The organism is Olsenella sp. Marseille-QA0557 (assembly GCF_965119725.1).
Classification (GTDB): domain Bacteria; phylum Actinomycetota; class Coriobacteriia; order Coriobacteriales; family Atopobiaceae; genus Coprovicinus; species Coprovicinus avistercoris.
Genome location: NZ_CBCPMI010000001.1, coordinates 1,440,834 through 1,498,504 on the forward strand (window position 1 = coordinate 1,440,834; position 57,671 = coordinate 1,498,504).

At 49.3% G+C, this 57,671-nt stretch carries 53 protein-coding genes (1 of these 53 only partly in view); 43 read left to right on the forward strand and 10 right to left on the reverse strand.

The window, feature by feature from the left end; translation table 11 throughout:
- Positions 1–56 precede the first annotated feature (56 nt).
- Positions 57–863, reverse strand: coding sequence for a zinc ribbon domain-containing protein (locus tag ACQY6Y_RS06560; protein ID WP_428379509.1), 807 nt, complete (start codon positions 861–863; stop codon positions 57–59).
- Between the two features lie 11 nt (positions 864–874).
- Entirely contained in the window at positions 875–1,231 is a 357-nt protein-coding gene (locus ACQY6Y_RS06565; protein WP_428379510.1) for a hypothetical protein, read from the reverse strand.
- Here ACQY6Y_RS06565 and infC point away from each other — a divergent pair.
- The 7 genes from infC (at position 1,224) to ACQY6Y_RS06600 (ending at position 5,910) form a co-directional block, all read left to right on the forward strand.
- Entirely contained in the window at positions 1,224–1,817 is a 594-nt protein-coding gene (infC, locus tag ACQY6Y_RS06570; protein WP_428379960.1) for a translation initiation factor IF-3, read from the forward strand. The two genes, ACQY6Y_RS06565 and infC, sit on opposite strands and share 8 nt — an antisense overlap.
- A gap of 3 nt (positions 1,818–1,820) precedes the next feature.
- The gene (gene rpmI, locus ACQY6Y_RS06575) at positions 1,821–2,018 is read left to right on the forward strand and encodes a 50S ribosomal protein L35 (RefSeq protein WP_428379511.1); all 198 of its coding nucleotides are present in this window, start codon (positions 1,821–1,823) and stop codon (positions 2,016–2,018) included.
- A 53-nt stretch (positions 2,019–2,071) separates the two neighbouring features.
- Entirely contained in the window at positions 2,072–2,437 is a 366-nt protein-coding gene (gene rplT / locus ACQY6Y_RS06580; protein ID WP_428379512.1) for a 50S ribosomal protein L20, read from the forward strand.
- A gap of 227 nt (positions 2,438–2,664) precedes the next feature.
- On the forward strand, positions 2,665–3,450 hold the full coding sequence (locus ACQY6Y_RS06585) for a transporter substrate-binding domain-containing protein (RefSeq protein ID WP_428379513.1): 786 nt from the start codon (positions 2,665–2,667) through the stop codon (positions 3,448–3,450).
- Positions 3,451–3,530: 80 nt separating this feature from the next.
- The gene (locus ACQY6Y_RS06590; protein WP_428379514.1) at positions 3,531–4,211 is read left to right on the forward strand and encodes an amino acid ABC transporter permease; all 681 of its coding nucleotides are present in this window, start codon (positions 3,531–3,533) and stop codon (positions 4,209–4,211) included.
- On the forward strand, positions 4,208–4,942 hold the full coding sequence (locus ACQY6Y_RS06595; protein ID WP_428379515.1) for an amino acid ABC transporter ATP-binding protein: 735 nt from the start codon (positions 4,208–4,210) through the stop codon (positions 4,940–4,942). The genes ACQY6Y_RS06590 and ACQY6Y_RS06595 overlap by 4 nt, the downstream gene beginning before the upstream one ends.
- Positions 4,943–5,136: 194 nt before the next feature.
- On the forward strand, positions 5,137–5,910 hold the full coding sequence (locus tag ACQY6Y_RS06600) for an SDR family NAD(P)-dependent oxidoreductase (protein WP_428379516.1): 774 nt from the start codon (positions 5,137–5,139) through the stop codon (positions 5,908–5,910).
- A gap of 117 nt (positions 5,911–6,027) precedes the next feature.
- Here ACQY6Y_RS06600 and ACQY6Y_RS06605 read toward each other — a convergent pair whose 3' ends face one another.
- A complete protein-coding gene (locus ACQY6Y_RS06605) occupies positions 6,028–7,326 on the reverse strand; it encodes a glycosyltransferase family 4 protein (RefSeq protein ID WP_428379517.1) in 1,299 nt (432 codons plus the stop codon).
- 312 nt (positions 7,327–7,638) lie between these two features.
- On the opposite strand from ACQY6Y_RS06605, the gene ACQY6Y_RS06610 reads away from it, so the two are divergent.
- From ACQY6Y_RS06610 to ACQY6Y_RS06620, 3 genes are read left to right on the forward strand one after another with little or no spacing between them, the layout of a single operon-like run.
- Positions 7,639–9,078, forward strand: coding sequence for an NAD(P)/FAD-dependent oxidoreductase (locus tag ACQY6Y_RS06610; protein WP_428379518.1), 1,440 nt, complete (start codon positions 7,639–7,641; stop codon positions 9,076–9,078).
- Positions 9,078–10,373 (forward strand): NAD(P)/FAD-dependent oxidoreductase, encoded by a 1,296-nt coding sequence (locus ACQY6Y_RS06615; RefSeq protein WP_428379961.1) that lies wholly within the window; start codon positions 9,078–9,080, stop codon positions 10,371–10,373. Before ACQY6Y_RS06610 ends, ACQY6Y_RS06615 begins: the two co-directional genes overlap by 1 nt.
- A gap of 5 nt (positions 10,374–10,378) precedes the next feature.
- Positions 10,379–10,753, forward strand: coding sequence for a DUF1667 domain-containing protein (locus ACQY6Y_RS06620; protein WP_428379519.1), 375 nt, complete (start codon positions 10,379–10,381; stop codon positions 10,751–10,753).
- Positions 10,754–11,076: 323 nt separating this feature from the next.
- Here the strand turns inward: ACQY6Y_RS06620 and ACQY6Y_RS06625 are convergent, their stop codons facing one another.
- Positions 11,077–11,313 carry a helix-turn-helix domain-containing protein gene (locus ACQY6Y_RS06625; RefSeq protein ID WP_428379520.1) on the reverse strand — a complete coding sequence of 79 codons (237 nt, stop codon included), beginning with the start codon at positions 11,311–11,313 and terminating at the stop codon, positions 11,077–11,079.
- Positions 11,314–11,646: 333 nt separating this feature from the next.
- On the opposite strand from ACQY6Y_RS06625, the gene polA reads away from it, so the two are divergent.
- On the forward strand, positions 11,647–14,316 hold the full coding sequence (polA, locus tag ACQY6Y_RS06630) for a DNA polymerase I (RefSeq protein ID WP_428379521.1): 2,670 nt from the start codon (positions 11,647–11,649) through the stop codon (positions 14,314–14,316).
- A 10-nt stretch (positions 14,317–14,326) separates the two neighbouring features.
- On the opposite strand, the gene rnhA is transcribed toward polA, so the two are convergent.
- Entirely contained in the window at positions 14,327–14,809 is a 483-nt protein-coding gene (gene rnhA, locus ACQY6Y_RS06635) for a ribonuclease HI (protein WP_428379522.1), read from the reverse strand.
- A gap of 37 nt (positions 14,810–14,846) precedes the next feature.
- Positions 14,847–15,584: an HAD family hydrolase gene (locus ACQY6Y_RS06640; RefSeq protein WP_428379523.1), complete on the reverse strand. Its 738-nt coding sequence runs from the start codon at positions 15,582–15,584 to the stop codon at positions 14,847–14,849.
- Between the two features lie 305 nt (positions 15,585–15,889).
- Here ACQY6Y_RS06640 and rpsA point away from each other — a divergent pair, with 305 nt between their 5' ends.
- From rpsA to ACQY6Y_RS06695, 11 genes are all read left to right on the forward strand, one after another.
- Positions 15,890–17,047, forward strand: coding sequence for a 30S ribosomal protein S1 (rpsA, locus tag ACQY6Y_RS06645; protein WP_428379524.1), 1,158 nt, complete (start codon positions 15,890–15,892; stop codon positions 17,045–17,047).
- A gap of 261 nt (positions 17,048–17,308) precedes the next feature.
- On the forward strand, positions 17,309–18,949 hold the full coding sequence (locus ACQY6Y_RS06650; RefSeq protein ID WP_428379525.1) for an ABC transporter substrate-binding protein: 1,641 nt from the start codon (positions 17,309–17,311) through the stop codon (positions 18,947–18,949).
- A 149-nt stretch (positions 18,950–19,098) separates the two neighbouring features.
- Positions 19,099–20,034: an ABC transporter permease gene (locus ACQY6Y_RS06655; RefSeq protein WP_428379526.1), complete on the forward strand. Its 936-nt coding sequence runs from the start codon at positions 19,099–19,101 to the stop codon at positions 20,032–20,034.
- Positions 20,034–20,990: an ABC transporter permease gene (locus tag ACQY6Y_RS06660; RefSeq protein ID WP_428379527.1), complete on the forward strand. Its 957-nt coding sequence runs from the start codon at positions 20,034–20,036 to the stop codon at positions 20,988–20,990. Before ACQY6Y_RS06655 ends, ACQY6Y_RS06660 begins: the two co-directional genes overlap by 1 nt.
- Before the next feature lie 13 nt (positions 20,991–21,003).
- Positions 21,004–22,089 (forward strand): ABC transporter ATP-binding protein, encoded by a 1,086-nt coding sequence (locus tag ACQY6Y_RS06665; RefSeq protein WP_428379528.1) that lies wholly within the window; start codon positions 21,004–21,006, stop codon positions 22,087–22,089.
- A gap of 1 nt (position 22,090) precedes the next feature.
- A complete protein-coding gene (locus ACQY6Y_RS06670; protein WP_428379529.1) occupies positions 22,091–23,143 on the forward strand; it encodes an ABC transporter ATP-binding protein in 1,053 nt (350 codons plus the stop codon).
- 196 nt (positions 23,144–23,339) lie between these two features.
- Positions 23,340–24,590 carry a peptidase T gene (gene pepT / locus ACQY6Y_RS06675; RefSeq protein ID WP_428379530.1) on the forward strand — a complete coding sequence of 417 codons (1,251 nt, stop codon included), beginning with the start codon at positions 23,340–23,342 and terminating at the stop codon, positions 24,588–24,590.
- 86 nt (positions 24,591–24,676) lie between these two features.
- A complete protein-coding gene (locus tag ACQY6Y_RS06680) occupies positions 24,677–25,738 on the forward strand; it encodes a M20/M25/M40 family metallo-hydrolase (RefSeq protein ID WP_428379531.1) in 1,062 nt (353 codons plus the stop codon).
- A 4-nt stretch (positions 25,739–25,742) separates the two neighbouring features.
- Entirely contained in the window at positions 25,743–26,342 is a 600-nt protein-coding gene (gene coaE / locus ACQY6Y_RS06685; RefSeq protein WP_428379532.1) for a dephospho-CoA kinase, read from the forward strand.
- A 13-nt stretch (positions 26,343–26,355) separates the two neighbouring features.
- Positions 26,356–28,563, forward strand: coding sequence for an excinuclease ABC subunit UvrB (uvrB, locus tag ACQY6Y_RS06690; RefSeq protein ID WP_428379533.1), 2,208 nt, complete (start codon positions 26,356–26,358; stop codon positions 28,561–28,563).
- Positions 28,564–28,670: 107 nt separating this feature from the next.
- Positions 28,671–29,132, forward strand: coding sequence for a GtrA family protein (locus tag ACQY6Y_RS06695; protein ID WP_428379534.1), 462 nt, complete (start codon positions 28,671–28,673; stop codon positions 29,130–29,132).
- On the opposite strand, the gene ACQY6Y_RS06700 is transcribed toward ACQY6Y_RS06695, so the two are convergent.
- The 3 genes from ACQY6Y_RS06700 to ACQY6Y_RS06710 are packed head-to-tail and all read right to left on the reverse strand — an operon-like array spanning position 29,129 to position 33,021.
- A complete protein-coding gene (locus tag ACQY6Y_RS06700; RefSeq protein ID WP_428379535.1) occupies positions 29,129–30,796 on the reverse strand; it encodes an NAD(P)/FAD-dependent oxidoreductase in 1,668 nt (555 codons plus the stop codon). The genes ACQY6Y_RS06695 and ACQY6Y_RS06700 overlap by 4 nt on opposite strands.
- 32 nt (positions 30,797–30,828) lie before the next feature.
- Positions 30,829–32,115 (reverse strand): aminoacetone oxidase family FAD-binding enzyme, encoded by a 1,287-nt coding sequence (locus ACQY6Y_RS06705; protein ID WP_428379536.1) that lies wholly within the window; start codon positions 32,113–32,115, stop codon positions 30,829–30,831.
- Positions 32,116–32,148: 33 nt separating this feature from the next.
- Positions 32,149–33,021 (reverse strand): P-loop NTPase, encoded by an 873-nt coding sequence (locus ACQY6Y_RS06710; RefSeq protein ID WP_428379537.1) that lies wholly within the window; start codon positions 33,019–33,021, stop codon positions 32,149–32,151.
- Between the two features lie 225 nt (positions 33,022–33,246).
- Between ACQY6Y_RS06710 and ACQY6Y_RS06715 the strand changes: the two genes are divergently transcribed.
- Together ACQY6Y_RS06715 and ACQY6Y_RS06720 are read left to right on the forward strand one after the other, a co-directional pair.
- On the forward strand, positions 33,247–33,981 hold the full coding sequence (locus ACQY6Y_RS06715) for an iron-sulfur cluster assembly scaffold protein (protein ID WP_428379538.1): 735 nt from the start codon (positions 33,247–33,249) through the stop codon (positions 33,979–33,981).
- A gap of 18 nt (positions 33,982–33,999) precedes the next feature.
- Positions 34,000–35,004, forward strand: a complete 1,005-nt coding sequence (locus ACQY6Y_RS06720) for a GGGtGRT protein (RefSeq protein ID WP_428379539.1) — start codon at positions 34,000–34,002, stop codon at positions 35,002–35,004.
- Between the two features lie 324 nt (positions 35,005–35,328).
- Here the strand turns inward: ACQY6Y_RS06720 and ACQY6Y_RS06725 are convergent, their stop codons facing one another.
- Positions 35,329–37,002, reverse strand: a complete 1,674-nt coding sequence (locus ACQY6Y_RS06725) for a PucR family transcriptional regulator (RefSeq protein ID WP_428379540.1) — start codon at positions 37,000–37,002, stop codon at positions 35,329–35,331.
- A 266-nt stretch (positions 37,003–37,268) separates the two neighbouring features.
- Between ACQY6Y_RS06725 and ACQY6Y_RS06730 the strand changes: the two genes are divergently transcribed.
- From ACQY6Y_RS06730 to ACQY6Y_RS06820, 19 genes are all read left to right on the forward strand, one after another.
- Complete coding sequence (locus ACQY6Y_RS06730) at positions 37,269–39,203, forward strand: FAD-dependent oxidoreductase (protein ID WP_428379541.1); 1,935 nt, start codon at positions 37,269–37,271, stop codon at positions 39,201–39,203.
- A gap of 310 nt (positions 39,204–39,513) precedes the next feature.
- On the forward strand, positions 39,514–42,429 hold the full coding sequence (uvrA, locus tag ACQY6Y_RS06735; RefSeq protein WP_428379542.1) for an excinuclease ABC subunit UvrA: 2,916 nt from the start codon (positions 39,514–39,516) through the stop codon (positions 42,427–42,429).
- Between the two features lie 2 nt (positions 42,430–42,431).
- On the forward strand, positions 42,432–42,938 hold the full coding sequence (gene ybaK, locus ACQY6Y_RS06740) for a Cys-tRNA(Pro) deacylase (RefSeq protein WP_428379543.1): 507 nt from the start codon (positions 42,432–42,434) through the stop codon (positions 42,936–42,938).
- Between the two features lie 4 nt (positions 42,939–42,942).
- Positions 42,943–44,595 carry a murein biosynthesis integral membrane protein MurJ gene (gene murJ / locus ACQY6Y_RS06745; RefSeq protein ID WP_428379544.1) on the forward strand — a complete coding sequence of 551 codons (1,653 nt, stop codon included), beginning with the start codon at positions 42,943–42,945 and terminating at the stop codon, positions 44,593–44,595.
- 193 nt (positions 44,596–44,788) lie between these two features.
- Entirely contained in the window at positions 44,789–46,015 is a 1,227-nt protein-coding gene (locus ACQY6Y_RS06750; protein WP_428379545.1) for an ABC transporter substrate-binding protein, read from the forward strand.
- Between the two features lie 83 nt (positions 46,016–46,098).
- Positions 46,099–46,980 carry a branched-chain amino acid ABC transporter permease gene (locus ACQY6Y_RS06755; RefSeq protein WP_428379546.1) on the forward strand — a complete coding sequence of 294 codons (882 nt, stop codon included), beginning with the start codon at positions 46,099–46,101 and terminating at the stop codon, positions 46,978–46,980.
- Positions 46,981–46,992: 12 nt separating this feature from the next.
- Positions 46,993–48,078, forward strand: coding sequence for a branched-chain amino acid ABC transporter permease (locus ACQY6Y_RS06760; RefSeq protein ID WP_428379547.1), 1,086 nt, complete (start codon positions 46,993–46,995; stop codon positions 48,076–48,078).
- The gene (locus ACQY6Y_RS06765) at positions 48,071–48,967 is read left to right on the forward strand and encodes an ABC transporter ATP-binding protein (protein ID WP_428379548.1); all 897 of its coding nucleotides are present in this window, start codon (positions 48,071–48,073) and stop codon (positions 48,965–48,967) included. The genes ACQY6Y_RS06760 and ACQY6Y_RS06765 overlap by 8 nt, the downstream gene beginning before the upstream one ends.
- Entirely contained in the window at positions 48,964–49,674 is a 711-nt protein-coding gene (locus tag ACQY6Y_RS06770) for an ABC transporter ATP-binding protein (protein ID WP_428379549.1), read from the forward strand. The genes ACQY6Y_RS06765 and ACQY6Y_RS06770 overlap by 4 nt, the downstream gene beginning before the upstream one ends.
- Before the next feature lie 113 nt (positions 49,675–49,787).
- Positions 49,788–51,455, forward strand: coding sequence for an ATP phosphoribosyltransferase (gene hisG, locus ACQY6Y_RS06775; RefSeq protein ID WP_428379550.1), 1,668 nt, complete (start codon positions 49,788–49,790; stop codon positions 51,453–51,455).
- On the forward strand, positions 51,452–52,858 hold the full coding sequence (gene hisD / locus ACQY6Y_RS06780; protein WP_428379551.1) for a histidinol dehydrogenase: 1,407 nt from the start codon (positions 51,452–51,454) through the stop codon (positions 52,856–52,858). The genes hisG and hisD overlap by 4 nt, the downstream gene beginning before the upstream one ends.
- A 2-nt stretch (positions 52,859–52,860) precedes the next feature.
- Positions 52,861–53,964: a histidinol-phosphate transaminase gene (hisC, locus tag ACQY6Y_RS06785; RefSeq protein ID WP_428379552.1), complete on the forward strand. Its 1,104-nt coding sequence runs from the start codon at positions 52,861–52,863 to the stop codon at positions 53,962–53,964.
- Positions 53,961–54,551 (forward strand): imidazoleglycerol-phosphate dehydratase HisB, encoded by a 591-nt coding sequence (gene hisB / locus ACQY6Y_RS06790; RefSeq protein ID WP_428379553.1) that lies wholly within the window; start codon positions 53,961–53,963, stop codon positions 54,549–54,551. The genes hisC and hisB overlap by 4 nt, the downstream gene beginning before the upstream one ends.
- Positions 54,548–55,264: an imidazole glycerol phosphate synthase subunit HisH gene (hisH, locus tag ACQY6Y_RS06795; RefSeq protein ID WP_428379554.1), complete on the forward strand. Its 717-nt coding sequence runs from the start codon at positions 54,548–54,550 to the stop codon at positions 55,262–55,264. Before hisB ends, hisH begins: the two co-directional genes overlap by 4 nt.
- 10 nt (positions 55,265–55,274) lie before the next feature.
- On the forward strand, positions 55,275–56,024 hold the full coding sequence (locus ACQY6Y_RS06800) for a HisA/HisF-related TIM barrel protein (protein ID WP_428379555.1): 750 nt from the start codon (positions 55,275–55,277) through the stop codon (positions 56,022–56,024).
- A 48-nt stretch (positions 56,025–56,072) separates the two neighbouring features.
- Positions 56,073–56,471: a DUF3592 domain-containing protein gene (locus tag ACQY6Y_RS06805; RefSeq protein ID WP_428379556.1), complete on the forward strand. Its 399-nt coding sequence runs from the start codon at positions 56,073–56,075 to the stop codon at positions 56,469–56,471.
- Between the two features lie 228 nt (positions 56,472–56,699).
- Positions 56,700–57,122: a DUF1810 domain-containing protein gene (locus tag ACQY6Y_RS06810; RefSeq protein WP_428379557.1), complete on the forward strand. Its 423-nt coding sequence runs from the start codon at positions 56,700–56,702 to the stop codon at positions 57,120–57,122.
- 50 nt (positions 57,123–57,172) lie between these two features.
- Positions 57,173–57,550: a hypothetical protein gene (locus tag ACQY6Y_RS06815; RefSeq protein WP_428379558.1), complete on the forward strand. Its 378-nt coding sequence runs from the start codon at positions 57,173–57,175 to the stop codon at positions 57,548–57,550.
- A protein-coding gene (locus ACQY6Y_RS06820; RefSeq protein ID WP_428379559.1) for a type II toxin-antitoxin system VapC family toxin crosses the window boundary here: on the forward strand, positions 57,551–57,671 show its start. 362 nt of this gene lie beyond the right edge of the window; the window shows 121 of its 483 coding nt (coding positions 1–121); its start codon is at positions 57,551–57,553; its stop codon lies beyond the right edge, outside the window.

Genomic DNA, 57,671 nt, shown 5'->3' on the forward strand with positions numbered 1-57,671 from the left:
TGATTTTGTTGATTTGCGGGTACTCCCAATCAAATCAAAACGCGTGTTGCAAAAAGTTAGCTGCGGCTGTTCAAAAAGGCTGCAGCACCACCAACAAGAGACAGAATAGTGGCGAGCCATCCCCACAGCGAAACGCCAAGCATAGAGGTATTGCCCTTAAGATTGGCGAGTTCTGCCATATTGTCGATGACCTCCTTGCCGCCAATTGCATCTGTCAGTGCATTGCTCGCCGCTCCGACAACGAAGAACCAAATGACACAAAGAATAAACTCAACAGCAAGCGTGATAAGCAGTACTTTGCCGAGCTTAGCTGGATTACTTTTATAGGTGGAAATACTTATACCAATTAACACAGCAACAAGTATCCAGGCTATAAGAATGATCTTTACGATACCCAAGGCCCCAGAAATATCACCCAAGGTATCAGTGACAGTACTATCAGATCCACCTGATATGCTTGCAAGGTTGCTAACGCTATTGAGACCGGAAGCAAGACCAGCAAAATCTATGAGACCAAGCTCAACAGCTCCAGGTGTACTGCTGACATCTGCGCCCTGACGACTGGCTTCTGAGCGTAGCGTGCTGTAAAGCGGTGAATCTACCGTAGGGGCGAGGATTGTTATTGCCAGTACTATTGCGGCAAGAGCTATGGCAATAATCGCTCCATACTGTTTAATGGCGTTTGGAACAGGAATGGCAGATGCGACAGGTTGTCCTGCGTATGGTTGAGCTCCGGGGGCTGCACCGGGAATACCGCCTGCCTGAGATGGTGGATTTGTTTGTGCAGTATTAAAGCGATAGCCGCAAACACCACAGAACTTTGCATTATCTGGTTGCTGAGATCCGCATTTTGGACAGAACATAGCACCCTCCTTCATATATACTGAAAGCCCTTGTCTTCCAGCCTTTGGATGAGTGTACGCCAAAGTAATGGCGTGTTCTTTTCTAATGATGAAAAGAATTTGCAAATCGGATAGTAAAACTCTTTTTGCTTGTCAAAAGGATTGTGTCTAGCTAATATATACCCTTGTATGGCGAATGCCAAAGATGAAGAGGAGCTCATGCTCCCACCTGAACGGCGCTTCGAGCAGCTGTCTGGTTGAAATTGATGTTTTCCCGTTTGTCGGGCACCTTTTTCCCGGATGCTGCTGTGTGCCGCACCGGGTTTTTTAATGGCAGCTAAGGATAGAGCCGAGGTTGCCGAAGAGAGGAAGGTGTAGAAGATAGCCAAGCCGCAAGGTCCTCGTATTAATGAGGAGATTCATGCCCGTACATGTCGTCTTATTGGCGTCGATGGCTCGCAGCTAGGTCTGTTTGGCATCCGGGATGCACAGCGTGTTGCTGATGAACAAGGTCTCGACCTTGTTGAGATTGCTCCTAATGCTGATCCGCCTGTTTGCAGGGTTATGGATTACCGCAAATATAAGTATGAGCAGGATCGTAAAGCCAAAGCTGCTCGTAAGAACCAGTCTCGCATTGAAGTTAAGGAAATGAAATTCCGTCCTAAGATCGATGTGGGCGATTACGAGACTAAGAAAAATCACGTCATGCGCTTTCTCAAGAAAGGCGCTCGCGTAAAGATTACGATCATGTTCCGCGGTCGTGAGATGGCCCACCCCGAGCAGGGACTCAATGTCCTCGAGCGTCTTGCTGAGGATCTCAAGCCTTATGCCACCGTTGAGAGCCAGCCCAAGATGGAGGGACGCAACATGCACATGCTCGTTGCACCTATCAAGGGCGCTTTTGATGAGAAGAACAAGGCAGCTCAGGCTGAGAAGAGCGAGAGCGATGCACGGAACGATAAGAAGGAGAACTAAGTCATGCCTAAGATGAAGACGCACAAAGGAACCGCAAAGCGCTTCCGTCGCACCGGTACCGGTAAGATTATGCGTGCCAAGGCCTTTAAGAGTCACATCCTTACAAAGAAGTCTCAGAAGCGCATCCGCGGCTTCCGTAAGGAAACTGAGCTGTCTCCGGCCGATGTAAAGGTCGTCTCCGCCCGCATGGGTCAGAAATAGGCGCGCTCGCGTCAATCAATGTTCTCACTCTCATTTCAAGGAGTTGATAAGAAATGGCACGTGTAAAGCGCGCAGTAAATGCTAAGAAGAAGCGTCGTACTCTCCAGCAGCGTACCAAAGGTTATTACGGCACCTCTTCCCGCACTCTTCGCGGCATGATGGAGCAGTCACGTCATTCTCTGCAGTATCAGTATCGCGATCGCCGCAACAAGAAGCGTGATATTCGTCGTCTTTGGATTCAGCGCATCAATGCCGCTGCTCGTATCAATGGTATGAGCTACTCCACTTTTATGCATGGTCTTAAAGTGGCCGGCGTTGAGCTTGATCGCAAAGTTCTTGCTCAGATTGCCTACGAAGATCCCACGAGCTTTGCAGATATTGCTGAGATCTCCAAGAAGACCCTGGAGTCTGCAGAGTAAAACTCTTAAAGATTTAGACAAGGCCTCGCCCGGAAGGACGGGGCCTTTTATATTCCTTTATGCAACATTTTTTTGGTTATTTTTGGCCCTAAATGTGCAATTTGTTGCCAAATCGCCGGGTAAACGGTGTTTCTTTGTCAGCCTGTAACCGAATAGAAAAATGGCAGAGATAGGGTCTATATAACATGACAACTGCAGGTGGTCTGCATTTTAGAAGGAGGTTCGTTATGGCGAACTCGCTCTCTCGTCGTTCTTTTGTTGGAATTGTTGGCGCTTCGGCTACGGTTCTTGGTCTTGGACTTGCCGGTTGTTCAGATAATTCTTCTTCTGGTTCTGCCGATTCATACATCATTGCAACGGATACCACGTTTGCTCCGTTTGAGTTTACGAATGACAACAACGAGTTCGTTGGTATCGATGTAGATACCCTTGCCGCTTGTGCCGAAGTTAGCGGCTTTGAGTACGAACTTCAGTCGCTCGGTTTTGACGCCGCAGTTGCTGCCCTTGAGTCTGGCCAGGCAGATGGTGTTATTGCTGGTATGTCCATCACACCCGAGCGCGAAGAGAAGTATGACTTCTCTGATCCTTACTATGATTCCTATGTATGCGCTGCAGCTGCTGAAAATGGCGATGTAAAGAGTCTTGATGATCTCTCTGGTCGCGCAGTTGCTTGCAAAACGGGCACACAGAGCGCCGCATGGGCAGAATCCATCAAAGATCAGTATGGCTTCACCATTAACTATTTTGATCAGTCTGACATGATGTACCAGGATGTTCTTACCGGCAATACTGCTGCTTGCTTCGAGGATTATCCTGTTATGGCCTATGGTGTTTCTCAGGGAAATGGCCTCACCATTATTGGCGAGAACAAGGATGAGTTCTCCACACCGTATGGCTTTGCTGTTCTTAAGGGTCAGAATGCTGAGCTGCTTTCCGCCTTCAATGAGGGCCTTGCTGAGATCCGCTCCAATGGCACCTATGATGAGATCCTGAACAAGTATCTTGAGGCGTAAGTTCTGAGCTTTTAAGAGATGTCGTTGGGCCGCGTGCTGGTATGCCTACACGTGGCCCTAGGTTGTGTGAGGTTTACTGTATGAATCATATTGACCTCATAGGCACACTTATAGAAGCCTGGCCCTTGCTATGGAACGGACTGAAAATGACCGTATATGTTACGGTCGTTTCCCTTGTCATTGCAATGATTCTCGGCATTTTAGTGTGTCTTATGAACATTTCTTCGGTACGTCCCTTGCGTGGCGTAGCGAAGTTTTATATCTGGATTATCCGCGGTACACCTATGCTGGTCCAGGGTTTCTATATTTATTTTGCTATCCCTCAGCTCCTCCAGCTTATTACAGGTTCACAATTCCGCATTGATATCGTTACTGCAACGCTTATTACCCTTACTTTGAATGCCGGTGCGTATATCTCTGAGATTTTCCGCGGAGCTATTCAGTCGATTGATAAGGGCCAGATGGAGGCCTCTCGTAGTCTTGGTGTTGGTTATGCCACCTCCATGCGAAAGATTATTTTGCCTCAGGCTATTCGCGTTTGTTTACCATCGCTTGTCAATCAGTGCATCATCACGCTTAAAGACTCCACCATTATGTATGCACTTGGTTTGCCTGAAATCATGAACCAGGCGCGTGTGTTTGTTGGTAGGACCATGGAATCATTTGCTACCTATACCTGGGTTGCCCTTATCTTCCTCGCTATTATCAGCGTGCTCATGGTCTTGTCGTCTATTCTTGAGAAGAGGATGAGCAAGCAATGATGGAGCCTAAGATTAGAGTTGTCGATCTTCACAAGTATTTTGGTGACAACCAAGTTATTTGTGGTGTCAACATTGAAGTTCAGGCGGGCGAGGTTGTTTGTGTAATCGGGCCCTCTGGCTCGGGTAAGTCCACCTTCTTGCGTTGTCTTAATCGTCTTGAGGATCCAACGAGTGGTGAGATTTACGTCGACGGTGAGTGCATTACCGATCCAAAGGCTGATGTAGACCGTATTCGCCGCCACATGGGTATGGTATTTCAGAACTTTAATTTGTTCCCTCACTACTCTGTACGTGAAAATCTTACCTACGCCCCGGTACAGCTCAAGCTTAAGACACGGCAAGAAGCAAACGAGCTTGCTGACAAACTTTTGGCTCGTGTCGGCCTAGCCGATAAGGCTGATGCAATGCCTCGCTCTCTTTCCGGCGGCCAGCAACAGCGTGTAGCAATCGCGCGCGCCCTTGCTATGGAACCCGATATCATGCTTTTTGATGAGCCAACCAGCGCACTCGACCCAGAAATGGTTTCTGAGGTACTTGATGTTATGCGCAAACTGGCGAGTGAAGGCATGACAATGGTTATCGTTACACATGAGATGGGTTTTGCTCATGACGTAGCTGACCGTGTTGTCTTCTTCGACTCGGGTGTTATTCAGGAAGAGGGTACTCCTGAAGAGGTTCTGGATAATCCTCGCAACGAGAGAACCAAGAGCTTCCTTTCTAAAGTGCTGTAGTCTTCGTAAGACACCGTTATCAGGTCATGTGAAAAGCCCGTCCAGAGAAACAATCTGGACGGGCTTACTGCGTTTTAGCGCAACACTTCATTTGCCACTTATCGACGCTCACTGAGAGAAGCTATTCCTGAAAACAGAGCTGGACTAGCATGGTGTTTATAAGTTGGGTTAGTCAATTTGTGAGGGGGATATGCATGGGTAAGACGATAAGTTTTGATATGACAGGCAAAGTTGCAATTGTTACAGGTGCCTCCCGTGGCTTAGGCGTGGAATTGGCAACGTCGCTTGCTGAGTATGGTGCTGATCTTGCTCTGATGGCTGGAAACGAGGAAAAACTTAAGAAGACTACAGCCAGCATCATTGAGAAAACAGGTGTCAAAGTCATAACGGTAAAAGTTGATATTTCCAATGAACAGAGTGTTCAGGCTGCTGTAAAGGCCGTTATGGATGAATACGGCAAGATTGATGTGTTGGTCAACAATGCCGGTATTATTCGTTATGGTCGGCCTGAGGAGATCTCTGCAGCCGATTGGCGTGACTGCATTGATGTTGACGTAACGGGCACTTGGCTTATGAGTAAAGAAGTGGTCAATGCCTATATGCTTGAGCATGGCGGTCGTATCGTAAATATTTGCTCGGTTAACAGTTTTAGCGCTTCACCTACTGCGGTGGTTTATCACGTCTCTAAAGCGGCTGAGGCTGCCCTTACTAAGTCTTGTGCTGCAGCGTGGGCTGGTAATGGTATCTACGTTAATGGTATTGCACCGGGCAATATGCAAAATGGGGAGATGGCTCCAGATACGCCTCCCGCAATTCTTGAGAACATTCGTAACAAAGTGCCTCAGCGTCGTTTGGGTGGTTACGGCGATCTTTCCGGCGCACTGCTCTTCTTGGCATCGGATGCTAATACCTATACACAAGGCACCATTATCGTGTGCGATGGTGGACTCATTCTCGAGTCGTTTTAATTGAGTTGCTGGGCGAGAGGATGTCATCTTCTCGCCCATATTTCTATATAACAATTCTATTTAAGATGCTTATTTCATTTGAAATTGGGTTTATCAAAAAAACCTAGCAATGCACGTTTATTGTTTTGAAGAATCATCTGTGTGCTCGACAGATTGCTTATCTGTATCTTCTTGTGCTGCAACTTCATCCATGTGGTTATTTGCACGATGATGGAGCAATTCATTTACGATATGCTCGCGATGCTCTTCAGCGGCTTGCTCTGCACGGCGTGTTTCTTCCTCAAAGGCAGGGTCATCTGGTCCAATGAGTTCATCGTGGCCGGTATCGGGGTCATAATGATGGCGCAATACCGGTTCAAACAAATGAAGCTTTGCTGCAAAAGCGCTTGAGGCAACTATCAAAACACAGAAAATAAGGGTACGAGGCCACACCTCTACCTGCGTCATAATAAATGACCCAAGGCAGAGAAAAGCTGTCCACGCATAAATAAGTAGCACGGCACCTCGTTGGTCAAATCCTTCTTGGATCAACCGATGATGAATGTGTCCACGGTCTGCTTGTCCAACACTCACATGGGCTCGCATACGACGAATAATGGCAGAGCCGGTATCGATAATGGGGATGCCAGCAACAAGGAGCGGAATAATAATTGTGGTGAGACCGGCTACACGAGTGACATTGAGCAGCGAAACAACACCCATGACAAACCCTATGAGCAGAGATCCGGAGTCACCCAAAAAGATTGAAGCGGGATGGAAGTTATAGAACAAAAATCCCAGTGTGGCGCCTGCAAGTGCAATAGATAGCGAGGCGGCGTCTGGATGGCCAGCATTAAAAGCTAAGACAAACATGGTGATGCTTGCGATGCAGGCAATACCAGAGGAAAGCCCATCCAACCCATCAATAAGATTGATGATGTTCATGTAGGCTACCAGATAGATAACCGTAACGGGATAGGCTACCCAACCCAGCATGATCTCTCCGCCGGCAAAAGGATTGACAATATTGCCAACTACAAGCCCACTTGCCGCTGCAACGCTGGCTGCTATGATCTGTCCTGCTAGCTTTGGCAAAGGTTTTAGATGATAAATATCATCAATAACACCCGTGAGAAACGCTATGGTTACACCTACCGCCAACACGTAATAATTAACCGGCATGCCAGCTGATGGTATGAGTACGGGCGGCCAGCCAAAATAGCGTGCTCCAACTACCATAAGTAACAATGAAACAATGAGCGCGCAAAATACGCCAACACCGCCCATACGCGGAATAGGTTTACGATTTATTCTTCGCTTGTTTGGATAATCTACTGCGCCAACTTTCCATGCAAGCTTGCGTACTAAAGGAGTAATAAGCACAACAACGAGAAGAGCAGTAAAAAACAGACATATAAATGGATGTGCTTTTAGCACTGTTTACCCTCCTTCCGTACGCGCATGTCTGGCTTCGAATAATACTGTATATCCAGGTAGAACCAAAATGCAGTAGATAAACTCACATGTGGCACCTATGTAGCCGCTCTTTTACGACTGCTGCACGAGTACCGCCAACGAAATATCTTAGTACACAGGCACAATGTCACTGTTATTTGACAGTTGATATAGGTATATAAAAAGTGTCTAAGTGAGTGCAGCATTCCTTTTAGTAATGCGAAAGATAAAGCATACGCGGAATGTTTTCAGTATGTGTTTAGTTTTACGTTTGGCTTGAGGAGGGAGGGCATTATGCCCGATGTGGTTATCGTAGGAGCTGGCGTAGCGGGGTGTGCCTGTGCCCGTGAGCTCTCTCGGTATAACCTTGATGTAGAGGTTGTTGAGGCGGGATATGATCTTGCTTGTGGTGCTTCTCGATCTAACAGCGGCATTGTGCATGGAGGCTACGATCCCAAGCCTGGTACACGTAAGGCCTATTACAACGTGCGAGGTGCTCAACGGATCTTTGAGTTAGCTCCAGAACTTGGTTTTCGTGTACGACGTAATGGTTCTATGGTTGTAGCCTTTTCGGAGGAAGAGCTAAAAGTCATAGAAGAGCTCACTCGTCGGGCTCAGGCAAACGGCGTTTCTGATGTGCACGTGGTTAGTGCCGAACAAGCTCGTACGCTTGAGCCAAATCTCAATCCAAAGGTTATGGGTGCGCTGGTGTGCGATGCTTCAGGCATTTGCGATCCCTTTGGAATGACAGTTGCATTTGCTGAGAACGCCAAAGTAAATGGTGTAACGTTCAGATTCCTTACTCCCGTGGTTGATATTAAAAAAGAACCGTGCGGTTGGGGAGTGCAGCTTGGAACAGGCGAAGTCCTTCATACAAAATTGCTGATAAATGCCGCAGGTGTGCAAGCGATTGAATTCCATAACAAAGTTTCAGAGGACAAGCTTATATCTCGTCCGCGCTTGGGCGAATACGTTCTTATGAGTCGTGACATGGGCACGACCTTTTCACACACCATGTTTCAAACACCCACTTCCCGCGGTAAAGGCGTGTTGGTGAGCCCTACGACAGAGGGCAACCTTATTGTTGGTCCTGATGCTCTTGATAGCACTGATGCCTTCGATACGGCAACGCATAGTGAAGGTTTAGCTGCCGTTATTGAACAGGCAAAACTAACATGGCCCACCTACGCCGCGGGCGAAGTAATTACCAACTTTGCTGGTGTGCGTCCTTCGGGCGCAAACGGTGATTTTGTCATTGGAGAAGTGGAAGACGCTCCTGGTTTTTACGATATTGCAGCCTTTGATTCTCCGGGACTTACCTCGGCCGCTGCGGTTGCAGTAGATGTGGCAGCATGGGCAGCTGACAAGCTCAATGCTACTCTCAACTCCTCATTCATTCCTCAACGAGCTTGTCCTAAGCGTTTTCTCGAGATGACCAAAGAGGAACGTGAAGTGGCAATCGCACAGGATCCTCTCTTCGGTCATCTGGTATGCCGTTGTGAGCAAGTGAGTGAAGCAGAAGTTCTCGAGGCTATTCATGCGCCAATTCCGGCTACTACTATTTCAGCGGTTCGGAGACGCTGTCGTGCGGGCATGGGCCGTTGCCAAGGAGGCTTTTGTTTGCCTACCGTTGCAGAAATTATTGCTCGAGAAACAGGCATTGATATAGGTGATGTGAGAATGGCTGGCCCTGGCTCCGAGATAGGACTCGGGCATATTGGGGAGGTTGAGTGATGGACAACGTCCAGCGTGTATCACAGTTTGATGTTCTTGTAGTAGGTGCTGGTGCGGCTGGTCTTGCAGCAGCTACATCGGCGGCACAGCAGGGCGCGTCTGTTCTCGTTGTGGAACGCGAAGCTACTCCTGGAGGCATCTTAAGTCAGTGCATTCACAATGGATTTGGTCTGCATCGCTATGGTGAAGAGCTTACTGGCCCTGAGTATGCAGCTCGCGAGATAGCTTCTCTTCACAAGGAAGATGATGCCATACAGGTGCTTACTGACACCGCTGTTCTTGCACTTAAACGCGAAGGGAAGTTTATACAAGCAACCCTTGTTTCAGCTGAGCGGGGCATGCAGATCCTCACTTTTGGAGCAGTTGTCCTTGCATGTGGATGTCGCGAGCGTAGTCGCGGAGAGATTGGTATTCCGGGAACACGTCCGGCAGGAGTGTATACGGCTGGATGTGCACAGAAACTTTGTAACATCGATGGCATTCGACCTGGCTCACGCGTAGTAATTTTAGGTTCGGGCGATATTGGTCTCATTATGGCTCGCCGTATGACATGGGAAGGCGCCAAAGTTCTCTGCGTATGTGAATTGGCTTCGGAGCCAGGAGGTCTGCGTCGCAACATTGTGCAGTGTTTGGACGATAACAACATTCCGTTGTTGCTCTCAACTACCGTAACGGCCATTAAAGGTTCTCCGCGCCTTGAAGCGGTAGAGCTGAGTGATGTAGATCCAGTAACAAAACAACCCATTCCTGGAACAAGCAGGCTTGTCGAATGTGATGCTTTGTTGTTATCGGTGGGTCTTATTCCAGACAATACGCTTGCAAAAGGTTTGGGAGCAGTAATTGATCCTGGTACCAAGGGTCCTAAAGTAAATGAACATCTGCAAACAAGCGTGCCAGGGCTATTTGTGGCTGGCAATGAACTTCATGTACATGATTTGGTTGACTATGTATCTGAAGAGGGCACTGTTGCGGGTATTTCTGCTGCTCTCTATGCGTTAGGAAAAACAGAGAACAACGAGGAAGAACCTCTGACGGTAGTGTGTGGAGAAGGTGTTGCCCAAATTGCTCCACAGCTCATTACTCAGAGGGATAAGAAAGTAACTTTACGCTTGCGTTCACGTGCGAGGATAGAGAATGCACAGATTTGCGTTGTGTGCAATAACAAAACTATTCGCTCGGTTGCTCGGCGAATTGTAGTCCCATCAGAGATGCAAGAAATCGTACTCCGTCCTACAGATCTCGAGCAGATAACAGGTGGGCTTGAAGTTATCTGTCAGCCAGCTGAGAGAAGGTAAGAAGCGTGGAACAACATGTACAAAATGTCACGTGTGTTCAGTGTCCTATGGGATGTTCTCTCTCTGTGTATATAGATAGTGCGGGAGCAGTAACCAATGTGGAGGGAAACAGCTGTCCTCGTGGCAAGGCGTATGGCGAAGCAGAAGTCACTCATCCGGTGCGAATGGTAACAAGCCTCATGCGGGTTGAGAACACATTTCACCCCATAAGTGTGCGAACTGCTGAAGCGGTGCCACGTGAGACTATTCCGGCCGTCCTTGCTGCTATCCACAACACAACAGTTAAAGTGCCCGTACAGGCAGGTGAAGTGCTCATTCAGAATGTGGCAAATACTGGTATTGATGTGGTGGCAACAAAGAGCTGTACAACACCACTTTAGTGCGGGCGCTTATACGAATTCTTCCGATAAGCGAGATATGACTCACGTACGCAATGTCAAGACTGGTTCTGAGGAAACTAGGCTTTATAGTTGAATTGCCGGATCCCTGCGGTGCCAACTGGGTGAACCGACAATTTTTTCGAGGGAGTCCAGATATCGTTCCTAGTACGGGGATCCTCCGTTGTTGAGGAAGCCGGAAGAGGCGATGAGGACACCCACCTTTTGTGAGGTGGGTTCATAATCGCAACCGCAGGGGCCGGTTTTTATGTGGAAAGCGTTTGCCAACCTCATAAAAACCGGCCCGAGTCGCTTTAATGCTGCAGCTAGTCTTGGTGTGTCTCCAGTTCGATAGCATCCGAAGGCAGAGGCGTATCTTTAGGAATCGCCACAAGCTTATAACCCAAGATGTTAAGGAGTCTTACAAGAACTTTCGTTTGTGGGTTGCCCACCGAGAGCACAGAAGCAACTGCTGGTTGGCTTACACCAAGTTCATCGGCGACCATCTGCTGAGTCATGTTGCGCTTCGAGATGATCGATCGAAGGGCATCCGATACATACATGCCGTCGCCTCCCCTTTATTCGGTCGGTACAGATAGTAGCTAGGACGGACGTCAAACATTAAAACCCTCGATTTTATGAGGGAAAGAAACCTCTTGTCCTACCACTGTTAGCATGCCATGAAATGATACTCCATTTATGCTCTTTTCTACCTTTCATCCCTTTTTTCCCGCAAATGGACAGGACATCAGTGTCATTTAATTATTTTTTCTCAAACGGATAAGATCATTGGAACCTTGTGGGCACATTTGGGAAGCATTGTTGCCGTGAGTTTGGTGTCTGTCAGGGCGGTTACAATCGTGTAAGCCGACAACAAGAGAGGAATACACGAGATTATGGAACAGCAAAAAACACTTGCAGTTATAGATGGCAATTCACTGATGCACCGTGCGTTCCATGCCATTCGTCAGCCTATGTCGGCACCGGATGGTCGTTCAACAAATGCGCTGTTTGGGTTCTTCAATATGTTTGTGAAGTTTATTGAAACCTTTACCCCAGACGGCATACTTTGCGCGTTTGACAAAGGCAAGCCACGTATTCGTATGGAACTTTTGCCGCAGTATAAAGCCCAGCGTCCGCCCATGGATCCTTCTTTGGCGGAACAATTTCCTATGGTTAAAGAATTGCTGCATGTGCTCAATATTCCAGTTGTGGAACTGGAAGGTTGGGAAGGCGACGATATTCTCGGTACCCTTGCAAGACGAGGCGAGCAAGTGGGCTATAACATGCTGCTTGTGACAGGCGATCGTGATATGTACCAACTCTCAACCGATAAGGTGCAGATCGTTTCAACGAAAAAAGGTGTATCGGATGTTGTGGTTATGACCCCAGAGAGCGTTGTGGATCTCTATGGAGGTATTACGCCGCAGCTTGTTCCAGATTTTTATGGTCTTAAAGGCGATACCTCAGACAATATTCCTGGTGTACCAGGTATTGGCCCCAAAAAGGCAGCTGCCCTTATTACTCAGTATGGCAACCTTGATGAAGTGCTTGCTCATGCTGACGAAGTGAAAGGTAAGATGGGGCAGAATCTTCGAGAGCATGCAGAGGACGCTCTTCTCAGTAGGAAAATTGCAACTATTCGCACAGATGCTCCACTTGAGATTGATCTGACCAAGGTACATTTTCCTGATTTCGATCCCACAGCAGTAGTAGAGGCCTTTTCTGCACTTGGCTTTACCGGTATGACTCAGCGCCTTGTGCGTCTTTCGGATGAGCCAGTTGTTCAAGCTTCTAAAACGCCCACATTGCCTTCAAGCGAATTAAAACTTTACGAAGGGGATGCAGATGAGTTTGTATCAGAAGCGATAAAGGCGGGGGAGTGGATCGGTGTAGCTGCATCGCAGGCTGATTCATCAGGACAGCTGACTTTTGCCTTAGGCGATACGCCCCGTATTGCTGTATGGCTCTCGAGCAGTGCTGGTCTTGTCTGTTTTGACAATGAAAAAGCCTACGCTTCATTAGCCCGTCTTTTTAAGGAAGGATTGGTCTGTGCGGGCGATGTAAAAGGGTTAGTGCATCTTCTTTGTCCCATGGATTCTTCTCGCCCTGCTGAACTTGCAGCTTCGGAAATTGCACCTGAACGTATCTTTGATGCGGGTATTGCTGCCTATTTGTTGGAATCGGATCGTACGTCCTATGAACTTCCTGGTTTGGTAGAGACGTATTTGTCAATTACGCTGCCGGATCCGTCCGACGATATCCCTCAAGAAGCACTCGATGCTATTTCTGCTCGCCATTTGCACCCTGTTCTTGAGAAGCGCTTGGAAGAGGATGGCTCTTCCGATGTCATGCACAAAATTGAAATGCCTTTGCTTCCAGTGCTCGTCGCGATGGAACGCCGAGGCCTTTCTGTGGATACACATGTTTTGGCACAGCAGTCATCTGAGCTTGGCGCTGAAATCGACGAGATGGCTCATGCCATTCATGAAGCAGCTGGAGAAGAGTTTAATATCGATTCGCCAATGCAACTTTCGCATGTGCTGTTTGATGTCTTAGGTCTTCCAACACGTGGGCTTAAGCGTACACGTCGTGGTTACTATTCAACAAACGCTAAAGTCCTGGCGGATCTCGCTTCTCAGAGCAAGATTGTTTCTGAAGTACTTGAATATCGTGAGCGTGCAAAGATTAAATCGACGTATTTGGATGCCTTGCCCGCGCTTGTATTGGGCGATGGTCGTATCCATACAACATTCAATCAAACGGTTGCGGCAACAGGCCGCCTCTCCAGCTCAGATCCCAACTTGCAGAATATTCCCACCCGCTCAGAGCTGGGACATCGTGTGCGCAAAGCCTTCAACGTGGCAGAAGGAAGCGTTTTTCTGGCGTGTGATTACTCACAGATTGAGTTGCGTCTTTTGGCTCATCTTTCGGGCGACGAACATCTTATTGCGGCGTTTTGTGAGGGTGCAGATTTTCACGCCTCTACAGCAGCGCGCGTTTTTAATGTGCCTGTAGAGGAAGTCACACCGCTCCTTCGAAGCCGTGCTAAAGCAGTAAACTTTGGCATTGTGTATGGTCAGCAAGCGTTTGGACTTGCAAGTTCTCTTAAGATTCCGCGTGCAGAAGCTCAGGAAATGATAGATAGGTATTTTGAGGCATATCCTGGTGTGGACGCCTATCTTAAAGAACAAGTTGCCTTTGCGCATGCACATGGTTATGTCACAACAATGTATGGGCGTCGTCGCCATACAAAAGATATCAATAGCCGTAATTTCCAAGCCCGTTCATTTGCTGAGCGAACAGCAATGAATCATCCTATGCAAGGAACAGCTGCAGACATTATTAAGATTGCCATGGCTCGTGTTGAGAAACGCATCGCCGAAGAAGGGTTCAAGTCTCGTCTTATTCTGCAGATTCATGACGAATTGGATCTCGAGGTTCCCGAGAACGAAATTGAAGCTATTTCTGAACTCGTTCAAACTACGATGCAGGGTGTCGTGGAGCTAAAAGTGCCTCTGCTTGCAGAGGTGTCTTGGGGACAAACTTGGGCAGAGGCTAAATAGAATCCAGTTCCTATTCGATAAAGCCCGTGTCTTCTAAAAGCTCGCCTGTCTTGCCGTCGGCTGCAGCGCAGGCGAGCTCATCGCACCGTTCATTTTCGTTGTTGCCCGCATGGCCTTTTACCCATACAAAGGTAGTGTTGTGCGGCTCGAGAGCTTTGATCAAACGCTGCCATAAATCGGGGTTTTTAACAGGCTTTTTGTTTGCCGTTTTCCAGCCGTTTTGTTGCCAGGAGCTTAACCAGTGTTTGTTTATTGCGTTGACCACATATTGTGAATCGGAATGAATCTCAACGGTACAAGGGCGATTTAATGCTTCTAAACCAGCAATAACACCCATGATTTCCATGCGGTTGTTCGTGGTATGGGAGTATCCTGCCGAAAGCTCTCGACGATGAGTCACTCCGTTTTTATCAACATAAAGAAGAACGGTGCCATATCCGCCCGGCCCTGGATTTCCGCGGCTTGAACCATCTGAATAGATTGTTACGTTCACCTTTTCTCCGTGTTTCTTTGGGTTTGTGAAATAAAAGTTATCTTCCGAGCGTGTTAAGACGGTCGACCAGAGCGGGGAGCTCGCGGGCAAACGCTGCGGTGTCACCACGCCAGACGGCACGCTTTGGTCTTGCATGGCCAACGTAGGCTGTCTTTAATCCAACATCTGGGCGTGGAAAATCTCGAGTGGCATCATTGCCAACCATCAAACATTCTTCCGGCGTAAGTTTAAGAGTTGCAACAAACTCCTGAAAATACCGCGCATGTGGCTTAAGACGATGCGAGTTGCCAATGTGGGAAACGAGATCAAACGTGTCAAGAGTAAGGTGTGCCCAGCCCAAACGTGTTTGCAAACAGCCTTCAGAGAATGCAGGATTTGTGGCTAAGGCAACGATGAGCCCCATATCGCGCGCTTGTTCAATGGCCTCATGAGCGCCTTCACGTGGGACGGCATGAATGATTGAACTATTCCTCGTAGGAAGTACCTCTCGATCATAGAAGTCCAATGCATCCGCTACGACAGCATCTTCAAAATCAACGTCGATTCGTTGTTTTACGGCGTTGATAAAGACTTCTGCATTCGTGAGGTTGTCGTCTCGAGCATCGTTTTGCATAGCTAGGTATGCAGTAGCAAGAGCTGCTGCTGCACGCGGCGAGCTAACTCTACCAATCCTGGCAAGCATGTCGGAAAGATCAGCGGTATAGCGGGCCATGAAGGCGGCAAGATTGATGCTCAACAGAGTATCGTCAAGATCAAATAAAATAGCCTTTATCATCTCTGACCCTCCTTTCCGCTTCAGTTTGTTGTTCGCCATTGTACACAGCTTTGAAAATAACACCCCTGAAGGCATCACAATTGCAAATACTGCAGAGAAAAGTCTATGCATCTCGACTTAATGCTTGAAATGCACCCTCAAATCAGGGTAATCTTGCAACTGCATGACTAATACAGTCATGCTCCTGTATCTGTCGGCCCCCGAGCATGTTAATTCCAGGATGGTGGGAAAGGCCCTTTGCGGTACTCCTTCCGCAGGTGAAGACCATGACGATCGGGGCCCCGCTTTTTGAAAGGGGTCCACCTTTGAGTGAGATTCAGAACTCGTCCATCTTCTCTCTTGACGATGTCTCTGATGAGGAGATGAACAGCCTCATCGACGGGACAATTACCGACTTTGATGAGGGCGACCTTGTCACAGGTACTGTCGTTAAGATCGAACGCGACGAGGTCCTGCTCGACATCGGCTTCAAGTCTGAGGGCGTTATCCCCGTCCGCGAGCTTTCTATCCGTAAAGACGCCAACCCTGCTGATATTGTCGCCATGGGTGAGACAATTGAGGCTCTCGTTCTCCAGAAGGAGGACAAGGATGGCCGTCTGATTCTCTCCAAGAAGCGTGCTGAGTACGAGCGTGCTTGGAACCGCATTGAAGAGATGTTTAACTCCGGTGAGAACGTCGAGGGTGAGGTTATTGAGGTTGTTAAGGGCGGCCTTATCCTTGATATTGGCCTCCGCGGCTTCCTTCCCGCTTCTCTCGTTGACCTCCGTCGTGTCAAGGATCTCAACGCTTACCTTGGTACGCGCATCGAGGCTCGTGTTATCGAGATGGATCGCAACCGCAACAACGTTGTTCTTTCCCGTCGTGTTGTTCTTGAGGAGGCTCGTAAGGCTGAGCGTGCCGAGATTCTCTCCAAGCTTAAGAGCGGCATGCGTCTCAAGGGTACCGTTTCCTCCATTGTCGACTTTGGTGCATTTGTCGACCTTGGTGGTATCGACGGCCTTATCCACATCTCTGAGCTCTCTTGGAACCATGTCAACCATCCTTCTGAGGTTGTCAAGGTTGGCCAGGAAGTTGAGGTTCAGGTGCTCGACGTTGATCTCAACCGCGAGCGCATCTCCCTTGGTCTCAAGCAGACCACCGAGGATCCTTGGCATACACTCGTAAAGAAGTATCCTGTCGGCGCCATCGTTGAGGGCACCGTTACCAAGCTTGTTACCTTTGGTGCTTTTGTGGATCTTGGCGAGGGCATTGAGGGCCTGGTTCACATCTCTGAGATGGCTAAGCAGCACGTTGACCAGCCTTCCCAGGTGTGCGCAGTTGGCGATCCGGTCCAGGTAAAGGTCATGGAGATCGATCTTGACCGTCGTCGCATTTCGCTTTCCATGAAGGCTGCTGCTGAGACGCTCGGTATCGATGTTGATGTAAAGCCTCTTGATAAGCCTGAAGAGGAAGCTGCAGAATAAGTGATGTAATGAGCATCCTTTTATTGCTTCATTAAGATAATGCGAGAGGGCCGCCTTACTGGCGACCCTCTTTGCTATCGCTTTGCGCTCATCATATGCTCTAACTCGTGTAGTTATCGCGATGGTTCTGTTAACGCTCAGTTACTCTGTGGCGGTAATCGTTTGAATTGCTCCAATACTAGTTCATAGTTAATTCAGTTAATATTTCAGATCCATTCTCATGAAACGGATCTCAAGTCGGCGCGCATACGCGCGGTGTTTATGACGAGGAAGAAGGATGCAATGACGAATTCGCTTTCCCGCCGTCAATTTCTGAAGGGCTCTGCAGTGGCAGGTGCAGGCTTAGCTGCTGCCTCTTTGGTTGGCTGCGGTGGTGGCGGTGGTGACACCAGCTCCAAGATCCTGCGTTTTGGCCAGGCAAATGCAAAGCTTGGCTTGGATATGCAGAAGTCCACAAACTCCGGTACCTCTTCTGTAGCGGATAACATTGTTGAGTCTCCGCTTCGCTGGACCGAGGACAACGAGCTTGTTCCCTGCCTGTTCACTGAGATTCCTACCCCTGAAGCAGACGGTGTTACCTATCACTGCACACTTGCAGAGGGCATTAAGTGCCACGATGGTTCAACGCTGACCGCTAACGATATTAAGTACTCATTTGAGCGTATGTTCACTCCTGCTACCGGTGCTAAGTCAACATATATGTATGACTTCATCGTAGGCGCAAAGGACATGCTCGCTGGTAATGCTACTGAGCTTTCTGGTCTTACCGTTGAGGATGATACGCACTGCACGTTCGTGCTTGAGTATCCAATGGCAACCTTCACGGCAAACCTTGGTATCAACTATGCCGACATCTTCCCGCAGGCAGCCTGCGAGGCCGCAGGAGATTCTTGGGGAACTGGTACCGACCTTGTGGGTACTGGTCCTTACAAGCTTGTCTCCAACGATGACACTACTCAGGTTGTCATGGAGCGCTTCGATGATTATCACGGTGGCACTCCCAATCTTGACCGCCTGATCATCAAGTATATTGATGATGGCAACACCAAGATGATGTCCTACAAGAATGGCGACATCGATTATTGTGACCTGCCTTCTGAGCTTCTTCAGCAGTATCAGAACGACTCTGAGGTAAGCGAGCAGATTACACAGTACTTGCCGCTTGGTACTCAGATTGTCAACCTCAACCTCAACGATGCCGAGCTTCAGGACGTTCGTGTCCGTCAGGCACTCTCTCTCGCAATTAACCGCGAGGAGCTCATTGAGACAGTTCTGTTTGGTGCCGGCGAGCCTTGCTCTGGCTTCCTGAATCCTGCTATTCCGGGCTATGACGAGAGCGCTCCTGTCTTTGAGTACAACCCTGATCGTGCTCGTGAGCTTCTCGCTGAGGCTGGTGCCTCTGATCTGCACCTTACCTGCGGTGTTCGTGAGCGCGACCGCAGCGTCATGGTTGCTGTTCAGGGCTATTGGCAGGCTGTTGGCGTCACCCTTGAGCTCAACCAGCTCGATAACGGTGTATGGCAGCAGGATTGGGCTGACGGCAACCTGATGGTTACGACTGTTGGTTGGTTCCCGCTGTTTGCAGACGCTGACAACCAGATGTATACCTACTTCTTCAGTGAGAATGCATCCGGCAAGTCTTCGTTCTATAACAACGCTGAGTTTGACGACCTGATGACCCGTGCTCGCCAGTCCACAAATGAGGATGAGCGTGCCGAGCTCTATCGTCAGGCTGACGACATTCTTTCTCGTCAGGACTATGCAACATTGCCGCTCTTCTATCCGAAGTATCAGTTCGTTGCTAAGAGCTATGTCAAGAATGCCAAGGTTGGCAACCTGATCTATCACATGATGGATATCGACATCGATAACACCGACTCCAACTACACCGGCCAGGAGTAGTTTGATAGCCGTGATGGGTTCGATGATTCGTTAGGTAAGCTGTCTAGTCGGGGGAGGGCATCGTTTTTTACGATGTCCTCCCCTACGCGGTAGCGTTCGCACTCGAATTTTGGAGAGGTTCATGCGGACGTTGAGAGGGGGGATGCCGAATGAGGGATTTTCTCATTAAAAGAATCCTGCAGGCCATCGGTGTCGTGCTATGCATCTCCGCCATTACCTTCTTCGTTCTGAATATTGTGCCTGGTGATCCTGTGCGCATCATGATGGGCGATATGGCGGATGAAACAACAATTGAGCAGGTGCGTCACAGTATGGGACTCGACCGTCCTGTACCAGAGCAGTACATCAATTGGCTGACCAACATGCTTCATGGTGATTTTGGAACTTCCTATTCGCAGAATAGGCCGGTTATCACACTTATGGGTAATGCGTTTGCAGTTACAGCCCAGCTTGCGGGGTGGGCATACTTATTTGCCTTGGTGTTTGGTTTGGTCCTTGGTGTTGTTGCAGCTGTTAACCATGGACGTGCGCTTGACCGTGCACTCATGGCGCTGTCAGTCTTTGGTATTTCGGCTCCTTCATTCTGGGTTGCCATTATTTTGCAAATTGTCTTCGCACTTACCCTGCACATGTTCCCGCTGTCGGGTGTAAGCACACCAATCCATTATGTCTTGCCCGTTCTTGCTCTGGGTGTGCGTTACGCCGCAAGTATTGCTCGCGTTACACGCACGAGCATGCTTGAGGTATTGGGCCAAGACTTCATGCGTACTGCTGAAGCAAAAGGTTTGGGTCGTTGGACCGTGATAATTGGACACGGCCTTCGCAACGCTCTTATTCCTATCATCACCATTGCTGGTACGCAGCTCGGCGAAATTTTCACAGGTTCCATTCTTATCGAATCCATCTTCTCCATGCCGGGTATGGGCAAGATGCTTCTTGACGCAATCAATACACGTGACCTGCCGCTTATCCAGGGTGGTGTTATGTATATCGCCATCATTTGCGTCGTGGTATACCTCATCGTCGACATTCTCTACGCAGTAGTTGATCCTCGCATTCGTCTTGGAGGAGGTGAGGAGGAGTAATGGCTCTCTTTACTAGTGATAAGAAAAGTTCAAAGGTACAGAAGGCTGAACGTATTGCTGCTGACGCCTCCGCAGCACAGCAGGCTGAACGTGAAACAAATCCAAAGCGTCGCGCCTCCAATTACTGGGCGGTAAGTTGGAATATCTTCCGTAAAAATAAGCTCGGTATGGCCTGCTTATTTATCGTAATTCTGCTGGTGCTTATTGCCGTGTTTGCTCCGGTTATCTCACCTTATAATCCCGATGAACAGGTTCTTCGCAATATGCTGCAGCCACCCAGCTGGGCTCATCCTTTTGGCACCGATGAGTTTGGTCGTGACATCTTGTCCCGTACCATCTACGGCTGCCGTGTATCGCTTTCCGTAGGCGTTGTATCCCAAGCAATCGCACTTGTTATCGGCTTTTTGGCAGGCGTTTGTGCTGGCTATTTTGGTGGCAAGGTCGATGCGGTTATCTCTTTTGTCATACAGGTTTTCTCGAGCTTCCCATTCCTTCTTTTCGCCATCGTCGTGATGTTTGTTATGGGTCCGGGTCTGGTGAACCTCTATGTTGCTTTGGGTCTTTTAGGTTGGTGCTCCACCGCACGTTTGGTACGCGGTGACGTTATGCGTCTTAAAGGATCTGAGTACATTCAGAGCTGCATTCTTTCTGGTGGCAAGAGCTGGCGCATTATTATGAAGCACCTGCTTCCTAACTGCGTATCTACCCTCATTGTTGTTACCACGCTTGGTATTCCGTCGGCTATTCTTAATGAGGCTTCGCTTTCCTTCTTGGGCCTGGGCGTTCAGCCCCCAATGGCAAGTTGGGGCCAGATGATTTCCGACAGCCAACCATTTATTCAGTCAAATACCTATTACAGCGTTATCCCAGGCATTGCCATCATTATTACTGTTATGGCCTTTAACCTTCTTGGCGATGCTTTACGTGACGCACTTGATCCGAAGATGCGGTCCTAGGGAGGAGGCACGTATGGAACCGAATGACATTCTCTCTTCTGAAATCTCAGAAGATACGGTTGCAACTGCAGCCGATCTGTCCCAGGATCTTATCGAGAACTCCGAAGCAAAAGAGACGCTGCTCGATGTAGATAATCTCTCGGTAACATTGTTTACCGAGGATGGTGCTTTGCCTGTTATCGATCATCTTTCTTTTGTCATGCGCGCTGGAGAAACGCTTGCTGTTGTCGGCGAATCGGGCTGCGGTAAGTCCATGACTGCTCTTTCGGTTATGGGTCTTTTGCCTTCGCCGCCCGCAAAGGTGGTAGGCGGATCTATCAATTTCCGCGGGACCGATTTCACCAAGCTCTCTGCTGATGAAATGCGTCATCATCGTGGCTCTGATATCTCCATGATTTTCCAGGAGCCCATGACTTCTCTTAACCCGGTTATGACGGCTGGCCGTCAGATTCGTGAGGGCATTCTTGTTCACAACCCCAAGATGAGCAAGTCTGAAGCAGATAAGCGCGCGCTCGAGATGATCGAGCTCGTTGGTATTCCTGCTCCGGAGAAGGTCTTTAAGAGCTATCCCCATGAGCTTTCTGGTGGCATGCGTCAGCGCATTATGATTGCTATGGCCTTGGCTTGCCAGCCCGCTCTTCTTATTTGTGACGAGCCAACAACTGCTCTTGATGTAACTATCCAAGCACAGATCCTTCAGCTCATCGACTCCATGCGTGAGCAGTTGGGTACTGCGGTCATGCTCATCACTCACGACATGGGCGTTGTTTCTGAGATGGCCGACTGGGTCCTGGTAATGTATACAGGTCATGCGGTGGAATATACGGTCTCACCTGAGCTGTTTACCAATCCGCTTCATCCCTATGCACAAGGACTCATTGCCTCAATTCCTTCTTTGGGCAATACAGTGGATACGCTCTATGCCATCCCGGGCAACGTTCCTATGCTCAATGAAATTCCTACAGGATGCCCCTTTAATCCTCGCTGCCCCTACGCATGCGATATCTGCCGGACTGAGGTGCCGCGCCTGGCACCTGCAAATGGTGATAAACAGCATCTGGTAGCTTGCTGGAAATACACCGAGAAGTGGGGTGAGTAGCGTGGCGAATACCTATGATAAGAACGATGTTGTGCTTGAGGTCCGCGACCTCACAAAGCACTATCCCATTAAAAAGGGACTTTTAGGTAAGGCTGCGGCTTACGTTCATGCTCTTGAAGGTGTGTCGTTTGATGTCCATCGTGGTGAGACGTTCGCCATTGTAGGCGAGTCTGGCTGCGGTAAGTCTACAACGGGCAAGTGTGTACTTCGTCTTGTCGAACCCACTTCAGGTACCGTAACGCTTGATGGTGAGGATTTCACGGCGCTATCTGGTGAAGCACTTACGCGCGCTCGACAGAAGATGAAGCTCATCTTCCAGGACCCCTATAGCTCGCTCAATCCTCGTATGACGGTTTCTGACATTATTGCTGAGCCTATAGATATTGCCCATACGTATAAGACGCGTGCCGAACGTGACGCTCGTGTTGAGCAAGTCATGCAAGCGGTTGGCCTTGACCTCACGTATAAATATCGCTATCCGCATGAGTTCTCCGGCGGTCAGCGACAGCGTATTGGTATTGCTCGCGCTATTGTTCTTGAGCCTGAGCTGGTTGTATGCGATGAGCCTGTTTCCGCTCTTGATGTTTCGGTTCAGGCTAAGGTAATTAACCTTCTGGGTGAGTTACAAGAGCAGTATGGCCTTGCTTATATCTTTATTTCACATGACCTTTCAGTGGTTAAGCATATTGCTGACACTGTTATGGTCATGTACCTTGGCCACACTATGGAGCTTGCGCCCAAGCAGGAACTTTTTGACAATCCTCTGCATCCTTATACACAGGCTCTGCTTGATGTTATTCCTAAGATTGGCCACGAGCGCATTCAGGATAAGAAAATCCTTGAAGGCGATGTACCAAGCCCCACTAATCCGCCAAAGGGTTGCTGCTTCCATACGCGTTGCCCGCATTGCATGAAGATTTGCTGCGAGCGTGTTCCAGAGATGCACGAAGTGGGTCCTGAGCACACATGCGCATGCCATCTGTTTGATAAGGATCTCAGTGAAGAGGACCGTACGCCTGTTGCTATTAATGCAGCAGTGGCTGCGGATCTCTAAAGCCAACGCAAGCTTTAGAAGAGAAGCCCAAGATTTTGTGACTCATAAACGTCTTCCGTAAGGTATGCGGAAGACGTTTTTTTATTATTCATTTCAATAGTCTCTTTGTGCATATAGGATGAAGCCGAATACATAGTTGCTGTAGGGTCGTAGAGTAAATCGCAGCAACCATATATCAAACGGAAAGGTTGAGAACATGAGTGATGTACTCGATCGGTTTGTAAAATACTGCAGCGTTACTTCGCAGTCAGATCCGCTTACCAGCGACCATGTGCCTTCAACACCAACGCAGCATGAAATGGCCAAGGTGGTCGCAGATGATCTTCGCGCGCTGGGTGCAGAGGATGTCTGTGTAGACGAACATGCCTATGTCACTGCTCAATGGCCCGCAAGTGAAGGTTGTGAAGCACTGCCTCATCTCTGTCTTTGTGCACATCTCGATACTGCGTGGCAGACAAAGGGTGAAAATGTTCATCCTCATGTTGTGCACTACGATGGTGGCCGTCTTGTTATGGGCACAGTTGATGGTGAAGAAATCTATTGCGACACCACTACAAATCCCGAGCTCGATCGTATGAAGGGCTGGGATATTGTTGTGTCTGATGGCACCACACTCATAGGCGGCGATGATAAAGCCGGTGTTGCTGAGATAGTGGCTTTGCTTGCCCGTTATCGTAATGACCCTTCAATTCCGCACCCTGCTCTTGCTGTAGCTTTTGTCCCTGATGAAGAGATTGGCCATGGTGCTGCTCTGCTCGATTTGGATGCTTTGGGTTGCGAGTGGGGTTATACCCTTGATGGCGGTCCTCTTGGTGAGTTCAGCTATGAATGCTTCAATGCGGCAGAAGCCAATGTTCGTGCACGTGGTATTTCAGTTCATACAGGTACTGCCAAAGGCATTATGGTTAACGCCTCAGAGGCAATCATGCGCTTCCATCAACTCTTGCCTGCGGCTGAGCGCCCTGAATATACCGAGGGTTATGATGGATTCTTTTATCTGGAGCGTATGAGCGGCGATTGTGAAAGCGCCCAGGCAGATTACATTATTCGCGACCACGATAAGGCACTATTTAATCGTCGTAAGCGTCTTATCGAGCGCGCCTGTGAGCAGGTAAATGAAGAGCTCGGGGATACATATCTCAGTGTTGAGATTCATGATACCTACCAAAACATGGCCGATGTTATTCTCGATGGAAACGAACACCTCGTGGAGAATGCTCGCAGGGCATTTGAGGAGTGCGGTCATGAAATGAAGATAATTCCTATGCGTGGGGGCACCGATGGTGCTCAACTCTGCTACCGTGGATTACCGTGCCCCAACATCTCGGCTGGATACTATAACGCTCATGGCGTGCGTGAATTTGTACCAGTGCCAGAACTTGAGGGTATGGTCGATGTGCTACAGGCGCTTATGAACTTGTATGCACACCCACAGAATGAGCAGTAAGGAGAATCAAGCTTTATTGCTTAGTGCAGGATTTTATTTTCAGGGGGTCTTTCTGAAAGACTCTTTCGTTGCCTTGAGGAGGGCATATGAGCAACACAATTGATGCGGCGTACCTTACAGATCTTTTTCATGAGCTTGTAGAGGTAGATAGTCCGGTGGGTTTTTACACCGATATTGAGCCTTACATGGCCTCTAAGGTAGCCGAATGGGGCTATGAGATGTATTGGGATCGTAAGCACACAGGTTATGTTCGTGTTCCTGGTCGCGATCGTTCTCGTTGTGTTTGCGTGGGGGCGCACCTGGACACTATCGGTCTGGTTGTTCGTGGCTTCAATGACGATGGGACGCTGCGTGTGCGCCAGGTTGGTGGCATTAACTATCACAGCATTGAGGGTTCAAGCTGCAGGATTCATTGCCGCGATGGCCGCGTGGTTAACGGCCAGGTTATCTGCAATAAGCACTCAGTCCATGTATTTGAAGACTGTCGCCAAGTGCCACGTGATGAGAACAACATGTCCGTCTCAATCGTGGCCGATGTCAAAAATCCGGCCGATGCTCGTGCACTTGGGGTAACAGAGGGTGCTCTGATCTCCATTGATCCTGAGTACGAGGCTTTTGACAATGGCTATATCATTTCACGCCATATTGACGACAAGGCCTGCGTTGCTGTTCTTCTCGATGTTTTGAAGTGGCTCAAAGAGTCAGGAGAAGTGCCTGCCTGCGACACGCTCTTTGCTTTCCCAATCTATGAAGAGATTGGCCATGGTGGCGCTTATGTACCTGAAGAAGTAAGCGAATATGTTGCGCTTGACATTACCCTCATTGGCCCGGATTACGATGCAGACGAGCATAGCGTAGGCATTGCCGCTTCTGATCATCATGGCCCTTACGACTGGGATCTTACCAACAAGCTTATTGCTGCTGCCGGCGAGGCATGTGATAAAGACAAGTGGAATGTTCAGGTGTGCTTCCATTTTTCAACCGATGCGATGGCAGCCTACGTCCTGGGTTCAAATATCTATGCAGCAGCCTTTGGTCCTGCCTGCCTGAACACACATGGTCGTGAGCGCTGTCACGTGGATGCACTGGTAGAGACGGAGAAGCTCTGCCGTGCCTATATCATGGGTGGTGCCAAAGAGGAAGCTTAGTACCGTGTATGTTGTCTTTCTCATAGGCGGTATAGGATCGGGTAAGTCGACTGCAGCCCAGCGCTTGGTTACGCTGGGCGCAGCGCGCATTGATTTGGATGAGCTCTCCCGAGAAGTACTTGCTCCACATGCGCCCTTGCTAACAGAGATTGCCAATACATTTGGCGCCGATCTTATCGATGACCAGGGTGTCTTGAATCGCGGACTTTTAGCATCGCGTGTATTTAGTTCACCTGAGCTCACTGCCAAGCTTGAGGATCTTGAGCTGCCTGCTATTCGTGAGTTGTTGGTTAGCAAGCTCAATGAACTGGCGAATATGGGTAAGACACCTCCATGTTGCGTTGTTGAAGTGCCGCTGCCTGACCGCATGGGTCCGTTGCTTTCTCTTGCAGATGAAGTAATGGCAGTAACCTGTCCTATACAGGTGCGTCGTATACGCGCTTTAGGGCGTGGTATGACTGAAGCTGATTTTGACGCACGGAGCCAACGTCAGCTCACAGATGATGGGTATGCTCAGCTTGCAGATACTGCAATTTATAATGAAGGCAGTGCTGAAGATCTCTTTGCACAGATTGATGCATGGTGGGCAACACGAATAGGGTAAGAGGGGAGTGCACATGTCCTCTATTCCAACAGTTGAGGGGCATCATTTTGGAGCGAGTCTCAAACGCTTTGGAGTGGAACGCGACCAATCAGACGCAAAGCTTGTTGTGCATTCACCTTATGAGCCGGCAGGCGATCAACCTCAAGCTATCGAAAAGCTTGCCCAGGGTGTAGAGAACGGCCTGCGCTATCAAACACTTCTAGGTGTAACAGGTTCCGGTAAGACTTTTACCATGGCAAAGACTATTGAAGCCCTCAATAGACCCACGCTTATTATGGAGCCCAACAAAACCCTCGCTGCACAAGTGGCTAGCGAGATGCGTGAACTCTTCCCTGACAACGCTGTTGTCTACTTTGTTTCCTACTACGACTACTACCAGCCTGAGGCTTATGTACCTCAGTCTGATACCTATATCGAAAAAGATGCGTCAATTAACGAAGAAGTTGAGAAACTTCGTCACCAGGCAACCTCAAGTCTTTTGTCGCGGCGTGACGTTATTGTAGTTGCTTCGGTTTCTTGTATTTACGGTATTGGAAGCCCTGAGGACTATGCTGGTCTTGCTCCAAATGTGGATAAGGAAGTCCCTCTTGAACGAGATGATCTTATCCGCAACCTGATTGATATTCAGTACGATCGTAATGATTTTGATCTTTCACGTGGTACTTTTCGTGTTCGAGGCGATACGGTGGATGTATTTCCTCCCTACATGGAAAATCCCATCCGGATAGAAATTTTCGGCGATGAAGTGGAGTTTATTGCCGAGATAGATAACACCACGGGTGAGGTTGTACGTGAGTTTGATGCCATTCCCATCTGGCCGGCATCGCACTATGTAACTGAGCGGCCCAAAATCAATCACGCGCTTACGACTATCAACGATGAGTTACAAACCCGTCTCAAAGAGCTGCGCGATGATAATCGCTTGCTTGAGGCGCAACGTTTGCAGCAGCGCACGGCCTATGATCTCGAAATGCTTGAGAACATGGGCTACTGCAATGGTATTGAGAATTACTCACGCCATTTGGATGGTCGTAAACCGGGTGAGCCGCCCTATACACTCATCGATTATTTTCCAAAAGACATGCTCTGCATCATTGACGAGTCGCATGTAACGGTGCCACAAATTCGTGGCATGCATGAAGGCGATCGTTCAAGAAAAGTAACCTTGGTCGAGCATGGTTTTCGTTTGCCCTCTGCATTGGATAACCGTCCACTTCGTTTTGATGAGTTTGAAGCTCGTGTACCGCAGTTCATCTACGTGTCGGCAACACCGGGTGACTACGAAGAAAGTGTGACGCAACAACAGGTTGAGCAGATTATTCGTCCTACGGGACTGCTCGATCCCAAAATCGAAGTCCGTCCTATTCGAGGTCAGATTGACGATCTTGAAGCTGAGATAAAAGAGCGCGTTGCAAAAAAGGAGCGAGTGCTGGTAACAACACTTACCAAACGTATGGCAGAGGATCTCACTGATCACTTGTTGGATGAGGGCATCCGCGTGAACTATATGCACTCCGATACAGCAACACTCGACCGTGTTGACATCATTCGAGATCTCCGCCAAGGAAAAATTGATGTACTTGTCGGAATCAATCTGCTGCGTGAAGGCTTGGATATACCCGAGGTGTCGCTTGTCGCTATTCTCGATGCCGATAAAGAAGGCTTTTTGCGCAATCGTCGCTCACTTATTCAAACCATGGGCCGTGCCGCGCGTAATGTATCAGGTGAGGTGATTATGTATGCCGATGCAATCACCGATTCTATGCGTGAGGCAATAGATGAGACACGCCGTCGCCGTGCCATTCAGGAGCGCTACAACGAAGAGCATGGCATTGAACCTCAAACGGTTCGCAAGGCTATAAGCGATATTTCTAGCTTCATTCAAGAGGCAAGCGATACTGTTGATAAGCGCGCGCGTAAAGACGGAGAATTCTATACGCCTGCCACCAAAACTGCAGCCCAACAGGTGGCAGAAGAGCTCTCAAAGCTTCCTCGAGGAGAAGTTATGCGCCTTATTGCATCTCTGGAAGAGGAAATGGGGGCAGCTGCAGAAGAGATGGATTTCGAACGTGCTGCCGCAGCGCGTGATCAACTCGTAGAGCTTAAAAGCATGGTGGAGGGTGCTCCTGAAGAAGAGATAATACGCCGCCTTAAACAGGGAGCTCGCAAAGGGAGTGCACATGCAACTCGTCGTCCGCCTCGCCGTCGAACAAAGCATTAGGAGACAAACGCATCATCTTTTCTAAGTGCTGGTAAAATGATGTTCATCCGAACGGACGCCGTGCACGAGGCGTTCCAGCGCCATAGCTCGGTCCGGGGAGGACAGGCATGCAACCAACCAAACATATGAATCCAGAGCGAAAGGCATCTCTCTTTGAGATGCTCCGGCAACTCTTACGCTATGGTCTGTTTGGTATTGTTTGTTCGGCCACCGATACGCTTATCTTTTGGTTTCTTACAAGTGCATTGGAAACGGATCCGCTTATTACAAATATCTTTAGTACAGCGGTGGGCGTATCTATGAGTTTTTATTTCAATCGACGCTATACCTTTAAAGTGCGCGACAAAGCAGGCAGGCGCTATATTGCGTTCTTCTCCATTGGAGCGTTAGGCTTGCTTGTGTCCGAGGGTATTATTTGGTATGGCACTCATACATTCCCCTGGGTTGAGCCGGTATTCATAAAGCTTATTGCCGTGGCGCTTGTGGGCGTATTCCAGTTCTTCCTCAACCGCAATATCTCATTCCGCACTGTAGTGGGTGCAGAAAACGATGATGATGAGATTGTTTAAGACAGGCTATCAACCAGTGTCTGTGCTACGCGTAAGCCATCAGCTGCAGCGCTCATAATGCCGCCTGCATAGCCAGCTCCTTCGCCTGCCACCCAAAGGCCTCGACAGGAAATACTTTCATAGGTGTCACTTCGTGTGATACGTACTGGCGAGCTTGAGCGACTTTCTACACCGGTCAATACGGCATCAGGATTTGAGAAACACGAAAGTTTACGTGCCATGTGTGGTAACGCAGCTCGTAAGGTTTCGCGTACTGGTTCAGGCAAACAATCATCTATGCGACCCCAGGTAACACCTCGGGGATAGGTTGGTTTTACCGTGCTGGCACTTGCTGCTTCCGGAGAAGTTGGAACATCCTGAAGGAAATCGCCTACGAGCTGGGCAGGTGCTGCATAGAGCCCTCCACCCAGTTCAAATGCAATTTTTTCGCAGCGTCGTTGGAGCTTAATACCGGCAAGCGGATCGTCTCCGGGCAAGTCCTGGGGAAAGATGTTAGCGAGCAGGCCAGCGTTGGCATTGGAACCATTACGTGCTGAAAGACTCATGCCGTTGGTAACGACACCTTCAGGTTCGCTCGCAGCTGCTACAACATATCCTCCAGGGCACATGCAAAAGCTGAAGGCACTTCTCTTGTTGGGGAGATGTGCCACAAGTTTATAAGGGGCTGCTCCAAGAGCGGGAAGCTCTGCAAACGCACCATACTGTGATCGATTGACATCTGCCTGTAAATGCTCAATGCGCACACCCATAGCAAATGTTTTGCGTTCAAGCGTGATGCCCATAGTGTGAAGCAGGGTAAATACATCTCTTGCAGAGTGTCCACTGGCAAGAACTACATGATGAGTACGGATGAACTCTTCTTTCACAAAGCCAGTTTCGGGGTCGTGTGTTTCGAGTGTAATGCCAACGATTTTTCCATGCTCAACAGAGATGTTAGTCATGCGGCAACGGCATTTTACGGTGCCGCCTTCAGCTTCAATCTCTTTGCAGATGCTGTCGACAACATGAGGAAGAACATCGCTACCAACGTGCGGATGTGCATCCCAGAGAATATCTTTACGCGCGCCATGTGCGGCAAATGTTTCCAATACCAGCTTATGCCACGGACTTTTTGTTCCGGTGGCAAGCTTGCCGTCAGAAAAAGTGCCCGCACCGCCCATGCCAAACTGAATGTTGCTCTCCGGATCGAGCGATCCTGTAGCATCAAAATTATTCACCGCCTGCGTGCGTCTATCAGCAGTATCTCCGCGTTCAATGAGCAAAGGTTCAAGGCCTGCATGAGCTAGCGCAAGGGTGCAGAATATACCAGCGCAACCAGCTCCAACAACGACCACGCGATCTTCTAGAGGGTTGGGTCGTCGCAGAGGAAAATGAGCTTCTGGCTTTGAGGATGCTTGTCTTACATTCTTTTCATCGCGCGTGCCTTTAAGTCGCTTCAGCACGCGCATCTCAGCGGCTTCACCACCACTTAGTCGTACATTTGCCGAGAAGAGGAGGTGTATACGCTGCCGATTACGTGCATCGATTGAACGCCGCACAAACTTAAGGATGACAATATCTGATGTCTTGAGGTGCAAACGATGTGCACATGCTTGCTTTACGGCAGCAAGTTCACCCTTATCTGAACCATCAAGATGACGGGGGTCTATTTTAAGGTTTGTCACGCTGAGCACGGCAGATTATCTCTCTTCTCGTGTTATGAATGACGGTTAGAACTATAATGAGCGGCTTCGTTTCCGGCGCGCATGCCACTCAGCCACGCCCATGCCAAATTAAAACCACCACAGGCGCCATCTATATTGAGTGCTTCTCCGCAGGCAAAGCATCCAGGTAGAGCATATGCTTCGAGTGTGGTGGGATCAAATGAATCTGTTGCAAGCCCGCCGCAGGTTATCTGAGCATGTGTTTTGTCGGCAGCACCTTCCACGCGGAAACGAAGCTCCTTAATGAGTTGGACTGGGTCAGATGATGCAGCTGCGTGAGCATAGGATTCGAGTGCTTGCGCAAGAACAGGATCAACAATGCCCGAAAGGGTATGAGCGGGAGCATGTGTGTGTGAACAAAGCGTTTGAATAGTTGCTTTGGAAAGGCTTGGTGCTAAGTCAAGAACAATCTCGTCGCCTGATTGAACAAATCGAGACAGATCAAATATGACAACGCCTGAAAGACCATACGAACGAAAAAGCACTTCGCCGGACTCTTGCACAAGAGGCTGATTGTTACGCACAAGCGTTGCTAAACAGTGAGCTCGCCTTCCATCTGCTTGTTTTAGTTCAACAGGCATGCTGCAGGTAAGGGCACAGAGGCCAGGACGTGTAGGAGTGGAGGTGAGGTTAAGTGCTTGTGCAATATCGGAGGTATGAGCCGCTCCTGTAAGCGCCCCACCGCAAGCAATAATGACGCTCGATGCGATAAGCGTTCGTGTGTTTACAGCTGATGTGGTGCAAGGTTGGGGGTCTGTATAGGTAATCTCATATTTCGCCTGTTGGGAAATGTTTGTGATGGCAAGCACTTCTCTCAAAGATGCAAGTATGACAGGTTGCTCAGCTACTGCTCCGAGCAAAACATCACGGACTGAGGCGGCCGAGAGGCTCATTGGATATAAACGTTCTTCAATGCTGGTCCAAGCCATACCACATGATTGAAAAAGTTCCAATATCTGTGCGAGGCCATTGTCTAAGATTTGTTTGACAAAGGATGGATTGTTATAACGCTCGGGTAGAAGTTGTTCGTTTGCGAAGTTACAACGTCCATTGCCCGTAGCTAAAATAGTTTTTCCACAGGTATCTGCGCGTTCCAATACAACGACGCGTGCGCCTTTTTTCGCAGCATAGAGCGCTGCTGTCAAACCAGCAGGGCCACCACCGATAACGCACACATCTGTTGTGTCTGGCATGTTGAGGGCAACAGCTTTTTCATATGCCTCTGCACGGGCGCGGTTACGCCCGTGCTTTTTATGCCTTTGATCTCGTTTGGTGGTCAAAGAACTACACTTTCTCGCCTACATTGGAGTTGCTTACTCAGAAGCTGGTTCTGAAGAGGATTTTTCATCAGAGGCTTCATCAGATTTTTCGGGAAGTGCAAGCAGGCACTCTATTGCGGTATCAAGCAGTCCATCTGGCATTTCATCCTCAAAGGTGCCAGTGTCACATGCCTGTGCCAGAGCAGGATCAATAGGAAGGTGTCCAAGATCCTTGAGGCCCCATTTTTCGGCAACTTCCTGAGCATGGCTTTGTCCAAATAGTTCAACTTTCTCGCCGCAATGTGGGCAGCTGATATAGCTCATATTCTCTACAAGACCAATGACAGGAATATTCATGAGCTCTGCCATGCGGACGGCTTTTCCAACAACCATGCCGACAAGATCTTGCGGAGAGGTAACAATAACAATGCCATCAACCGGAAGCGACTGGAAGACCGTAAGAGGAACATCGCCAGTTCCTGGAGGCATATCCACCAACAGGTAATCCAGCGGGCCCCAGCTCGTCTCACTCCAGAATTGACGGATGGCACCAGCAAGCACAGGACCGCGCCACAGCACCGGGTCGGTTTCGTTAGGGAGTACAAGGTTGGCGCTCATAACTTTAATGCCACGGCGTGAAATATTGGGGAGCAAAAGATTCCCCAGTCCCGTGGCGTGTTGGCCAGCCATGCCAAACATTCTAGGTACTGAGGGGCCCGTTATATCGGCATCTAAAATGCCAACTTTGTTTCCACGGCGTGCAAGTTCTACGGCAAGAATGCCGCAGACCATAGATTTTCCTACGCCGCCCTTGCCGGAAACTACGCCAATAACGTGACGGACTTTTGATAGGTCGTTTTCTGCATAGGTAGGCACCGATGTGTCTTCACCTACGTGAATTGCACGTTCGTGCTCTTCGCATGCCATCTGACTGTTGCCTTTCTGCTTTTGCGGATAAATTGCAAAACTTTGTAATGCTGAAGGCGATTTTACCCACATTTTGCAGTGTTACCAAACTGCGGTTTTACATTGATGATGGTCTTGAGCAGACGACGGCAATTGGTTCGCGGTATGATAGAGGGTGGAGTCCGGAAGGAGGGTTCGAGCTCTGGATCGAGCCGAACCTACCAAGGAAGGAACGAGAGGAGATCCATGCAGTATTCAGCAGAAGTGGAGAACATGTGCCCCGTCACTAAGGGCGCATACCACGGTCCTGCGCCCATTCCGGAGGAGGGCGCGTGGGTCCAAGCTAAAGAGATTAAGGATATCTCAGGTTACACGCACGGTGTAGGCTGGTGCGCTCCCCAGCAGGGTGCTTGCAAGCTCAGCCTTAACGTCAAAGAGGGTGTTATCGAGGAGGCGCTCGTCGAGACAATCGGCTGCTCTGGTATGACTCACTCTGCAGCTATGGCTGCCGAGATTCTGCCTGGCAAGACCATTCTCGAGGCTCTTAACACCGACCTTGTCTGCGACGCAATTAACGTTGCTATGCGTGAGCTGTTCCTGCAGATTGTCTACGGCCGTACCCAGACTGCTTTCTCCGAGGGTGGTCTTCCTGTTGGTACTGGTCTTGACGACCTTGGCAAGGGCCTGCGTTCCATGGTTGGTACGACATATGGCACCAAGGCCAAGGGCGCTCGTTATCTCGAGCTCACCCAGGGCTATGTCACCCGCCTTGCCCTCAATGACAACAACGAGATTATCGCCTTTGAGTTCATGAACCTCGGAAAGTTCACCGACGCTCTCAAGGCTGGTAAGACTCCTGAGGAAGCCATTCAGGGCGCCATGGGCCACTATGGTCAGTGGGACAACGCTGCTAAGTACATCGATCCGCGTACTGACGAGGAAACTCACACCGTCGTCAGCACGTTCCCGGTTCACGAGTAGAAAGGGAGGGATAACCCAATGGCTGTTACTTTTGAGGGCTATGAGCGCCGCATTGATAAGATCAACGCGTGCCTCGCTGAAAACGGCATCTCCTCCCTCGAGGAGGCACTTCAGATCTGCCAGGATAAGGGCATTGATCCTCGTCAGATCGTTGCCGACACCCAGTCCATTGCATTTGAAAATGCTAAATGGGCTTATACGCTCGGTTGCGCACTTGCCATCAAGAAGGGTGCCAAGAACGCTTCTGAGGCCGCTTCTATTATTGGTGAGGGTCTCCAGGCTTTCTGCGTCCCCGGCTCTGTAGCTGAGGATCGTAAGGTTGGCCTTGGTCACGGTAACCTTGGCGCTATGCTGCTTGGTGACGATACCGAGTGCTTTGCATTCCTGGCTGGCCACGAGTCCTTCGCTGCCGCTGAGGGTGCTATCGGCATCGCTATGAACGCCAACAAGGCTCGTAAGAAGCCGCTTCGCGTTATTCTGAATGGTCTTGGCAAGGATGCCGCTCAGATTATCGCTCGTATTAACGGCTTCACCTATGTGAAGACTCAGTTTGATTACTTCACCGGTGAGCTCAACGTAGTGGAGACCATTCCTTATTCCGATGGTCCTCGCGCTGAGGTTAACTGCTATGGTGCAGACGATGTCCGCGAGGGCGTTGCTATTATGTGGCACGAGAACGTAGACATCTCCATTACTGGTAACTCCACCAACCCCACGCGCTTCCAGCATCCTGTGGCTGGCACCTATAAGAAGGAGCGCCTTGAGGCTGGCAAGAAGTACTTCTCTGTTGCTTCTGGTGGCGGCACTGGCCGTACGCTGCATCCCGATAACATGGCTGCTGGTCCTGCCTCCTACGGTATGACCGACACCATGGGTCGTATGCACTCCGATGCACAGTTTGCTGGTTCCTCTTCGGTACCTGCTCACGTTGACATGATGGGTCTCATCGGCATGGGTAACAACCCCATGGTTGGTGCTACTGTAGCCTGCGCTGTTGCAGTGAACGCTGCTCTGAACGAGTAAGGTTCAGGATCTCTGTTCGTGCCAATTTTGTTGGTGCGAGCAAGGACTGTAAATCGGTTCTTAGAAGCATCGTCGCTTTATGCGGCGATGCTTTTTTGTTGCTGAGTTTGGTGGATTTTGGATTAGCGGATTCGCTACTACTAAAGTTCTGGTCCTTCTAAATCATGCAGATATTCATTTGTACGAAATGCACAAATGAATATCTTCCATTTCTAGAAGGCCACATTATTAACACCACGAGGTAAAAGTACTTTTAGAGTTTCCCATCAGCTCCTCAAGAGCGCTAATTAATCGCGTTCCTTTTTTCTCAGCACCTCTCCACTGCTAGAGGCCATTTTTAGAATCTAAATATTGCAATATCTCACAGGAAAAAAGGATCCGCTCAACTTCACCCGGCCTTTCAAAATCAAACCCAGCAATTTCTTGAGCGCGATTAAGGCGATAAACAAGAGAGTTTCGATGAATACAGAGTTTTTGGGCAGCACGAATTAAATTTGAGCTGCAATCGAGGTACACCATAAGGCTGGTTAAGAGTTCTGTATCATGCTGGGAATCATATTGATGAAGTGCGACTATTCCTGAATCGCAAAGACATCTGAGATCAAAAGATTCTTTGCAAAGTTCGATGACGTGTTTCATGAGATAGTCCCGATACCAAATAATGTGATCGGCATCATTTTTCTTTGTAGAAACACGTTGAGATTGAGCAAGATTTAGCGCTGCAAGAGCAAGCCTATATTCATCTTGAAGCATGTGTAGGTCGCGAAACGGCATGCTTACGCTGCACATTGCATTAATAGTTGTAACGCGTTTACAAAAAGCTTCCGGTAGAGTCGGCGCGCTTTGGTTTATTGATGATTCAAGGGCATTATCGTCCTGCATAGCATGTAATTTTGTATCGCTATAGGTAGCGAGATTATCAGCTGCTTCTGCTTTTGCATGAAGTAGAAGCACGCGATTCTTATTGATTTCTACAGAGAGGGTATCGTTAAGAAGCGCAAGACATGAATCGAGATTAAAGTGAGTTGTGCCACCAAGGCTATCGGAAGGCGATGATTGGAGAATTGCAATACGGTAGCAGTCATGAGGGCTCCACCCATGCATACGTAAGAGTCCTCGAAGCTCGGCATTATCGACATGAACGCCTTGTATGAGCGCAGAAATGCAATCAACAAATGAAAGAGGTTGGTGTCCTGTTGCTGAGCGATTGGTAAGTAAATACGTGCCTATGAGCTGCGCGATGTACTCAATGAGACCTGCATAGTCCATTGTAAGTGGGGCATTGCACTCATCTACACAAAGTGAGACTGTTCGATGTCCGTTGGAAAAAATGTTAGCAACGAGGCGTTTAGGGTAATTTGGAACATCAACCAAAATAGCCTGCTTGCTATGTTCAAGTTCTGGTAGTAGTCCGGCCTTATCCATCGAATTCAGCAGTGCTTCACTGATGTATCCCGTCGTTTCTGTTTCTCTCCAAGACGATTCTTCGGGGTCGTGTTTGTACGAAGCGCACAATCCAATTACACGTAGTGCTTCATTGAGCAAAAGAACAGGATTCTTGAAGAATTGAGAGCAAATATTTAGTACAGAGACAATATCCTTGCTGGTGAGCATGGCCTGCATTAAGCGATCTTCAATCCTGTTATATCGATGAAAGAGAGACATTATCTGTGCATATACTTGCAGGGTAGTAAGGGATTGCGGTAACACAAGTCCACGTACTTCTTTTTTCTTCATGAATGCTGCGGCTTCGTTTTGACCTCCTATACAAATAAGATAAATGGGCAGGCAGTCCTTTTGTTTTTGGATATCTTCAAATGTGGCTATAAAAAGTGTTCTATCGAGAGCGCCTCCAAGCGTTCCAGCAATGGATGGCCATTCAGATGCTTCAGGTAAGAGACAAACATTTTCTATATCAGGTTCTGTGTAAGTGCAGTTGACTCTTATCAGCTGTTTGATTTTGAGATGAAACGCAATGAGATTGAGATTAAAAAACATGACTACATCTCCGTTTCTTGCGTTATTGTGCTAGTGCTTTGAGCCTCACACTGAGATGTTTGATTTTGATGTTGCCCACATCGTTTTTTTGTCATTTAACTGTACTCTCAAAATGATTTGTACGAAATGCACAAAGAGATTAATGAAAATTCAGAAGGTTCGACATACATATTTGTCAGCTCTCAGGCAAGCATAGAAGACAGAGTTAAACAAAGGCCAACAATCGCCAAAGTCGCAGCTAATCGACATTAAAGAAAGGGATATCTATGCTTGATAACCTGTTTAAGCCATTCAAAATTGGCAACTGTGAGATTCCTAACCGTCTCGTAGTGCCCGCTATGGTTACCAACTATTGCAATCCAGATGGCACAATAACTGAGCGTTACATTCGATACATGGAAGAGAAGGCTCGTGGTGGTTGGGGCCTTATTATCACAGAAGACTATTGTGTAGAGCCTAATGGCAAAGGCTATAGCCGAATCCCGGGTCTTTACAATGACGAACAAATTGAGGGTTCGCGGCGTCTTTGTGAAGCGGTACATGCTCAGGGATCTAAGATTTTTTGCCAAATGTATCATCCTGGCCGCCAGACTACGCCTATTGCGAATAATAATACGACGCCATATGCACCTGTAAGCGATAAGGATCCTATGTGCCGTTTTCAGGCGCATGAAATGTCCATTGAGGAAATACATCAGCTTGTTGCTGCGTTTGGTGCTGCGGCTGGACGAGCAAAGAAGGCGGGCTTTGACGGCATAGAGCTTCACTGCGCTCACGGGTATCTTCTGGCTGAGTTTCTTTCTCCTTCAGCCAACCGCCGTGTTGATGAGTATGGCGGTTGCTTTGATAACCGAGTACGCATTGTGGATGAAATCATGATGGCGATGCGTGAAGAGGTTGGTCCCAACTTCCCAATCCAAGTGCGTATTTCTAGCGATGATCTTGTTCCAGGTGGCAGAACTATTGCCGAGACGCTTGAGCTTGCTTGTCACTTGGAAGAAATTGGCTTTGCGGCCATTAACTGCTCAAATGGTATGTATGCGTCAAAAGCAGTTGACCAAATTATTGCCCCTATGTTTACTGAGCATGCACTTAATATGGATCGTTCTGATCGCATTCGCCAGGTAGTGTCTATTCCGGTGTTGCTTTCCAACCGTATCAATGATCCTAAAATGGCAGATATTCTCATTAAAATGGGCGTTTGCGATGCTGTGTGCATGGGTCGTGGATCTCTGGCTGATCCGTATCTGCCAGTCAAGGCATGCGCGGGTAAGTTCTGCAATATTCGTTATTGCATTGGTTGTTTACAGGGATGCGAATGGCCGATTCTCGAGGATGGCGATGTAACATGTCTGGTGAACCCTCGCGTCGGTCGAGAAATAGAAAATGACCTTGCGTTAGTTAAAGAGCCAAAGAAAGTAATGGTTATTGGTGCTGGTCCTGCAGGTCTTATCGCTGCAGAAACAGCAGCAAAGCGTGGTCATGCTGTTACTGTTTATGAAGCAACAGATCACCTGGGTGGGCAGTTCCGCTCTGCAGCATTTCCAGTGGGAAAGGGCGAACTTGCAACATTCGTAAGTCAGTTACGGGATAGTCTTGAAGAGCTCAATGTTCCCATTAAGATGCAGTGCCCAGTTTCTGAAGACCTCATTGCTGCCGAAAAACCCGATGCAATTGTGGTGGCAACCGGCGCTAAGCCACTGATGCCTTCAATTCCTGGTATGGATGGGAAGAATGTTGTAACTGCAGAAGACATCCTTCTTGGAAATGTGGAAATTGCCGATGGGCCAATTGTTGTGTGTGGCGGCGGTGAAGTTGGTGCTGAAACTGCTCACTTTATTACCCGCCTTAACAGCGATGTTACAGTTCTCGAGATGCAGGATGAAATTCTAAACGACATGATGCCGTTTACTAAAAGTGTATTGCTTGGCATGATGGCAGAAGCAAAGATTGACGTGCGCACCAATGCAACGGTGAAGGAAATTACTGCTGATAGTGTTATTTATACAGACAAGAACGGAAATGAATGCCAGGTTAAGGCCTCGCAGGTTGTTGCTGGTTTTGGATACCGTTCTTTTAATCCTCTTGAGGATGTGGCTCGTAAGTATTGTGACAATGTTCAAGTTATCGGTGGCGCCGTTAAGGCTGGTAATGCGATTACAGCAACACGTGAGGGCTATGAAGCTGGCCTCGCCATATAGTCTGGCTCTTCTCTGGTCATATGAGGCCTAAGGTCCTTTTGTGGCCCCCTTCCCATATATTGAATTTAGTCTTCTGGAATGTTGTCCCTTTCATTTGTGCAAATCGTACAAATGAGAGGGGCTACTTTTTAGAAGCGTTTAAAACAACGTGGATCCCTGCTGAGAGTGAAGGCGTGGAGAACGGCGGTGCATAAAGTCTGTGTGCGCGGCGTGAAAGCCTGTGAGTTTACACGCGTTTTCTCAACAGCTCAGTAAACTATAGGTTTGGCCCTTTACGCATATCGGTTCAAGGGGAAGGTAGATTTCACGTATGGCTTCAGAGGCGATTGTCATCCGCGGTGCTCGCGAGCACAACCTCCAAAATATTGACGTGGATATTCCTCGTGACAAGCTTGTTGTCATAACTGGCTTATCTGGTTCAGGAAAGTCGAGTCTGGCTTTCGATACTATCTATGCCGAAGGTCAACGGCGCTATGTGGAGTCACTTTCGAGCTATGCGCGCCAGTTTTTGGGGCAAATGGATAAGCCTGACCTCGACTCCATTGATGGTCTATCCCCAGCGGTATCCATCGACCAAAAGACAACTTCCAAAAATCCACGCTCAACGGTGGGTACTGTCACAGAAATTTATGACTACCTCCGCTTGCTCTATGCGCGTGTTGGTACGCCACACTGCCCAGAGTGCGGGCGCGTGATCGAGCGTCAAACAACTGATCAGATTGCTGATAAGGTTTTGGTTGCAGGCGAAGGTCGCCGTGCCTTTGTGCTTGCACCTGTGGTGGTTGGTCGTAAAGGCGAATATACCAAGCTCTTTGAGGATCTGCGTCGCGAAGGCTTTTCTCGTGTGCGTGTTGATGGGGAAGTGCGTGAGCTGGATGAGGCTATCACGCTTGATAAGAAATTCAAGCACACCATTGAGGTTGTGGTTGATCGTATCGTTATTCGCGAAGGATCGCTTGGCCGTATCGCTGAAGCTGTAGAGACTGCCACTCGTCTTGCTGCTGGCAAAGTCGGCTTTTATCTACTCCCTCCGCGCGATGCTCCCGAAGGTACTGAAGGCGAGTTGCTCCAGTACTCATTGGCACTCGCTTGTCCTGAGCATGGCCACTCTATCGATGATCTTCAGCCGCGTGACTTTTCATTTAACGCTCCTTATGGTGCCTGTCCCGACTGCGACGGTTTAGGAACACGTCGTGTTGTTGAAGCGGAATCCCTCATTGTTGATGAGGCGCTTTCGGTTTCTGGCGGTGTGTTTGGATCAATCTTTGGTCATTCCAATTACTATCCGCAGATCCTTTCGGCTGTCTGTCGTCATATGGGGGAGTCCGATGAGACGCCTTGGCATGACCTCAAACCGAAGACGCGCCGTGCGCTGCTCGATGGTTTGGGTTCCAAGAAGATTCGGGTGGATTATCACACGCGTGATGGCCGTGACACTCACTGGCTTACTACATTTCCTGGTGTTCGTTCCATTCTGTTCGACCGCTGGCAGGAGACGAATTCTGAATCTACAAAAGCACAGCTCGAGCGTTATATCCAGGAGGTTCCTTGCCCTACTTGCCATGGAGCTCGCTTAAAGCCTGAGTATTTGGCAGTAACTGTTGGCGGTAAGAATATCCAAGAGGTCTGCGATTTATCGTGTGCTCAGGCACTTGCATTCTTTAAGGAGTTAAAGCTTACCGATCGGCAGCAAACAATAGGCGGGGCCATTGTAAAAGAAATACGCGCGCGCCTGCAGTTTATGGTAAATGTTGGTCTCGATTACCTTACGCTTTCACGTGCTGCAGCAACTCTTTCTGGCGGTGAGGCGCAGCGTATTCGTTTGGCAACCCAAATCGGTGCTGGTCTCATGGGTGTGTTGTACATCCTTGATGAACCATCCATTGGTTTGCACCAGCGTGATAATGACCGTCTTATCGAGACGCTTTGTCGCCTGCGTGATCAGGGTAATACCGTCATTGTGGTTGAGCATGACGAAGACACTATTCGTGCTGCGGACTATGTTATTGATATGGGTCCGGGAGCTGGAGAGCTGGGTGGCAAGGTAGTATGCGCTGGCACTCCAGCACAAATTATGGCTTGTTCAGATTCTCTTACTGGACAGTATCTTACGGGCGAGCGAATGGTGCGTCTGCCCGAGAAGCGCCGCAACCCGCATCGTGGCGCTATTAAGGTGGTTGGTGCACGCGCAAACAATTTAAAGAATGTAACGGTAAAGGTGGAGCTTGGCACGTTTACGGTGGTAACAGGTGTATCTGGATCGGGAAAAAGCTCGCTGGTAACCGATACTATTGCTCCCGCGCTCACCAATGCTGTTCATCGTTCTAAACGCCTCGTTGGGCCCATGCGTCGTCTCGAAGGTCTTGAAAACGCAGAAGGCGAGCGAGTGATCGATAAGGTAATCGATATCGATCAGTCTCCCATTGGCCGTACGCCTCGTTCTAATCCGGCAACCTACATTGGGCTGTGGGATGATTTGCGTGCCCTCTTTGCTTCGACCCCCGAGAGCCGAGCTCGCGGTTATTCTCCGGGTCGTTTTTCGTTCAATGTCCCGGGTGGTCGTTGTGAGGCATGCAAGGGCGACGGTCAAATCAAGATTGAAATGAATTTCCTACCGGATGTGTATGTCCCTTGTGAGGCATGCGGTGGGCGTCGTTACAACCGAGAAACCCTTGAGGTCACTTATCACGGTAAGAATATTTCAGATGTGTTGGATATGACGGTAACCGAAGCGCTCGCTTTCTTTGCCAATATTCCACGTATCAAGCGCAAGCTTCAGACACTCTATGATGTTGGACTGGGATATATCCATCTCGGACAGCCCGCTACAACCCTTTCGGGTGGTGAGGCCCAGCGTGTAAAGCTGGCTAAAGAGCTTCATCGCCAGCAAACAGGTCGTACCTTCTACATACTTGATGAGCCTACAACTGGTCTTCATTTTGAGGATGTTCGTCAGTTAATTGATGTGCTCGAAAAGCTTGTTGACGCTGGCAATACCGTGCTGGTCATTGAGCATAATCTCGATGTGATTAAAATGGCAGATCGCATTATAGATATGGGTCCGGAAGGCGGAGATGGTGGCGGTAGTGTCATTTGCTATGGCACCCCAGAACAAGTTGCAGCCTGCCCCGAAAGTTATACCGGTCATTATTTAAAGGCGATTCTTGAGCGTGATCGTGCTCGTATGGCAGCAGCACAACCTTCAGAAGTGCGTGAGGCAGAATAGGTATGTCAAAAAAGGAACGCGTCCAAAAAACGAATGCTATGCGCGAATTGGAGCGCGGCGGCGTGGCTTTTGAGGTGCGCACGTATGACGTGGAGCACGAAGATTTATCGAGCGGCGTGGGTGTCCGCATTTCTTCGATATTAGGAGAAGATCCAAACGCAGCTTTTAAGACGCTTGTAACAAAGACTGCCACCGGTGGTTATGTGGTGTGTTGTATCCCCGTTGCTGCTGAGCTCGACCTCAAAAAGGCTGCTCGGGCTGCAGGGGAGAAGTCGCTCATCATGTTGCCATTACGCGAGTTGGAAGCAGTTACAGGGTATGTGCGTGGCGGATGCTCTCCGGTGGGCATGAAACGTCTTTTTCCTACCGTTATTGACGAGACAGCTCAGCTTTTTGATGAGATTAGTATTTCGGGTGGTCGACGCGGCATTTCGCTCGATCTAAACCCTGAGGCGCTCGCCCAGTTCTTGGGGGCGATATTTGCCGATATTGAGCGAGATGAAGGGTAGCAACATGAACGAGAAAAACCCTAACGTGCCTTCAAATTCATCAGATGAGATAACAACAGAAACGTCTACTCATGCAACAACCAATACGGTTGAAGGCGTTGGCCGTTCTGCGGCGATGATGAGTGCACTTGTTATATTGAGTCGTATTACAGGATTCTTCCGTACATGGGGTCAGGCGTTTGCGCTGGGCGTTACGGTTGTTTCCAGCTGCTATACCGTTGCCAATAACTTGCCCAATCAGCTTTACGAACTGGTTATGGGCGGCATGCTCATTACTGCGTTCTTGCCGGTGTATCTTTCTGTAAAGCATCGAGCGGGACGTGAGGGAGCTAATAAATACGCTTCAAATCTTGTGTCACTCGTTGTTATTATCATGGGAGTTGTGGCACTTGTCGGTTTTGTTTTTGCTGCTCAAGTGGTGTGGACGCAATCGTTTGGTGCTACCGATGAGTTTAACTCCGACCTTGCTACGTACTTCTTCCGTTTCTTCGTTATCGAAGTGGTGCTCTATGCGCTTTCGTCAATTCTTTCTGGCGTACTCAATGCGGAGCGCGATTATCTGTGGAGCAACGCCGCTCCTATCTTTAATAATTTTGTCTGCACGGCTTCGTTTTTTGGGTATGCAGCGCTTGTAAACAGTCATCCCGATCTGGCAATTCTTTGTCTGGCAATAGGCAATCCTTTGGGCGTGGCGGTACAAGTACTTATGCAGGTGCCGGCCTTGCGAAAGCACGGTATTCACATTCGTCCCTATGTGGACCTGTCTGATCCTGCTCTTCGGGAAACGCTTTCCATTGGTATTCCGTCTCTCATTGTTACCTTTGCCTCATTTGTGACGGTATCGGTACAGACATCGAGCGCTCTATCGGTTACCGCAGCTGGCTCTTCTGTGGCGTACTATGCCCGTCTTTGGTACACCTTGCCCTATGCAATTCTCGCTATTCCCATTACTACGGCGATGTTTACCGAGCTTTCTGAGTCGGTATCGGCGGGTGATATGGATGGGTATCGCAAAGGAGTTGCCATGGGAACAAGTCAGATCATGTTCTTCTTGGTGCCTTTTGCGCTCTATCTTATTGTTTTTGCTATCCCGCTTATAACGCTGCTTGCAGCAGGCGCCTTTTCTGCTGACGATATCGCTATGACAGCGCGTTATTTACAGGTCTTAGCGCTCTCGCTGCCATTCTATGGGGTGTGCACCTACCTCCAGAAGGTCTGCTCATCGTTGCGCCGTATGGGTGTTTTTGCGTGGGCGAGTGTTGTAGCGGGTGTCATTCAAGTTGCATTCTGCCTGTTTTTAACGCCAGTTTTTGGTCTTGATATGGTAGCGCTAAGCTCTCTGTTCTTCTTTATTGCAGTAGATGTTGTAACCTTCTGGAGCCTTCGACGCGATCTTGGTGGAATGGGATTATCCCACGTCTTATCTTCCTGTATACGATCCTGTGGTCTTGGATTAGTCGGAGCTTTTGTTGGCGGTGTCATTCTTTTCGCTTTGAATAGCCTTGCTCCAATTGGTGGCTCGCTCGCTCGTGCGTTTATGTATACGGTTGCAGGTGGCATACCAGCTCTTCTCGTGACCTTTGGGTTGGCGCTTGTGTTTAAGCTTCCAGAGTCAAGTATGATTCGGTCACTTTTGAGACGTATTCGCCGAAGCTAACAAAAGTTGTTCATCACGTTTCGACCTTGTTTCCCTTCTTCAATATTCCTGATTTTGCGCGGTCAAACACGCACAATAGGCTCAAAGCACCTGTAAAGATTCGTTTTATCGCGACATCTGCTGCAGGGATGCCGTGTATTCGAAGGACGGGTGTTTTGCGCCCACAGGAACCAGACATTGAAGGAGGAAGAAGATGGGCTTTAATAAAACGCTTTCTCGTAGGAACTTCGTCCAGCTACTTGGGGCTTCGGGCGCTATTGCCGCCGTTGGTCTTTCCGGTTGCGATTCCGCGAAATCCGGCTCAGGTTCAGCTTTTATGCTGGGTGGCATTGGACCCACCACTGGTGATGCTGCCATCTATGGCAAGGCTTGTCAGAACGCTGCACAAATTGCCGTTGATGAGATCAAGGAAGAGGGCGGCGACATTCAGTTTGAGCTCAACTTCCAGGATGATGCCAATGATGCTGAGAAGTCTGTAAATGCTTACAACAACCTCAAGGACTGGGGTATGCAGATTCTCGTAGGCACTACTACAACCACGCCTTGCGTTGCTGTTTCTGCTGAGACAAACGCTGACAATCTCTTCCAGCTCACGCCTTCCGCATCATCTACCGATGTTATCGGTGGCCAGCCCGATGCAGAGGGCAACATTTCTACGCCGCGCAAGGATAACGTTTTCCAGATGTGCTTTACCGATCCTAACCAGGGTGCCGCTTCTGCACAGTACATTTCTGAACAGAAGCTTGGTAACGCTATTGCCATTATCTACAACATGTCTGATACCTACTCCACCGGTATTTATCAGAGTTTCAAGGCTGAGGCAGCTAATCTGGGGCTGAACATCGTTTCTGAGACTTCGTTTACCAATGACAATGCTACAGACTTCTCGGTACAGCTCAATGCTGCTAAAAATGCCAATGCAGACCTTGTCTTCCTGCCGATTTACTACACCCCGATTTCACTTATCCTGACCCAGGCAAGCAACATGGGCTTCTCTCCCAACTGGTTCGGCGTAGACGGCATGGATGGCCTGCTTACGGTTGAGGGCTTTGACACCTCTCTTGCAGAGGGTGCAATGCTGCTGACACCATTTGTTGCCACTGCTACCGATGAGGCAACCACAAGCTTTGTTAGCAAGTATGAGGATAAGTACGGCGAGACCCCTAATCAGTTCGCTGCCGATACCTATGACTGCGTCTACGCCATTCGCGACGCACTTCAGAAGGCTGGCTGCACTCCTGATCAGGATGCTTCAACCATCTGTGATGCACTCATTGAGACATTCACCTCTTCTGACTTCTCCTACACCGGCCTTACAACTGCTGGTAAGGCTGCTACATGGTCTGATACAGGTGAGATTTCTAAGCAGCCGATGGGCATGGTCATTGAGAACGGTGTCTACATGCCGCTTGATTCCTAACGTATTATTGGCTGCAGTGATCTGATCAAAGTGGGGGCCATCTATTTGAGGTGGTCTCCGCTTTCCTCTTGAAAGGAGGGGACATGGAGATTCTTGCCAATCTTATTAACGGTATGAGCTTGGGAAGTGTGTATGCCATCATCGCACTCGGCTATACCATGGTTTATGGCATTGCGAAGATGCTGAACTTTGCCCATGGTGATGTCATCATGGTCGGTGCTTATATCTGCTTCTGCTCCGTAAGCTATCTTGGGCTGCCACCAATGCTTGGTGTGCTGCTGTCGGTGGTGGGATGCACACTGCTTGGCATCATTGTCGAACGACTTGCCTATAAGCCTCTGAGAAATGCTCCATCACTCAACGTTCTTATTACAGCTATTGGCGTAAGCTACTTTTTGCAGAATGCCGCTCTTCTGATAATGGGCTCTGATCCTAAGTCTTTTTCGTCAATTATTAGCCTGCCGGCAATCAATCTGTTTGATGGTAGTCTGACAATTAGTGCCACGGCTGTAATTACGATTCTTGCTTGCGTTGTCATTATGCTGGCACTGACAACATTTACCAACAAAACCAAGATGGGTAAGGCCATGCGTGCGTGCTCCGAGGATCGTGAAGCTGCGCAGCTGATGGGCATCAATGTTAATTCAACCATTTCGATGGTATTTGCTATCGGTTCTGGTCTTGCAGCTATTGCAGGCGTCCTCATGTGTTCGGCATATCCAACCCTTATGCCAACAACTGGTTCCATGCCTGGTATCAAAGCTTTTACGGCAGCTGTTTTTGGCGGCATTGGCTCTATTCCAGGAGCTGCTTTGGGCGGTATTTTGTTGGGCATCATCGAGATTTTTGCTCGCGCCTATATTGGTACGCAAGTGGCCGATGCAGTTGTTTTTGCGGTTCTAATTGTGATTTTGCTCATCAAACCTTCTGGCCTTCTGGGCAAAGTAGTTCACGAGAAGGTATAGGTGGTGAAGCAGATGAAAAAACAGCTTAAGTCGCAAACGCGGTCTACTATTGCTACATATGCCCTTGTCATTGGCGCGTTTATTCTCGTGACTGTTCTTGACAGCGTTGGCCTGATCTCCAACTCACTGCAGGGACAGCTCGTTCCAATTTGTGCTTACGTCTGCTTGGCAGTTTCACTGAACCTTGTCGTAGGTGTGTCCGGTGAGCTTTCGCTTGGCCATGCTGGCTTTATGAGCGTGGGTGCTTTTACTGGTGTTGTGGCCGCTGGTGTGCTTGCTCATTCTGGTGTGGAGTCTGAGCTGCTCATTTTTGTAATCGCAGCAATTATTGGTGCGGTTGCAGCGGGCCTTATCGGATTTATTATTGGCATTCCTGTCATGCGCCTTCGTGGCGACTACCTGGCAATTGTTACCCTTGCCTTTGGTGAGATTATCAAGAACATTCTCAATATTATTTACGTGGGTGTAGATGATGCTGGCCTGCATTTCTCTACCCAGGACACAGCATCGCTTGGTATGCAGCAAGGCACAATTCTTATCAATGGTCCCAAAGGTGCTGTAGGCATCGATAAGATCTCAACATTTGTGCTTGGCGTTATCTTGGTTCTTATTACGGTGGCTGTCGTACTTAATCTCATTCACAGCCGTAGTGGTCGTGCAATTATGGCAGTCCGTGATAATCGCATTGCTGCTGAGAGTGTTGGAATTAATACCACGAAATATCGCCTGATGGCCTTCACGGTAGCTTCTGCACTTGCTGGTGCGGCTGGCGTACTGTATGCCATGAACTACTCGACTATTGTTCCATCACAGTTTGGCTTTAATCAGTCGATCTTGATTCTCGTTTATGTCGTGCTCGGTGGCATGGGCAATGTTTGGGGCTCTATTATCTCGGCTGCTTTCTTGACAGTGCTTCCCGAGATTCTTCGTCCCATCAATCAGTACCGTATGCTCATTTATGCCGTTGTGCTGATTCTTGTCATGGTTGTTCCGCACTTTGCACCGTTCCAACGTCTGATTGAGAAGATCAAGAGTCGCTTCCGTGGTGGAAACAATGAAGTTGCTGCAGCTACGGAGGGAGGCGATGGCAATGAGTAAAAAAGAACAAGCTCAAGGAAAGTCCAAGATGGTGCCATTGCCGTCGCAAGGTATCGTTCCAGAGCGTGATGTGTATACAACCCCTGCTCTTGAATGCCGCCATTTAGGAATTGATTTCGGTGGTCTTCATGCGGTTGAAGACTTCAACATCACTGTGGGTAAAACCGAGATTGCAGGTCTTATTGGGCCTAACGGCGCAGGTAAAACAACCGTTTTTAATCTGCTTACGAAGGTTTATCAGCCCACACGAGGCACCATTCTTATTGATGGGCAGGACACTGCGGGCCTTAATCCTGTGAAGGTAAATCAGCTTGGCGTGGCCCGTACGTTCCAAAATATCCGTCTCTTCTCAACACTTTCTGTTGAGGATAATGTGCGTGCTGGTTTGCATAACCAGGTGAAATGCGGAGTTATTTCCGCCATTTTCCGCTTGCCACGCCATTGGAAATGTGAGCGCGAATCACATGAACGTGCTCTCGAATTGCTCGATGTTTTCGGTATGGCAGATTACGCCAACGATATAGCCGGATCCCTACCGTATGGTGCTCAGCGTCGTCTTGAGATCGTAAGAGCTTTAGCCACCAATCCAAAGCTTCTTCTTCTGGACGAGCCCGCAGCTGGCATGAACCCTTCAGAGACCGCTGAGCTTATGGAAAACATTCGCGCTATTCGCGATCGTTTCCAGATTGCTATTTTGCTCATTGAGCATGATATGGACCTCGTTATGAATATCTGCGAGGGTATCGCGGTGCTTAACTACGGCAAGATTATTGCCAAAGGTACCGCTGAGCAAATTCAATCGAACCCTGAGGTTATTGAGGCGTATCTCGGTGCTGGCGCTCAGACTGATAAAGCGCAGGATAAATCTGAGGGAGGCGAAAACGCATGAGCATGCTCCATGTAAAGAATCTCAACGTCTCCTATGGCGCAATACGTGCGGTTAAAGGTATTTCCTTTGACGTTGAAGAGGGTGAGATTGTCACGCTTATTGGCGCTAATGGCGCTGGTAAAACAACCACGCTTAATACCATTGCAGGTCTCTTACGTCCGCTTGCCTATAGTCAGATTTCATTTGAGGGAGAGAGCTTAATCGGCGTCCCCGCGCATGAGATTGTACGTCGCGGCATTGCGTTGTGCCCTGAGGGCAGACGCGTCTTTACCGAGATGAGTGTTCAAGACAACCTTGCTATGGGAGCGTTTACCCGTCCTGACGATGAGGCTGCTGAGACAATCGAGCGTGTATATGAGAGTTTTCCTCGTTTGCTAGAGCGTCGCAATCAAAGTGCTGGCACCTTGTCTGGTGGCGAGCAGCAAATGTTGGCTATGGGACGCGCGCTGATGTCTAAGCCACGGTTGCTCATGCTCGATGAGCCTTCTATGGGCTTGGCACCCATTCTGGTCCAAGAGATTTTTGACATTATCGATAAGCTCCATGCGCAAGGTACCACTATCTTGCTGATTGAGCAAAACGCTCAGATGGCGCTTTCCATTGCCGATCGTGCCTATGTACTTGAGACGGGAAATATTTCCATGTCTGGAGATGCAGATGAGCTCGCGCATGACCCGCGCGTTCGTGAGGCATACCTCGGCGGATAAAGTCTTTTATTCGTTGCTCTGGCGCGCCCCACTTTACTGTGCTAAAGTGGGGCGCGTTGCTTTAGATTATTTTCTGTCTTTTGGCAGTTGTTTTTGCATGGGAGGGGAAAGCTGTGAGAGCAGGTACACCTCGAGGTCTTCGCGACATTCTTGGAGATGAAGCACTTCTCCGCGAGCGTATTTCCATGACAGTTCGTAAGACATTTTCTGATCATGGCTATTTGCCAGTAGAAACACCACTGCTCGAAGACTGGGATGTTATGCATCGTGCGGGCAGGATTAAAGGATCGCCATTTCGCTTGTTCGATTCTGATGGTCAGCTGCTTATGCTTCGTCCTGACCTTACGATGCCCATTGCTCGTTTAGCTGCGACGCGTTTGGGCAACAGTGATGGTCCACTCAGATTACGGTATGAGGCCCCTGTCGTACGTGAGCAGGACTCCCTCAAAGGTCAACCTCGTCAATTTACGCAGATTGGTGTTGAGTTAATCGGTGGCGATGGTTGTGCTAGTGAGGTAGAAGTTGTTGCACTGCTCGCCGAGACGCTGGAAACTCTCGAAGTTGGCGCCTGGCGTATTGTATGCGGTTCGGTAGCTCCCATCTCTGCTGCACTGGAAGCATGTGCTCCTTCCGCTGAGTTTCGTGAGCAGGCCGAAGAATTTGTCCACGCATCAGATTTAGTGGGGCTCGATGAGCTTATCGCTGAAGCTGGACTTACCGGACCTTGTGCGCGCGCTCTTGGACGAATCCCTCGTGTGGGGGGTGGAGTAGAAGCCCTAGATGAGGTGGACGCATTACTTGCGGCCGTGGATGTGCCAGTGGAGAAACGCGGCGTTGACGAACTGCGCGCGCTCGCATCATCGCTTGTAGGCACGCCGGCAGAAGATAGAATCCTGTTCGACTTTTCTATCGTGAACTCATTCGATTACTACACGGGTCTGATCTTTAAGGCATATTGCGACGGTGTAGCTGCGTCATTGGCTTCCGGCGGTCGTTATGATTCGTTGCTCACAAACTTTGGTATGAGCAACACTGCTGCTTGCGGCTTCGCTTTATCGCTTGAGCGTCTGCAGGAGGTGTTGGGTTCGGCGGGTTCTTCTGGCATTGCGACCATTGGTGCGCGAGTGGGCGAGCGTCCACTTCGTATTGCTATTCCAAAAGGATCGTTGTTTGGCGATACGGTTTCTGTGCTTGAAGCTGCAGGACTTCCCACTGCAGAGCTCAAAGATGTGGGTAGAAAACTCACAGTTACCGCAGGTGATGTTGAATACATCATTGTAAGAGCTCAAGATGCACCGGCATTTGTTGGATTTGGTGGCGCCGATTGCGGTATTTGCGGTTTTGACTCGCTTGTAGAAGCCGAGTTAGATCTGCTGCAGCTTGTAGATTTAGGCTTTGGCGCCTGTCGATTTATTGTGGCAGAGCCGCGCTCAGCAGCAGGAGCCGCTGAGAAAGCCTATGCCTGGCGCGGTACGGTGCGCGTGGCAACAAAGTATCCGCGCATAACCCAAGCGTATTACGATCGCATTGGTCAGCAGGTAGATATTATCCAGTTGCATGGCAACATTGAGCTTGGTCCTCTTGTTGGAATGACAGATCGCATTGTAGATATCACGGCAACAGGCACAACGTTGCGTGAGAATGACCTTGTTATTGTTGATGATGTTATGAGCTGTACGGCACGTTTCTTTGCTGGTCCGGCGGCGTTTCGATGTGATAAACGCATCCGCGATCTGTCAAAGCGTTTGGCCGAGGTTGTAGAGGGGAGTAATGCCTCATGAGAAAGGTTGTACTTGAAGGAGGACGTTGTCTTACCAGGGATGATCTCAACCGTTCTGGAGCCTTACCAGCTGAGGTTATTGCTTCTGCCGAAGCTATTGTGAATGAAGTTCGTGCTCGTGGTGACGAAGCAGTGCGCGAATATTGCATGCGCTTTGACGGTGCCTGTCCAGCGAGTTTTCGGGTGCCAAACGAACTTGTTCAAGGAGCACTTGAGCTGGTTGATCCTTCATTTTTACAGGCGCTCACGCGTGCACGAGACCATATTCGCGATTTCCATGAGCGGGAACGCGAACAATCGTGGTTTACGACACGTTCTGATGGAACCTTGTTAGGTGTTCAGGTAACGCCTGTTGCTTCGGCTGCCGTGTATGTGCCCGGCGGACGTGCACAATATCCCTCCACGGTGCTCATGGATACTATTCCTGCCAAAGTTGCTGGTGTGAAACGCGTGGTTATGCTCACGCCTCCGCAACATGACGGCACGCTTTCTGCGTATACCTTAGCGGCGGCAGCGCTTGCTGGGGTTGACGAGGTCTATGCCGTAGGTGGTGCTCAGGCAATAGGTGCTGCTGCCTATGGAACCGAATCTATTCCAGCGGTCGATAAGATCGTTGGACCTGGCAATGCCTACGTGGCAGCTGCAAAGCGCTATGTCTCGGGCGACGTGGGCATCGACATGGTGGCAGGGCCTTCTGAGGTATGTGTGCTGGCCGACGCTACTGCAGATCCTGTGGTGGTTGCCGCTGATCTTATGGCACAGGCCGAGCACGATCCACTTGCAAGCTGTTATCTCGTAACGTGCGAGCCTGAACTTCCCGATAAGGTACTTGCTGCTGCAGAGCGGCTTCTTGCTCAGAGTCCACGCGAAGAGATTACGCGTGCAAGTTTGGACAATCGTGGCGTTATTGTAGTGGCAGATACGCTTGATGGTGCGGTTGATGCTGTTAATGTGGTTGCGCCAGAGCACCTTGAACTCCATTGCGCTGATGCCATGTCATTGGTTGGACGTATTCACAATGCCGGCGCCATCTTTGTTGGCGCGTGGAGCTCTGAGCCATTGGGCGACTATGTTGCAGGTCCTAACCACACGCTCCCTACCGGTGGAACAGCGCGGTTCTCAAATCCCTTGGGTGTGTATGACTTCCAGAAGCGTTCGAGCGTTATTCGATATACCCCGGAAGGATTGCTTTCAGATGCCGATTCAGTGCAAACAATAGCCCAATCCGAAGGCCTATGGGCGCACGCGTTGTCGGTAGGCTTACGTCGTCGCTTGGCTGAGCAGGACCGCGAACAATATGATGATGAAACCCTCGCATGCGAAGGTGCTTATCGCGTGGCATGGCCTCAAGATTTACCTGAAACCCCTGGCGTGACTTTGCCAGGTTTCGAGAAAAAGGCGTAAACATGGCAACAGATAACGAGGGATTATTTGATGCGGCTGATTATGTAAGACCTGCTTTGTCGGGGTTTGAGCCATATGATCCAGCATTCACACCGTGCAAAATCAATCTTTCTGCAAATGAGAACACCCATGTGATGCCGCCGGGTTTTGTCGAACAGCTCAGATGTGCTGCGACTTCAGTGTCACTTAATCGCTATCCCGACCCGATGGCAAACGAACTTCGCAATGAGCTGGCGCTGCGCCATGGTGTGTCTCGCGATATGATTTGTGTTGGTAACGGTGGCGATGAGCTGCTGTTTAATTTGCTGTTTGCCTTTGGTGGTGCTGGGCGAACACTCGTTACCTGCCCTCCCGATTTTGCTGAATATGCAAACTTTGCCACCATGTGTGATACCCCAGTGGTACGTATCCCACGTGATCCTGAGACATTTGCAATAGATGAAGATGCTTTGGTTAAGGCTGCATCTACAGCAGCACTCGTATTTCTTACCTCACCAAATAATCCTACGGGCAATCTTTTAGAGGCAGAGGTGCTCTCGCGTCTTCTCACAGAAACTAAAGCATTGGTGCTCGTCGACGAGGCCTATGTGGAGTTTGCTGCCTCTGATGCCAGTTTTGTAAGTTGGCTTGCAGAACATCCTCGTTTGATTATTCTGCGCACGCTTTCTAAGGCTTTCGGCCTTGCGGGCTTACGTGTGGGCTATGTTCTTGCCCATCCGTCGGTTATCAATCAGCTTGCCGCTATTCGTCAAATCTATTCTGTCGATGTAGTAGCGCAAGCTGTTGCGTTGGCTGCCGTGCAAAGTCGAAAGCTGCTTAAGCCGGTAGTGGCTGACATTGTGGCTGAACGAGATCGTTTAGCAAACGAGCTTGGCGAGATTTCTGGTATACGTATTTGGCCAAGTGAAGCAAACTTTGTTCTTGTCCGTCTTCCAGATGCTGCTCGTGTGCGTACCCGTTTGCGCGATGAGTTTTCCATTTTGGTACGAGATTTCTCTTCAACCCCTGGCTTGGAGGGATGTTTGCGTATAACAGTAGGTACGCCTGAGGAAAACAACCACGTTATACATGCCTTGCGCGATCTTTCAAAGGAGTGGTCGGTATGAGTAGAACGGCTCAGATTTCTCGTGTAACCGGTGAAACAAATATCGACGTCACACTTGAGCTTGATGGCTCAGGCACCGTACAAACAAATACGGGTATCCCGTTTTTTAACCATATGCTTTCTGCATTTGGTCGCCATGGTCTGTTTGATGTCTCTATACATGCCGTAGGCGATATAGACGTTGACTTTCATCATACCGTGGAAGATACCGGCATTGTGTTAGGCCAGGCATTCCGCGAGGCCTTAGGTGATAAGAGCGGTATTACACGCTTTGCTCACGCATGTATTCCCATGGATGAAACGCTTGTACTTGCTGCCGTGGATATTTCTGGTCGTGGCGAGCTGTATTGGGATGTACCTATTGGTCCAGATAAAGTCGGCGATTTTGACTGTGAGCTTGGCCATGAGTTTTTTGCTGGCTTCGCTCGCGATGCTGGCGTAACGCTCCATATTCGTAAGATCTGTGGCGAAAATGCTCATCATATCCTTGAAGCAGCTTTCAAGGCTGCAGGTCGTGCAATGCGTCTCGCCTGCGAGTTTGATGAGCGGGTTGTTGGAGTGCCTTCCACTAAAGGGAGCTTGTCATGAGCATTGATGTGATCATGCCGGATACTTCGATGGGGCCTGAGGCAGTTATCTCTGCTCCAGATGTAACAGCCCCGACAATAGCTGTGGTGGATTATCACAAGGGTAACCTTCGCTCGGTTGAACGTGGGCTTGCCGATGCGGGAGCCAAACCGTTTGTCACAGACGATCCTGAGGCTATTGCTTCTGCTCAGGCGCTCGTGCTTCCAGGTGTGGGTAGCTTTGGCGATGCCATGACGTATCTCAATGAGAGCGGTCAGGCGCAGGCCATTCATGCGGCCCTGGATCATGGTGCTGCGTTTTTGGGAATATGTTTGGGTCTTCAGCTGTTATTTGAGCGGGGAAATGAGACCGATGATGGCTCGTGGGCAGAAGGCTTGGGCGTTTTGCCAGGGTCGGCTACTCGTTTGGAGTCAACCCGTTTGAAAGTGCCTCATGTAGGCTGGGATCAACTTGATCTGACACCTCTCGGACAAACGTGCCCCTTGTTTGAAGGGGTTGCTCAAAGCGCTAACGTGTACTTCACACATTCTTTTGCTCTTGCCGATGATGTCCCAACTTCAGTTATTACGGCTTATACGCACTATACGAGGAGCTTTGCTTCGGCTGTGTGGGATGGTACCAAGGTATTTGGTGTGCAGTTCCATCCTGAGAAAAGCTCTGGTACCGGGCTGCACATTCTCCGGAATTTTGTTCGCATAGCTGCAGGTGTATAGGAGGCCTTGCGTGATTCTCTTCCCGGCGATTGATCTAGTTGGCGGTCAGGTTGTGCGCCTTGCCAAGGGCGACCGTGCTCATATGGATGTGTATTCCAACGATCCGGCGGCTGTTGCCGAAGCATTTCGCGATGCAGGTGCAACCTGGATTCATGTGGTTGACCTGTCGGCCACGCTTGAGGAAGACGAGACGGCACGTGCGGCAAACAGTGCTGCCATCCAGGCTATCTGTGCTGTTCCAGGGATTTCCGTTGATGCTGGCGGCGGCGTGCGCTCCATGGAGGCGATTGAACGCTTGGTTTCCCTGGGTGTCAAACGTATTGCCATTGGCACAGCACTTGTCCGCGATCCCGCCTTTGCTGAGGCTGCAGCCCGTGAATTTGGTGAGCTTGTAGTGGCCGATGTGGCAGCCCGTGGGGGAGAAGTACGGGTCAACGGTTGGCGAGAAGGAGCCGCGTTGTCGGCAGACGAGTTAGTTAAACGACTTGCCTCGTTGGGATTTCGCCATTTGGTCTTTACCGATGTGGCGCGCGATGGCATGCGATGCGGTATCGATACGGAAACCTACCAGCATATTGCTCAGGTGGCAGGTTTTCCGGTGGTGGCATCTGGTGGCATTGCGAGCTTGGAAGATATTCGTGCGCTTGCGGCGTTGGGGCCAGAGGTTATCGAGGGTGCAATTTGCGGGCGAGCGCTTTATGAGGGCGAGTTTACGCTGGAAGATGCTTTGAAAGCTGCACAAAGTAGTTACTATCGATAGAGGACTTCTTATACAAGGTGTCTCTGTTGACTATGCTGGAGAATTTTCATGAGTGACGGCGCAATGATTCTTATCATCTTTGCTTTGATTGCGCTTCTGGGTGGCGGCACTACAGCACTAGTACTTCTGCTGGTGAATAGTTCCCGTAAGCGTAAGCTGCGTGAATATACCAGTATGACTACAGGAACTATTGTGCGCAGGCGCAATGGTGGTTTGGAGCACCCCACCGTCGTATGGGTACGCTATGAGGTTGATGGCGTGGCGTATGAGTGCCATGAAAGTGTACGGCTTGCCAGCAAGGCTATAAAGCTCGGTCCTGTACCAATTGGGCAAGAAAAAGTTGAGAAAATTCCCTCTGAGGTGGGCTATACCGTGCGTGTAGCGTATTTGCCGACGGATCCCTCCAAGGCTATTCTTGCGGATAACCAGGGCATTATGAATGTGTAGGGGCGAGCTTCAATTCAGTTTGAAATAAACCTAGTGGGTTCGTAAGCTAAGCTCAGATAACTCATGCCTCGATGCTGATGTCATCCTCGCGCTTACTGTCCCAGATGGTGACTACGATTTCCTAAACATCTTTCTAAGGAGGCTGTATCCTGCGCAACCTCTTTTATCATCAGTGGCGGTAAAAGACACAAGGGAAGTTCAGACTAAAGATAAATATAGGTGCTGTAGATGGATGTTGATCGTTTTTTAGAAGCACAATCAGGTGGCGTGTATGAGCAGGCGCTGACTGAGTTGCGGGCAGGTCGGAAGCAATCGCATTGGATTTGGTTTATTTTTCCGCAGGTAAAAGGTCTTGGTCACAGCCATATGGCAAATTATTACGGCATTTCCAGTCACATGGAGCTTGAGGCGTATATCGCTAACCATACGCTTATGGACCGCCTTATTACCTGTGCACAGGCGCTGTTGGATACGGGATATACGGACCCTGTACGAGTACTTGGACCCATTGATGCACTTAAGGTGCGTTCTTCCATGACACTGTTTGAAACGGGTAGTTCATATCCGGTTTTCGCCCAAGTGCTCGATCGCTTCTATGGTGGAGAACGCGATCAGCTCACACTCGATATCGTGGCAGGCTGGCGACAATAAGGTGTGCTCTAGTTGCTATACTGCTATACATCCATAAAGAGGTGATCAGCATGGCTATAACGACTACGTCATCTGAGGCTCGGCAGATACAGATGAATACTCGCATTGACGCTCGACTCAAAGAAGCTGGCGATGCTGTGCTTACGCGCCTTGGCTATACGCCATCGGCGGCAGTACGTGGGTTCTGGCGGTTCGTTGTAGAGCACCAAGACGATGTTGCAGCTATCTGTGAGGTTATTGCACCCGACGCAGAGTCCATACTCTCCGATGCCGTAGACCGGAGACTTTCTGCTACAGCCGAACTACGCGACCTTTACACACAGACAGCTAACGAGCTGAGAATTGCCGAGGCAACATCCGCAGATCTACCGTCCTGGGATAATCTGCGCGAAGCTTGGTACGACGAGCGTCTGGATAGGGAGGCGTAGATGTCACAACCCCTGCGCGTCCTTCTTGACACCAATGTCTGGCTTGATGCTTTCGATGGTGCTCGTCCACGCTCGCGCGAGGCAAACGAGCTTATTGACGTCTGTGAACGAGCGAGAATTG

Excerpts from the sequence above, each read along its gene's own strand:
- uvrB (WP_428379533.1), top strand. The coding sequence starts at position 26,356 with ATGTCCTCTATTCCAACAGTTGAGGGGCATCATTTTGGAGCGAGTCTC.
- ACQY6Y_RS06615 (WP_428379961.1), top strand. The coding sequence starts at position 9,078 with ATGGACAACGTCCAGCGTGTATCACAGTTTGATGTTCTTGTAGTAGGT.
- hisH (WP_428379554.1), top strand. The coding sequence starts at position 54,548 with ATGAGCATTGATGTGATCATGCCGGATACTTCGATGGGGCCTGAGGCA.
- ACQY6Y_RS06655 (WP_428379526.1), top strand. The coding sequence starts at position 19,099 with ATGAGGGATTTTCTCATTAAAAGAATCCTGCAGGCCATCGGTGTCGTG.
- ACQY6Y_RS06640 (WP_428379523.1), bottom strand. The coding sequence starts at position 15,584 with ATGATAAAGGCTATTTTATTTGATCTTGACGATACTCTGTTGAGCATC.
- hisB (WP_428379553.1), top strand. The coding sequence starts at position 53,961 with ATGAGTAGAACGGCTCAGATTTCTCGTGTAACCGGTGAAACAAATATC.
- ACQY6Y_RS06715 (WP_428379538.1), top strand. The coding sequence starts at position 33,247 with ATGCAGTATTCAGCAGAAGTGGAGAACATGTGCCCCGTCACTAAGGGC.
- rplT (WP_428379512.1), top strand. The coding sequence starts at position 2,072 with ATGGCACGTGTAAAGCGCGCAGTAAATGCTAAGAAGAAGCGTCGTACT.
- rpmI (WP_428379511.1), top strand. The coding sequence starts at position 1,821 with ATGCCTAAGATGAAGACGCACAAAGGAACCGCAAAGCGCTTCCGTCGC.
- ACQY6Y_RS06720 (WP_428379539.1), top strand. The coding sequence starts at position 34,000 with ATGGCTGTTACTTTTGAGGGCTATGAGCGCCGCATTGATAAGATCAAC.
- ACQY6Y_RS06750 (WP_428379545.1), top strand. The coding sequence starts at position 44,789 with ATGGGCTTTAATAAAACGCTTTCTCGTAGGAACTTCGTCCAGCTACTT.
- ACQY6Y_RS06725 (WP_428379540.1), bottom strand. The coding sequence starts at position 37,002 with ATGTTTTTTAATCTCAATCTCATTGCGTTTCATCTCAAAATCAAACAG.
- polA (WP_428379521.1), top strand. The coding sequence starts at position 11,647 with ATGGAACAGCAAAAAACACTTGCAGTTATAGATGGCAATTCACTGATG.
- ACQY6Y_RS06680 (WP_428379531.1), top strand. The coding sequence starts at position 24,677 with ATGAGCAACACAATTGATGCGGCGTACCTTACAGATCTTTTTCATGAG.
- ybaK (WP_428379543.1), top strand. The coding sequence starts at position 42,432 with ATGTCAAAAAAGGAACGCGTCCAAAAAACGAATGCTATGCGCGAATTG.
- ACQY6Y_RS06660 (WP_428379527.1), top strand. The coding sequence starts at position 20,034 with ATGGCTCTCTTTACTAGTGATAAGAAAAGTTCAAAGGTACAGAAGGCT.
- ACQY6Y_RS06710 (WP_428379537.1), bottom strand. The coding sequence starts at position 33,021 with ATGGCATGCGAAGAGCACGAACGTGCAATTCACGTAGGTGAAGACACA.
- hisD (WP_428379551.1), top strand. The coding sequence starts at position 51,452 with ATGAGAAAGGTTGTACTTGAAGGAGGACGTTGTCTTACCAGGGATGAT.
- ACQY6Y_RS06770 (WP_428379549.1), top strand. The coding sequence starts at position 48,964 with ATGAGCATGCTCCATGTAAAGAATCTCAACGTCTCCTATGGCGCAATA.
- ACQY6Y_RS06590 (WP_428379514.1), top strand. The coding sequence starts at position 3,531 with ATGAATCATATTGACCTCATAGGCACACTTATAGAAGCCTGGCCCTTG.
- ACQY6Y_RS06650 (WP_428379525.1), top strand. The coding sequence starts at position 17,309 with ATGACGAGGAAGAAGGATGCAATGACGAATTCGCTTTCCCGCCGTCAA.
- uvrA (WP_428379542.1), top strand. The coding sequence starts at position 39,514 with ATGGCTTCAGAGGCGATTGTCATCCGCGGTGCTCGCGAGCACAACCTC.
- hisC (WP_428379552.1), top strand. The coding sequence starts at position 52,861 with ATGGCAACAGATAACGAGGGATTATTTGATGCGGCTGATTATGTAAGA.
- ACQY6Y_RS06610 (WP_428379518.1), top strand. The coding sequence starts at position 7,639 with ATGCCCGATGTGGTTATCGTAGGAGCTGGCGTAGCGGGGTGTGCCTGT.
- murJ (WP_428379544.1), top strand. The coding sequence starts at position 42,943 with ATGAACGAGAAAAACCCTAACGTGCCTTCAAATTCATCAGATGAGATA.
- ACQY6Y_RS06815 (WP_428379558.1), top strand. The coding sequence starts at position 57,173 with ATGGCTATAACGACTACGTCATCTGAGGCTCGGCAGATACAGATGAAT.
- ACQY6Y_RS06585 (WP_428379513.1), top strand. The coding sequence starts at position 2,665 with ATGGCGAACTCGCTCTCTCGTCGTTCTTTTGTTGGAATTGTTGGCGCT.
- ACQY6Y_RS06760 (WP_428379547.1), top strand. The coding sequence starts at position 46,993 with ATGAAAAAACAGCTTAAGTCGCAAACGCGGTCTACTATTGCTACATAT.
- ACQY6Y_RS06805 (WP_428379556.1), top strand. The coding sequence starts at position 56,073 with ATGAGTGACGGCGCAATGATTCTTATCATCTTTGCTTTGATTGCGCTT.
- ACQY6Y_RS06695 (WP_428379534.1), top strand. The coding sequence starts at position 28,671 with ATGCAACCAACCAAACATATGAATCCAGAGCGAAAGGCATCTCTCTTT.
- ACQY6Y_RS06730 (WP_428379541.1), top strand. The coding sequence starts at position 37,269 with ATGCTTGATAACCTGTTTAAGCCATTCAAAATTGGCAACTGTGAGATT.
- ACQY6Y_RS06595 (WP_428379515.1), top strand. The coding sequence starts at position 4,208 with ATGATGGAGCCTAAGATTAGAGTTGTCGATCTTCACAAGTATTTTGGT.
- ACQY6Y_RS06665 (WP_428379528.1), top strand. The coding sequence starts at position 21,004 with ATGGAACCGAATGACATTCTCTCTTCTGAAATCTCAGAAGATACGGTT.
- pepT (WP_428379530.1), top strand. The coding sequence starts at position 23,340 with ATGAGTGATGTACTCGATCGGTTTGTAAAATACTGCAGCGTTACTTCG.
- ACQY6Y_RS06810 (WP_428379557.1), top strand. The coding sequence starts at position 56,700 with ATGGATGTTGATCGTTTTTTAGAAGCACAATCAGGTGGCGTGTATGAG.
- ACQY6Y_RS06600 (WP_428379516.1), top strand. The coding sequence starts at position 5,137 with ATGGGTAAGACGATAAGTTTTGATATGACAGGCAAAGTTGCAATTGTT.
- ACQY6Y_RS06755 (WP_428379546.1), top strand. The coding sequence starts at position 46,099 with ATGGAGATTCTTGCCAATCTTATTAACGGTATGAGCTTGGGAAGTGTG.
- ACQY6Y_RS06560 (WP_428379509.1), bottom strand. The coding sequence starts at position 863 with ATGTTCTGTCCAAAATGCGGATCTCAGCAACCAGATAATGCAAAGTTC.
- ACQY6Y_RS06765 (WP_428379548.1), top strand. The coding sequence starts at position 48,071 with ATGAGTAAAAAAGAACAAGCTCAAGGAAAGTCCAAGATGGTGCCATTG.
- ACQY6Y_RS06625 (WP_428379520.1), bottom strand. The coding sequence starts at position 11,313 with ATGTATGTATCGGATGCCCTTCGATCGATCATCTCGAAGCGCAACATG.